Raw genomic sequence first — 45,550 nt, 5'->3', positions numbered from 1 at the left:
AAGAGGTGATCGCAACGGCTTGGAATCCTCATTCCAGCCGCCTGTCCCTCTCCGCCCATCAGAATCATATTTCGGGCAGACGCTCCGTCAGAGGGCAGTCATGCTCGAAGTCGTATTGCGTCATGCTGCGCAAACCGTAGTAAAGCGTCCAATAGGTTTTCATCGCTTCGATGCAGTTGCGCCGTGCCGTATCCTTTTCGCTGATAGCCGCATTCAGATCAAGAACGGTCGACTTTCCCATCAGATACAGGCGGAGAGCCACTTCATAACGGCGGCGGGCTGTTTCGTCCGTACGCGCCGCCACCTCTACCTGACGGGCCTGCAAGTTGAACTGACGCACCATCTTGCGCACGTTCAGCTCAAAGTCGTTCATGCCCTGCTCTGTCTGCGTTTCCACCAGCGACACGTTCGACTTGGCCACACGCACCTTTCCCCGTCCGCGCCCCCAGTCGAGAATGGGAACGACAAGCGAGAGGCTCACGTATTGCTGGTCAAGCGGATCGCGCCACGAATCAGCCAGCCGTCCGGCAGTCTGCGACAGGCCGAACCGCAGATACAGATCGGCTTTCAGTCCCCTGTCCGCCCGCGCCTGAGCCAGCGAGCTTTTGCTTTCGAGCTTCATTCTCCGGTAGGTGTCAGGCTCCGGACTGTGGCGGTACGCCTGTTCCATCGCTTCGGTCAAAGGCACCTCGAACCGGGGTATGCTGTCCTCAGGCACAGCCTCAATAACGGTTTCTTCCCTGATTCCCAAAAACGAACGGAAGGTGAGCATGGCATCCTCTACCTCAATCTGCGCCTTCATCATGTTCGTTTCCTCGTTCAGCCTGTTCACTTCCAGCTGAAGCATTTCATTTTCCGTGATGCTCCCGATGTCGTACCGTCCTTTGGCATACCGGTAGAGCGTATCTGCCGAGGCATAGTTCGATCGGGCAATGTCGAGGTTCGCCTGTGCCGCAGCCAGGCTGAAAAACAGTTCGCACGTTCTGGCGGCAATCAGCTCCAGCGTTTCGGCATACGTCTTTTTCGCTTCCCGAAAGCGCACCGGCTCGATGCGGCGGTTCCATTTCAACGAATTGTATCCGAAAAGCGACTGCCGGTAGCCAATGGTTACAGGCAACGAATTGTATGCGATTGTGTGGCTTCCGAACTCGTCCATCCGCTGGGTGGAGGTCTGCACAAACAGGTTGCCGCCCGTAAACCATACGTTCTGGCTGATTTGCAGTCCCAAATCCGTAATCAACTGGTTCTGCCGCACAAACAGCTCCGTTCCGTCGGGTTGCGTCACCCGGTTGATCTGGCGGTTCAGGTAAGGCTCCGACACCAGATTCACTTCCGGAAGATAGTTGGCACGGAACGAACGGTAGCTCCAGTAGGCGGCCCGGTAAGTATGTTCGGCCGCCTGCGCTTCCGGCGAATGGGCTTGGGCCATACGTATGGCATCGCCCAGCGTCAGCCGTTCGGCTCCGGCATTCCCCGAAAGGGAGGCGGCAAAGAATATCGACAAAAACAAATGCTTCATATCCTGCTGATAATAAACCTCTTTCAGACAATCAAAACCTGTGCCATAAGTGCAATATACTGTAATTCAGCGAAATGTTCTGGAAAGGAATTGACTTCCGATGTGCGCAACCACACATTTTACGTGCGGAAACGCACATACAGCACAAACAGAAAATCACTATCTTTGCATACCAACATCATGCAAAATGGAAGAGAAAGGAAAAATATTGATCATAGACGACAACGAGGACGTGCTTTTCGCCCTCAATCTGCTGCTTGAGCCTTATATGGAAAAGATAAAGGTGACCACGCAGCCTTCGCGTATCGAACACTTCATGACTACTTTCCGTCCCGACGTCATCCTGCTCGACATGAATTTCCGGCGGGACGCCATCAGCGGGCAGGAAGGCTTCGACTGTCTGGCACAGATCCTGCAAACCGACCCTCAGGCGGTGGTGGTGTTCATGACTGCCTACGCTGATACCGACAAGGCGGTGCGGGCCATCAAGGAAGGAGCCACTGATTTTGTGTCGAAGCCGTGGGAAAAAGAAAAGCTGCTTGCCACACTCTCCTCGGCCTTGAAACTGAGCCGCTCGCGCAGGGAAGTGGGAAAGTTGCAGGCGCAGATGCTCGCCCTTAAAGGCGATGACGGATTGCCCGAACTCATCGGAAACTCACCTGCCATGCAGAAAGTGAAAGAAACTGTCGGCAAGCTTTCAAATACCGACGCAAATATTCTTATATTGGGGGAAAACGGAACGGGAAAGGATCTCATCGCGCGGATGTTGAAGTATTTCTCTCCCCGGCAGGATGCGGCTTTCGTGGCCATCGACCTGGGAAGCATACCGGAACAGCTGTTCGAAAGTGAACTGTTCGGCTATGAAAAGGGGGCTTTTACGGATGCCCGGAAAGCCAAACCGGGAAGGATGGAAATCGCTTCGGGAGGCACGCTCTTTCTGGACGAAATCGGCAATCTTTCGCTCCCGATGCAGGCCAAACTGCTGACAGCCCTCGAGAAGCGGCAGATTGTACGTCTGGGGGCGATAGAGCCGACTCCCATCGACGTGCGGCTGATCTGTGCCACCAATGCCGACTTGCATCAGCGGGTGGCCGAGGGCGGTTTCCGACAGGACCTGCTCTACCGTATCAATACCATCGAACTCCGCATACCGCCGCTGAGGGAACGGGGAGAAGATATCTTGCTGCTGGCTGAACATTTCCTGACAGGATATAACCGGAAATACCACAAAGAAATAAAGGGACTGACCCGCGAAGCGAAAAACAAGCTGCTGAAATACAGCTGGCCGGGCAATGTGCGCGAGCTGCAACATACGCTGGAACGGGCGGTGATACTGAGCGAGAATCTTCTGCTCCGCCCAAGCGACTTCTTTTTCCCGGCGGCCGCGAACGAGGTTCATGAGGAGGCTGGCGAAGAACTGAATCTGGAGAAACTGGAACGGAAGGCAGTGGAAAAGGCGTTGCGCGCCAGCAACGGCAACATGAGCCGTGCCGCAGAATTGTTGGGCATCACCCGCTTTGCCTTATATCGGAAAATAGAAAAACTGGGATTATGAAAAGTTACGCCTCTTCACTTGTCCTGCACATCCTCAGTCTGGTGCTGCTTGCCGCGTCAGGCGTATATGCGGCAATGCACGGCCTGTGGTTCTGCACCGCGGCTTCTGCCGGAGTCATTGCCGGAATCGGAATCAGTCTTTACCGGATGCAGACCCGGCAGGTGCAGACCATGAAGCGCATTGTGGATTGCATGAAAAACAACGATCTCTCGCAACTGGCCTGCCCTGCCTTCAGCGACAGGAACATGCAGATGCTGGCAGAGGATCTTTCTGCCGCCCTGAAAACAATCCGCACGCATTTGAATGAGGAAGAAACAAAGCATCAGTATTACGAAAGTCTGCTGAACAGGGTTGATACGGCGGTGCTGGTCTGCTGCGAGAATGGCCGCATGGAGTGGATGAACAAAGCCGCGCAGAAACTGGTGGGCAACTGCAACATCCTGCCCGAGGAAATCAGTGGAGCGCTCAAGAATCAGCAGGCTGTAGCCCGCCTGCAGAGCCGGCCCATACCGGCTGAACTGGCAGTAACGGCCACGCAAATCCAACTGAAGGGAAAAACATTTTGGCTCGTCAGCCTGAAAAATATCCATACCGCACTGGAACAGACCGAAATGGAGGCATGGCAAAAGCTTATCCGGGTGCTGACTCATGAGATCATGAATTCCATCACGCCGATCATCTCCCTGGCCGATACGCTGAGCGAACGCAACATGACAGACTCAGCCGACAACTTTACGGGCCGGCAGATGCAGCAAGGACTGCAAGTCATCCGCCGCCGCAGCAAGAGCCTGCTGGAATTCGTGGAAAACTACAGGAAACTGACCCGCATCGCTCCTCCGGCAAAAACAGACATTGACGTGCATGATTTCTTCAACGGCCTGCAGCAGCTTTTCGCCGGCAAACCCTTTCTCTCCTTCAAATTGCCCGACAACCTCCCCCGCTGGAAAGCCGACAGGGGACAGATGGAGCAGGTGTTCATCAATCTGATAAAGAATGAACTGGAAGCTTGTGAGCATACTGCCGACGCATCAGTCTGCATCAGCGTTTCGGCAACAGGAAAAGAATGGAACTTTCAGGTAACCGACAACGGCGAAGGCATACTCCCTGAAGTCACCGAACGGATTTTCGTCCCGTTCTTCACCACCAAATCCGGCGGTTCCGGAATCGGACTGGCGATTTGCAAGCAGATTGTCCTGCTTCACGGCGGTCAAATCTCCGTGGAGTCACAACCGAACAAGGGAAGCCGCTTTATCCTTTCTTTTCCGGCGTAAACTGTCCCTTGCCTCTTGTCATGCCGCCGTATGCAACAGCGTGTTTCGGACAATGATGGTAACAGGCGAGGCAGAGCGCACAGTCCGCTCCCCAGACAGGACGTCTGTCAACCAGCCGGATATTGTGCATCGGACACACTTGCTCGCACTTGCCGCACGATATGCAAATATCTTCCGCATGGAAAGGTTTCGGAGAAGTCATGTAACGGTTGAAAAGCGGACGTATCACATAAGACTTCAGGCGGGGAAATGCCCCTTCATGGCAATCCCACTTGCGCTCGCGGTTCCTGATGCACGATGCGACAAATTCCACCCTGCCTTTCATGCTGTTCAGCTTCAGGTTTGCCAGACGGCTGGAGTCTACATTAAAGCCTGGCAGACAGACATATGTATTGGGCATCGTCACAGAAAAGCCGGCATGACACTCCCACCCTTTGTGCCTGACAGCCTTTCTGAATATGTCGGCTGTCTTTCCGGTATCATCCCCGCAGGTACAGATAAAATACACATATGCCGGAATGGAAGACAGATGCAGCCTCTCCAACGCGCCGAGCACCACGGCCGGCGGTCCCCATGAGTAGACCGGAAACACAAAGCCCAAAGCCTCATTAGCCTGAAGAACAAGGGCATCTCTTTTATTGCCAACAACTTCTGTCAGCGGAAAAACAGTTTCGCCCAACATCTTGCCCGCACATTCAGCGACCTTGCGCGAATTGCCGACACCGGAAAAATACAGAATCATAACAACCAGAATTAAAAGGGCGAAGAACCTTGACCACATGAAAAACAAGATTCTTCGCCTTACAATTAAGAAAAAAGAGAAGCCGCACCCGAGGCGTGACGAAACTCCGATAAACAAGATTTGAGTGCTCACCCCCTTTGTAATCCACCGGCATAAATGCTACCCGAAGGCGTGGCCCGCCATTGGAGGTTGAAGCTGTTCTCGGTATTTCATATAATTTGATGAGTTTCCCGATTCTGCAAGTACGGCTTCAATTTTGTATTACAAATGTACGACAATTATTTGAATAAACAAAATATCAGCCATAAAAAAAGGTACCGCAACACGGTACCTTTTATAAAATCATTACTTTCGGCCTTATCAAGCGGCTTTAGCTTTTGCAACTACTGCCTTGAATGCTTCAGGGTGGTTCATCGCTAAGTCAGCCAAAACCTTGCGGTTGATTTCGATGCCTGCTTTGTGCAGCGCACCCATCAGCTTAGAATATGACATACCTTCCAGGCGTGCAGCAGCGTTGATACGCTGGATCCACAATGCGCGGAAGTTACGTTTTTTGTTCTTGCGGTCACGATAGGCATAAGTCAAACCTTTTTCCCAAGTATTCTTGGCAACGGTCCAAACATTCTTTCTTGCACCAAAGTAACCTCTGGTCAATTTCAAAATTTTCTTTCTTCTTGCTCTAGAAGCAACATGATTTACTGATCTTGGCATAGTTTTAATTAGTTTTTGAATGATAGCGCCGAATATCGCATCCGGACTTAAAGCTAATGCATTCGGTTAATAAATTAAATGATACTTTTACGCTTCTCAAAGAATCAACGCAGACACAGAAGTTCCTTAACAGCTTTCTTGTTGGCATCGTTTACCAATCCCATGTGAACAAGATTTCTTTTCTGCTTTTTAGTCTTCTTAGTCAGGATGTGACTGTGATAAGCATGTTTTCTCTTAATTTTACCCGTTCCGGTAAGAGCGAATCTTTTTTTGGCACCGGAGTTAGTTTTAACTTTTGGCATTTTGTTTAATATTTAATTATTACTAAATATAATGGCAACGCACTATACCGGCGCGTTACTCATTTGTCTTTTCTGTTTTCTGAACAGGCTCAGCGGCCGGTTTCGAAGGCTTCTTTGCCCCGGGCTTCTTGGGAGAAAGAGCGATGGTCATACGCTTTCCTTCCAGCAGCGGCATTTGCTCAACCTTCGCATAGTCTTCCAGATCATTGGCAAAACGCAGCAGAAGCACTTCACCCTGTTCCTTGAACAAAATCGAACGGCCCTTGAAGAACACGTATGCCTTTACCTTGTCGCCGTTCTGAAGGAAGCCAATCGCATGTTTCAGCTTGAAGTTGTAGTCGTGTTCGTCCGTCTGAGGACCGAAGCGGATTTCCTTCACATTTACTTTAACCTGCTTTGCTTTCTGTTCCTTTGCACGTTTCTTTAACTGATAAAGGAATTTAGAATAATCTATAATTCTGCAAACCGGAGGAACAGCGTTGGGTGAAATTTCAACTAAGTCGGCTTCATGTTCCTCAGCAATCTTTAAAGCTTGAGCTATCGGATACACTGCCGATTCAATGTTATCTCCAACGATACGTACTTCTTTGGCGCGAATCTGTTCATTGATTCGATGTTGCCCTTTCAAAGAGTCATTTTTCATTAAAATCTTTTCTTCCTGTTTGTTTTTAAGAGTTATAAATTATTTTGCTCACCGCCTTGCAGCAAAGATTTTTACCTTTTCCACAAAGCGGTTGCAAATTTACCATTTATTTATCATATTATGAACTTCTTCTGCAATATTTTTTGCAAAATCTTCGATTTTCATCGAACCTTGGTCGCCTTCACCCTGCTTGCGAACCGAAACTTCGCCGTTTTCGGCTTCTTTTTCGCCCACAATCAACATGTAAGGAATGCGTTTCATTTCATTGTCACGGATCTTGCGGCCGATCTTCTCATTGCGTTCGTCTACGATTGCACGAATGTCATATTTCTTGAGTTCCATGCGCACCTTGTCCGCATATTCGTTGAACTTTTCTGAAATCGGCAGAATAGCTACCTGATCGGGAGTCAGCCACAGCGGGAATTTTCCGGCTGTATGTTCGATAAGCACGGCCACGAAGCGCTCCATCGAACCGAACGGCGCGCGGTGAATCATTACCGGACGGTGCTTCTGGTTGTCAGACCCCATATATTCCAGTTCAAAACGCTCCGGCAAGTTATAGTCAACCTGGATTGTACCCAACTGCCAGCGGCGGCCGATGGCATCCTTCACCATGAAGTCCAGTTTCGGGCCATAGAATGCAGCCTCTCCGTATTCAACCTTTGCCTTCAGACCTTTTTCCTGGCAGGCTTCCACAATCGCCTGCTCAGCCTTTTCCCAGTTCTCGTCGCTTCCGATGTATTTCTCGCGGTTCACCTTATCACGCAAAGAAATCTGTGCCTCGAAGTTTTCGAAATTCATTGACTTGAACACGATTGAGATGATGTCCATCACGCGGAGAAATTCATCCTTCACCTGATCCGGGCGGCAGAAGATGTGCGCATCATCCTGTGTAAAGCTGCGCACGCGAGTCAGCCCATGCAGTTCGCCGCTCTGTTCATAACGGCAGACCGTACCGAATTCTGCGATACGCAACGGCAGGTCGCGGTATGAGCGGGGAGAATTCTTATAGATTGTACAGTGGTGAGGACAGTTCATCGGTTTCAGGAAGTACTCTTCTCCTTCTTCCGGCGTATGAATCGGCTGGAACGAATCCTTGCCATATTTGGCATAGTGTCCGGAAGTCACATACAGCATCTTGTTTCCGATGGGCGGACACATCACTTCCTGATAATCGTAGCGGGCCTGGATGCGGCGCAGAAAATCCTGAAGGCGGATGCGCAGCGCAGTGCCTTTCGGCAGCCACATCGGCAGTCCCTTGCCCACCATGTCGGAGAACATGAACAGATCCATTTCCTTGCCGATTTTGCGGTGGTCGCGCTTCTTGGCTTCCTCCAGCAATACCAGATACTCATCAAGCATCTTCTTCTTAGGGAAAGTGATGCCGTAAATGCGGGTCATCTGCTTGCGGTCTTCCTGTCCCCTCCAATAAGCTCCGGCCACCGACAGCAGCTTGACAGCCTTGATGGGAGCGGTAGACAGCAAGTGAGGTCCACGGCAAAGATCGGTAAAGCTGCCCTGCGTATATGTGGTGATGTGGCCGTCTTCCAGTTCGGAAATCAGTTCACACTTGTAAGTTTCGCCTCTGTCGCCGAACATCTTCAAAGCATCTGCCTTGGCTATGCTCTTGCGCACAAGCTCCTCCTTGCGTGCAGCCAGTTCAACCATTTTCTTTTCGATGGCAGGCAGATCGCTCTCTTTGATTGCCACGCCATCCCCCGGATCAACGTCGTAATAGAATCCGTTCTCAATGGCAGGACCGATACCGAACTGAATGCCCGGATAAAGTTCCTGCAAAGCCTCTGCCAGCAGGTGCGCGCTTGTATGCCAGAAAGCGTGCTTGCCCTGCTCGTCTTCCCATTTATAAAGAACGAAGTCGGCATCTTCGTTTATCGGACGATTCAAATCAACCGTTTCGCCGTTCACGCCGCAGGCCAGTACATCCTGTGCCAGACGCGAACTGATGCTTTCTGCAATCTGCAGACCGGTAACTCCGTCATTGTATTCACGAACGGAGCCATCAGGAAAAGTTATCTTTACCATAATGTTCAATATTTATCTGTTATTGTGTACAAAATTATATAAAACTTTTTATTTAACCTCGGCTTCAACCTTATTTTTCCGGAACAGACGTAAACCGCTTGATGATATTATATGCCGAGAATATTCCAAGCTCGCCCGCCTTGCTCAGGTCACGTATGCCCTGCGCATTGTTCCCGAGGAAGATGTTTGTCAGCCCCCTGTTGAAGTAAGCGTCGCCGAAACGCGGATCGATCTCAATCGCCTTCGAGTAATCGGCAAGCGCCGCACGGTAATCCTTCATGGCAGTCAGGATATTTCCGCGGTTATAGTAGGCGTGAACAAAATCAGGAGCCAGGCGTATCACTTCATCCAGATCCTCCTTTATCCGGTTGTAGTCGTAAGCATGAACCTGCATGTCGCCGTCGGGCATCTTGACTTCCACCTCATAGTTCTTGTCGCGCTTCATATACTCCAGCTGCTTATAATGGATAAGCGCACGGCTGAAATAAGCAGGCATGAAGGTCGAATCCCGGCGAATCGCTTCATCCAGGTCGCTCAACGCATTGTCGAAATCCTGAACCAGATAGAAGTCGATGGCACGCGCGTAATAATGGAGCACGTTCTCCGGTTCCTTCACGATGACCGCACTCTGCGCGTCGATCGAAGCGAAGTGCTGCTTCACCTGTCCTTCGTCCAGCGAAGCCTCGCTGTTGGTGATCAGCAAGCGCTGCGGAAGTTCGTGACGGGCATTCATGTCGTCAATCCCCTTGTAGTAGTTCACCTGGCGTTTCACTTCATCCTGCCGCTCGTAATAAGTAAGGGCAAACATCGGCTGCGGAAGAATGTTCACGTTGCGGTCCTGCACACGTCCGCGGTAGTCTGTCTTATACTTGCTGCTGTCGTCTTCATCGTCGGCCACCATAATCTTGCGGTAATTCTCAACGTTCTTGTCCGACTGCTTGCGGGTCTTTTCGTCGTTCGAGGCAGTCTGCGGCTTCTTTCCGTTCTGCGCGTCAAGCTGTGCCTTCAGCACCTTGAACTCGTCGGCATCGGCTCCCTTCAGGTCACCGATTTTCCGGCGCGCGGCAGCACGGTACTGGTATCCGGCCAGGAAATTCGGATATTCATCCAGCACAGCCGTATAATCGTCGATTGCCCCGGAATAGTCGCCGGTACGGTCGCGCAGCAGGCCGCGGTTGAACGTAGCCATCATGTTGTCCGGCTCCACCTTGAGCACAAAGTCGAAGTCCTCGATAGCCCGGTTGTCATCGCCCACCTGCGCACGCAGCAATCCGCGGTTGTAGTGTCCGATAAAGTTGTTGGGGTCTACATCCAGAGCCAGGTCATAATCCGACATCGCCCCCCGCAGGTCGTTCTGGTGGTAACGCGCCAGCGCGCGGTTGATATAAGCGCTTGAGTTGCGCACCGAAAGGCGGATGGCCTCGGTCAGGTCCGATTCGGCGTCACTGTATTTTTCCCGCTGAAGAAAAAGCATCCCCCTCGAAGTCCAGGTATCGGGATTGTAGCGGTCAATTTCGATCGCCTTGTCGGCATCCGTCATGGCCTGCAGCGTATCCTTCTGCTTCAGGGAAACCTCCGTGCGCATCAGGTAAGCGTCGGTATAGCGCGGCGCTATCCGGATAAGCGTATCCAGTTCGGCACGCGCCACAGGATATTCTTCTTCATGCATCCGGCACAAGGCAAGATTATGCCAAAGGCTGATGTTCTCAGGATCCAGTTTCAAGGCCCTCTGATAATCCCCGATGGCATCCTTGTATTTCCCCTGGCGTATGCGCGAGATGCCTCTTACCTGATAGGCGTTCACCACAAACGGGTTTCTCTTCAACGCTTCGCTGCAGTCCGACTCCGCGCCCTGATAGTCGTCAAGATTCATCTTGGCAAGACCGCGGTAGAAGAAAGGCTCCGCCATGTAAGGCTTTGCGTTAATTACTTGATTGAAATATTGAATGGACAGCACATAGTCCTCAAAATAGAGCGCGTTCTTTCCGATGGTCATCACCCGTTCGGCATTGATCTGTGCCGCTGATGCCACCGGAAAGCACATACCTATATATAATATGTATAGGAACTTCTTTATCATTTTACAGTTTTCACCTTATACGAACAGCGGGCTTTTCCTTTCACCATACTGTTCAGTTTTCCGCGGATCATCTGCTTGCGGAGAGCAGACAGATGGTCGATGAACATCACTCCGTCCAGATGGTCGAACTCATGCTGCATCACGCGGGCCAAATAACCTTCCACCCATTCGTCGTGGGGTTTCATCTCTTCGTCAAGATACTGCACATGGATGCGGTCCGGACGCTTTACGCTTTCGTGAATGCCGGGCAGACTCAGACACCCCTCCTCCATCGCAACCAGATTGTCGCCGGCTTCAAGTATGTGCGGATTGATATAGGCGCGACGGAAGCCCTTGAACTCAGGCATGTCGTCGGCAAGCACATCAAGATCCACCACCACCACGCGGATGGGCAGACCGATCTGCGGAGCCGCAAGCCCCACCCCGTCGGCACGGTCCATCGTTTCAAACATGTTGGCGATAAGTTCTTTCAGGTTCGGATAATCCGGAGTAATGTCTTGTGCCTCTTCACGCAGGACAGGCTGACCAAATACATAAATAGGTAAAATCATTTCGTTTCTGTAGTTTTATAATTCAGTTTTACATTCGTTTCGATTCCAGATAAGACTGCAAAATGATAGTCGCGCTGATTTCATCGACCAGTGCCTTGTTCTGGCGGTCTTTTTTCTTGAGTCCTCCCGCCAGCATAGCCTGATGCGCCAGCACGGAAGTGAAGCGTTCGTCCACCATTTCAAGCGGAACGTCGGGCAGCACCTTCTTGAGGCGGTTCACGAAAGGCACGATATACTTCATGCTTTCAGAATCCTGATTGTTCATCTGCTTGGGATGTCCGATAATGATACGCTCCACCTTCTCCCGCTTCATATAGTCCAGCAGGAAATCCATCAATTCGCCTGTCGGGACAGTAGTCAGTCCGTTCGCGATAATCTGCATCGGGTCGGTAACGGCAATCCCCGTGCGCTTCCTTCCGTAATCAATAGCTAAAATTCTGCTCATACGGCACAAAAGTACAAATTTATTCCTTTCCAGTTTCTATATAATGCTTAAAATATTTAAGGGCCCGGGCATTTCACCCGCAGCTTCCCCTGCCATTTCCCGGGCAACGGAGAAAAAGACTTCATCTCCAGTCTGAGGATATGTATCTCTAAGCTAAAGACATGTATCTTCAGGCTAAAGATTTGTATCTCTAACCTGGAGATAAAGAAATTTCCACGGCGAGCGGAAGAAGAAACACTGCCATTTCCTTCTAAACAGCCTGACTGCCAGACAGAAGCATACAGCGAAGCATATCAGGAGATCTGCATCAACGTGATGAACAACCTGTCGGTGGATTGCGACTGTGACTCCAGTCCTGCCGCGCCCGAAATGCAGGACATTGGCATCCTTGCCTCCGCCGACCCCGTGGCACTGGAGCAAGTCTGCCTTGATCTGGTCTACGCCGTAACGCCTGCGGACGGCAACAACAACCGCCCGCTCATCCAGCGCATTGAAAGCCGCGGAGAAGCGCACGTGGTGGAATATGCAGAGCGAATCGGACTGGGAAGCAGAAACTATGAAATCGTCCGGGTGTAAGCAAAGGGCCGGCAAGATGAAGAAAAATCCGTTTCAGATGCGACTGGCGGCGCAGGCTGTTCGCCACCTCGTATGCAGTCGTTTCAGAAATGGTGGTGACAGACATCAAGCCCTCTGCCGACGCTATTCCTGTCCGCGAAGCCTTCGGCACGGAGCAGGCACTCTCGGATGACGCAACCCTGTTTTTCGACAAAGACTTTTGGGGAAACTACAACATCATCAAGCCGGAAGAGTCGCTGGAGAAAGCTGTTGGGAAATTGAAGAAGATGCAAGGCGCGGAATCCGAAGGCAAATAAGCGCTGCATTTCTCTGAGCGGAAAGGGAAAAAGAACCGTTCGGGGAACGAAGGAAAAGAAGCTGCGCCGTCCTCCCGTCTGACGGAGCGGCCGCATGATGAAGTTGCGCCGCTCCCGGAACAATGATTGTCACAGCCCGACAACAGCCTTTTCGAGCCAGTAGGCCAGAATGCCGGCTACATAGCCGATAAAGGCAACCCATGTGATGCGCTTCATATACCAGCCGAAGGTGATCTTCTCCAGTCCCATCACAACGACACCTGCCGCCGAACCGATAATCAGCATCGAACCGCCCACTCCGGCACAATAAGCCAGAAGCTGCCAGAATATTCCGTCGCGGGCCATGTCGCCCACTTCGGCCAGCGGATACATGCCCATGCATCCGGCAACAAGCGGAACATTGTCAACAATGCTCGAAAGCACGCCGATGATGCCTGTAATGAGGTAATAGTTTCCGTTGAACGCATCGTCAAGCCCCTGGCCCACCGTTGCCAGGACACCCACTTCCTGCAGGCAGGCCACCGCCATCAGGATGCCGAGGAAAAACAGGATGGTGCTCATGTCAATGCGCGAGATGATGCCCGAAAGACGCTTCTGCGTGCTTTCGTCATGTTCGGCCTGCCCGCGGTAGAACAGTTCGGTCACCAGCCACAGCAGTCCCAAAACCAGCAGGATGCCGACAAACGGAGGCAGATGTGTGACCGACTTGAATACCGGCACAAACACCAGTCCGCCGACACCCACCCAGAACACGGTCTTGCGCTGCGCATCGGTAAGTCCGTTGCCGATGGCAGACGTTTCCGGTTCTGCCGCGCCGGACACATTTCCCTTCAGCGACAGGGACAGGATATAGGCAGGCACAACAATCGATACAAGCGAAGGCACAAACAACTCCTTGATGACGCCCCCCGCGGTAATCAGACTCTTGTTCCAGAGCATGATGGTAGTCACGTCGCCGATGGGAGAAAACGCACCGCCCGAATTGGCTGCAATGATGACGAGCGAGGCATAGATCAGACGGTCTTTGCGGTCGTCAACCAGCTTGCGCAGGATCATCACCATCACAATGGCCGTAGTCATGTTGTCGAGGATGGCCGAAAGGATGAACGTCATCGCCGTGATGCGCCACAGCAGTCCGCGCTTGCTCTTTGTCTTGAGCATGTTGCGCACGAAGTTGAAGCCGCCGTACTGGTCCACGGTTTCTACAATGGTCATCGCCCCCATCAGAAAGAACAGCGTTGTGGCCGTGCTTCCCAGATGTCCCTCAATGACCGAACCGGCAGCCGCGGCGATTCCGTCTGAAGAGATGCCGGGAAAGTTTCCGGGGTCGAACATGTAGAGCGTCCAGCACACTACCAGCATCAGCAAGGCTACAGCGGCCTTGTTGACCCGGGTTAAGGTTTCTAAAGCGATACATAAGTATCCGGCAATGAATGCGATGATGATTGTTACGGTTAAGGTTGACATAAAATTTATCTTTAAAAGGTCTTCAAATGGTTTTCCGAATCACAAATGTAATGGATTTTTCGACATCCGCCCCTTCCCCGGCCGAAATATTTGACAGCAGGGCACTCCTTTCGCCTTTTCCGTCAGCTTTGTCAGAAACTTGCCTCCCGCCACGAACGCATGAAGCCATCTTTTTAGTATATTTGCATTCCGTTTTTAAAAAGAAAAGAAAAACAGAAGACCGATGAAAATAGAATTCATGAGCCTGGCAAGCGGAAGCAGCGGAAACTGCTATTACCTTGCTACAGACAACAACGCGATACTGATAGATGCAGGAATAGGCATACGCACCATAAAGAAAGTGTTCAAGGAACACGGGCTCAGCCTGGGAAAAGTGCGGGGCGTGCTGGTGACACACGACCATGCCGACCACATCAAAGCCGTAGGGCATCTGGGAGAAAAATACAACATTCCCGTCTATTCGACGGAAGAGATTCACGGCGGAATGCGCAAAAGCTACTGCATGACCGAGAAGCTCAGCGGAGAACACATACGCTTCATCCGGAAAAACGAAACGTTCCAACTGGCAGACTTCAACGTGACCTGCTTCGAAGTGCCGCATGACGGAACGGACAACGTGGGATACTGCATCACTGCGGAAGACAAGGTGTTTTCATTCCTCACGGACATCGGACACATCACTCCCGAGGCGGCGCGCTTCATCAGAGAGGCAAACTACCTTATCATCGAGGCAAACTATGACGAAACGATGCTTCAGATGGGACCGTATCCTCCGCACCTGAAAGCGCGCATAGCAGGCCCGAACGGGCACCTGAGCAACAGGGAGCTTGCCGACTATCTGGCGGAGAACTTTACGGACAGGCTGAAATATGTGTGGCTGTGCCATCTGAGCAAAGACAACAACCACCCCGAACTGGCACTGAAAACAGTAGAGCTGGCACTGAAAGAGAAGGGCATCACCGTCGGCAAAGACCTCCAGGTGGTTCCGCTGCGCCGTGTGCTTCCCTCAGACATGTATCATTTTGAATGAAAAGCAAAGACATGCCGGGGATGCACATGCGTGCCCCGGCAAAAAAGGAAGAGGAGAAAGAAAAAAGGCTCTCCAGGTCTGCACGACTTGAAGAGCCTTGTCTTTTTGGAGTTCCCTCACACCTCACGGCCGGGTCCTCTGGTACACCCTCAGGGATTCGAACCCTGGACCCACTGATTAAGAGTCAGTTGCTCTACCAACTGAGCTAAGAGTGCATCCATTAAATTGTCAAACTTTCCGAAAAATCGTACACCCTCAGGGATTCGAACCCTGGACCCACTGATTAAGAGTCAGTTGCTCTACCAACTGAGCTAAGAGTGCTTTTTCAATTGCGAGTGCAAAGGTAAGCTTTTCGGTTGAATCAGCCAAATAATTTCAAGAATAATTTGCAGATATAAATATTCATTTTTTGATAGTGGCTATTTCTCAGCGGTTTATGCCACACATAAAAATACACGCATCTCCGCTGCCGCATAGCCTCCGAAGCCATCAGCCGGCTTTTCTGAAAACGTGACGGGACATTTTGATGCGGATGATGGGACAAATAAAAAAAATGAGCCGTCATCCGCATCAAGATAACAGCTCATTTTTCGGCCTCCGCCGGGATGACTGAAGACACGCAGGCATTCCGGCGCATGAATGAAAGCGCAAATCTGTAAATAAGGTACGATTATCCGTAATTTGGTTATGGCTGCATACAGCCCGAAACGCTACTTTTGTATCAGAATTATAAAAGCAGAATCATTTATGAATACGACCAGCAATCATGAAAATCACTCCCACGGATGGCGCATCTTTGGGACAGACACAAAAAAACTTGTATTTTTAGTTCTGACTATTCCAGTATTTAACATTTATGCAACTATGGCACAAGAAAAAATTACACAGACCGCAGGACATGTGCAGTTGGGCGACTTCGCCCCAAAGTTCGCGGAACTGAACGATGATGTCCTCTTCGGAGAAGTGTGGAACCGCAAAGGGCTGAGCCCGCACGACCGCAGCATGATAACGGTGGCCACACTGATAGGAAAAGGTATCGTAGACTCTTCGCTGACCCACCACTTGCAGTTTGCGAAAAGCAACGGAGTGACGCGGACCGAAATTTCTGAACTGCTCACCCATATCGCCTTTTATGCCGGATGGCCCAACGCATGGGCTGCATTCCGCATGGCAAAAGACGTGTGGGCGGAAGATGTGTCTGCCGACGACAACGGGAAGGCGGCTTTTCAGAAAGAGATGATTTTCCCCATCGGCGAGCCTAATACGGCCTTCGCCAAATACTTCATCGGAAACAGCTACCTGGCACGGGTTTCTACCGAACAGGTTTCGTTCTCCAACGTCACCTTCGAGCCTCGCTGCCGCAACAACTGGCACATTCATCACGCAACGAAGGGCGGCGGACAGATGCTGGTATGCGTAGCCGGACGGGGCTGGTATCAGGAAGAAGGAAAGCCGGCCGTTGAGATGCGCCCGGGCGATGTCATCCACATTCCGGCCAACGTAAAGCACTGGCATGGCGCGGCAGCCGACAGCTGGTTTGCGCATCTGGCATTTGAGATTCCGGGAGAAAACACTTCCAACGAATGGCTGGAGCCGGTCAACGACGAGGCTTACGACAAGCTCGGAAAGTAACTGTCCCAAATCCACAAGAAAAAGCCGCACAGGCAAACGCGGAAGCGCAGCGCACAAACGCTCTGTGCTTCCGCGCTTTCGCATCTGCCTCACCGCCCTGTTGCCTGCAAGTATTCCTTCCTGAAGCGCATGCAGCTTGCCCTTCATACAAAAAACGCCGCCGGCGAAAAGAAAACGGACATACCTTTCCGCATCTTGGATTTTATTCGTACCTTTATCGGCAGTTAAACGTTAGAAAACATGAAAAATATTTGCCTCTTCTTCCTTCTTTCATTGCTTGCATGCAGCCACAGCTTTGCACAGTACAAGAAATCCGTTTCCATCCTCGGCGACTCTTACTCTACATACGAGGGATATATTCCTGCGGGCAACGTTCCATGGTATTTCGACGCGACCCAACAGGGAAATGACGTGAATGACGTCACGCTTACATGGTGGCACAAATTCATCTCCGGAAACGGCCTCCGCCTCTGCATGAACAACTCTTATTCGGGGGCTACCGTCTGCAACACCGGATATGACAAGAAAGACTACTCCGACCGCTCGTTCATCACGCGGATGAGCAATCTGGGCGATCCGGATGTCATCTTCATCTTCGGAGGAACAAACGACAGCTGGGCCGGATCGCCTCTGGGAGAATACCAGTATGGAAAATGGAAGAAGGAGGACCTCTACAAATTCCGCCCGGCAATGGCTTACATGCTTGACTACATGACCAAACGGTACATCAATGTGGACATCTATTTTCTGATCAACACAGAGCTGAAGGAAGAGATAGACGAATCCGTCAAGACAATATGCAAGCATTACGGAGTGGAATACATCGAACTGCAAGATATCGACAAAATAGCAGGACATCCTTCTGTAAAAGGGATGCAGGAAATCAGCCGGCAAATAGAGGCTTATATGGCAGCCGCCCGGAAATGAGGCGGAAACCGGGCTCACCCCTTCACAGCCACCGCTTCCTGCAGAAGGCTGCGCAACTCGTTCTCGAGCCTCGCTTCAACTTCTTCCAAAGGCACTTCGCGGCCTGTTTCCTGAGCCAAGGAAGTCACCCCTTTATCGATGAACCCGCAAGGATTGATATAACCGAAATACCGCAAGTCGGTATTCACGTTCAAGGCCAGTCCGTGCATCGTGACGAAATGGCTGCTCCTCACTCCCATCGCGCAGATTTTCCGCTCGCGGGGAGAGCCGACATCCAGCCACACGCCCGTCGCTCCTTCCGCACGTCCGGCAGAAACGCCATACGAAGCGCACACACGGATCACCGCCTCCTCAAGCAAATGAAGATAGCTCTTCAGTCCCAGATGAAAGTCTTCCAGATTCAGCACCGGATAGCAGACCAGCTGCCCCGGTCCATGGAAAGTGATATCTCCTCCCCGGTCAATATGAAACAGTTCCGCATGCACGGCAAGAAGTTGTTCGCGGTTGAGCAGCATGTTCTGCTCTTTCCCGTGCTTTCCCAAAGTATATACGGGAGGATGCTGGCAAAAAACAATCCGGTTGACATACGCTGCGCCCTCCTGCTTTGCACGGACCAGCCCGTCAAACAGCGATTTCTGTCTGTCCCACGCAACGGCATAAGGGACCACTCCCCATCGTTCAAATTTGATCGTTTCCATCGTTTTATAAGATTGATGCAGACAAAGTAACAATTTTTCACCCAAAAGACAAAGGAAAACAAAAAAGAAGTGGCATTTTATAGCTACAATACCCGATTTATACTATATTTGTAAGACAAAACGTTGATATGTCGGGGCAGACCCGCACATGTCAGACAAAATTATCAAACGACATGAAAATAGACAAAATTGTTCTCTCATCTCTTATCGCCTGCACGGGAGCCGGCATGCTGGTTACAGGATGCACCGACGGACAGGGCTATGGAGAGGCTGCGGTGAATGCCTGCATCACCGATACGACCGTATATCTGCTGGGCAATGACAAAGCGTCGCCCAACTGCCACATCAAGCTCAGCTTTGCCTACCTGAACCCTCATTCGGAAAAAGACACTGTTTCAGAAGCGGTCAACCACACGCTGAAGCAGATGTATTTCGGCGACCTCTATGCCAAACTGGCTCCGCAGACGTTCATAGATACCATCACGCACAATCTGATAAGCGACTACAGGCGCGATGTGCTCGAATCATACCGCACCGACCTTGAAAACGGAGTCAGTCCCGAAGACATGCCGTCGTGGTACAACTATGACTTTGAGATCACTTCCGAACTTGAAAAAGGACGCGACAGCATCTGGAACTACAAGGTGGTCACCTCGCAATATATGGGAGGAGCTCACCCCAACACGTGGGCGAAATGGGCGAACATCAACGCGCGGACAGGCAGACAGGTGAGCGAAAACGAAATTTTCGGAAAAGCGGACAAGAAAGGCATCTGCAAACTGCTCCTCGAAAAGATTATCGGCTCTGCCAACGAACGCCTGGAAACGGACACCATCACCTCGGTCGAAGGACTGCATGCCAACGGCATCCTGCTTGACGAAGAGGTGTTCATCCCCGAAAACTTCCTGTTGAAGGCCGACGGCATCGAATTCCTATACAATCCCTACGAAATAGCTCCCTATTATCTGGGAAGCTTCAAGCTGACAATATCAAACGAAGAAATAACACCTTATCTGAACATAAAAAAATAAGGCAATGGAACTGATAAACAAATATTTTCAGGAACTTACCGACGAACAGAAGCAGCAGTTCGCTGCCCTCTACGACTTGTACACAGACTGGAACAGCAAAATCAACGTGATTTCGCGCAAAGACATCACGAACCTTTACGAACATCACGTGCTCCATTCGCTGGGTATAGCCAAAGTGATCAAATTCAGGCCGGGAACGGAAATTATGGACTTGGGTACCGGCGGAGGATTCCCTGGAATACCGCTCGCCATCATGTTTCCGGATTCGCACTTTCATCTCATCGACAGCATCGGGAAAAAAGTGAAAGTGGCAACAGAAGTAGCACAAGCTATCGGCCTGAAGAATGTAACCACCCGCCACTGCCGGGCTGAAGAAGAAAAGCAACAGTTTGACTTTGTTGTCAGCCGCGCAGTAATGCCGTTGGGAGATTTGATCAAGATCGTGAGGAAAAATATCAGGAAAGAGCAGAGCAACTCTTTCCCCAACGGCGTGTTCTGCCTGAAAGGAGGCGACCTCACACACGAAGTGGCGCCATTCAAGCACCGGGCGGAAGTCATTGCCCTGAGCGACATCTTCAGCGAAGAGTATTTCAAGACCAAGGAAGTGGTTTATGTCACTGTAAACTAAAAAACAGACACTGCCATGAAAATCAAACGCTTTGAATTCAATATGTTTCCGGTCAACTGCTACGTGCTGGCCGACGAATCATGTGAAACTGCCATCATAGACGCAGGATGCTATTACAAGGAAGAGCAGCAACGGCTGAAGGAATTTGTTGAGGGAAACAAACTCACGGTGAAGCATTTGCTCAACACACACCTGCATGCCGACCATCAGTTTGGAAACGCTTTTGCAGCACGCGAATTCGGCGTAAAGCCTGAAGCAAGCCAGCGTGACGAGTTCCTGCTCGCAGGACTTGCGACATTCTGCAAGTCATTCGGCTTCCCTATCAACGAAGAGCCGGCCCAGTTGGGGCACTGCATCACCGACGGAGAAATCATCCGCTTCGGCGAAACGGAACTGGAAGCAATTTCCGTTCCGGGGCATTCGCCGGGAAGCATGGTCTTCTACTGCAAGAAAGAGCGCTGCCTTTTCAGCGGGGACACCCTGTTTAAAGGAAGCATCGGACGCGCAGACCTGGAAGGAGGAAACTTTGACGACCTGAGAGAAAGCATCGCGACCAAACTTTTTGTCCTGCCGGACGATACCGTAGTATATCCCGGACATGGAAACGAAACGACTATCGGCTATGAAAAGATGAACAATCCTTTCTTCCGCTGATAGCAGGAACTTGAAAAATCTGAACCTTAACATAAAATCGTTATGAGAACAACAACTTTTGCCAACAGACATATAGGCATAGGCGAAAAGGATCTTGCTGTCATGCTGGAAAAAATCGGCGTGGAGTCATTGGACGAACTGGTAAACAAAACCATCCCTGCAAACATCCGACTGAAAGAAAAACTGAAACTTGAACCTGCAATGACCGAACGGGAGTTCTCCGAACACATCGCCTGGCTCGCATCGAAAAACAAGATATACAAGTCATATATCGGTGCCGGGTGGTATGATACCGTAACTCCCGCAGTAATCCAGCGCAATGTCTTTGAAAACCCGGTGTGGTATACTTCTTATACTCCCTACCAGGCCGAAATCTCTCAAGGCCGCCTGGAAGCGCTGCTGAACTTCCAGACCGTTGTCTGCGATCTGACAGCTATGCCGCTGTCCAACTGTTCATTGCTGGACGAAGCGACAGCAGCAGCCGAAGCAGCCACCATGATGTTCGGTCTGCGCAGCCGCGCACAGCAGAAGGCAAATGCCAATACACTGTTTGTCGACGAAGAAATTTTTCCGCAAGTGCTGGCCGTTATCCGCACACGCGCCGTTCCGCAGGGAATTAACGTGAAAATCGGCAGCTACAAGACAGCCGCTTTCACTCCCGACATTTTCGGCTGCATCATCCAGTATCCAAACAACAGCGGCAGCGTGGAAGACTACCGTGCCTTTACAGAGCAGGCACATGCCGCCGGCTGCAAGGTTGCGGTAGGAGCCGACATCTTGTCCCTTGCCCTCCTGACACCTCCCGGCGAATGGGGCGCCGACATCGTTTACGGAAGCACACAGCGCCTGGGAATACCCATGTTCTATGGCGGACCTTCGGCTGCGTACTTCGCTACCCGCGACGAATACAAACGGAACATGCCGGGACGAATCATCGGGCTCTCGAAAGACAAGTACGGCCACATTTGCTACCGGATGGCCTTGCAGACACGCGAACAGCATATCAAGAGAGAACGCGCAACGTCGAATATCTGCACGGCGCAAGCACTGCTCGCAACGATGGCAGGATTCTATGCCGTATACCACGGAGCGGAGGGCATCAGAGAAATAGCCGGAAAGATTCATGCCAACGCCTCATGGCTCGCAACACAGCTGGCCGGACTGGGATATGCCATAAAGAATGAAACATTCTTCGACACCCTGCGGATTGGACTGCCTGAGCAGGTCACCGTACAGAAGCTACGCACAATCGCATTAAGCAAAAACATCAACCTGCGCTATTTCGGAAACGGCGACATAGGCGTAAGCATAGATGAAACGACCACTCTGGCCGACTCGAACCTCCTCGTAACCGTTTTCGGCATTGCAGCAGAAAAGTCAACCCACGACGCAGCCGAGATACCAGACTCGGCATCTATCCCGGAAGGGCTGCGAAGACAGTCTTCGTTCCTTACGCACGACATATTCAAGAAGTACCACACCGAAACGGAAATGATGCGGTACATCAAACGGCTTGAACGCAAGGACATTTCTCTGGCTCATTCCATGATTTCACTCGGTTCGTGTACGATGAAGCTGAACGCTGCCGCCGAAATGCTGCCGCTGAGCAATGCCGCGTGGATGAACATACACCCGCTGGTTCCGGAAGATCAGGCCGAAGGCTATCAGATTCTGATAAAAAACCTCTCCGCCCAACTGGAAACGATTACAGGATTCGCCGGCGTCACCTTACAGCCCAACTCAGGCGCGGCGGGAGAATACACCGGTTTGCGGATTATCCGCAGCTATCTCGAAAGCATCGGAGAAGGCCACCGGCATCTGGTGCTTATTCCGGCATCGGCTCATGGAACCAATCCGGCATCAGCGGTCCAGGCAGGCTACGAACCGCTGACCTGTGCCTGCGACGAGCACGGCAATGTCGACATCGAAGACCTGAAGGCAAAAGCGGAAGCCAACAAAGAGAATCTGGCCGCACTGATGATCACTTATCCGTCGACCCATGGCATTTTTGAAGAAGACATCGCTGAAATCTGCCGGATCATTCACCGCTGCGGGGCGCAGGTATACATGGACGGAGCAAACATGAATGCACAAGTCGGACTGACCAACCCTGCCACTATCGGCGCTGATTTGTGCCATCTGAACCTCCACAAGACATTTGCCAGTCCGCACGGAGGAGGAGGCCCGGGCGTCGGTCCCGTCTGCGTTTCAGAACATCTGCTGCCATTCCTTCCGGGACACGTGTCTTTCGGGAATGAACAGAACGAAGTTTCGGCTGCTCCTTATGGAAGCGCCGGCATTCTTCCGATTACCTATGCATATATCTGCATGATGGGCGAAGAAGGGCTGCGGCATGCAACAGAAGCAGCAATACTTAACGCAAACTATCTGGCCGCCTGCCTTAAAGACACCTACGGCATCGTTTACCGCGGAAGCAAAGGCTTTGTAGGACACGAAATGATTCTTGAATGCAGAAAAATCCACGAAGAAAGCGGAATATCAGAAAATGACATATCCAAGCGTCTGATGGATTTCGGCTACCATGCCCCTACCCTGTCATTCCCCGTACATGGAACGCTGATGATCGAACCCACAGAAAGCGAAAGCCTGGCCGAACTGGACCGCTTCGTAAACGCTATGCTGACCATTTGGGATGAAATAGAAGAAATCAAGAATGGCGACGCATCAAAAGAAGACAATGTGCTTCTCAATGCCCCGCATCCGGAATATGAAGTGGTGGGAAACAAATGGCAGCACATGTACAGCCGCGAAAAGGCTGCTTATCCGACAGAAGATGTACGCGAAAACAAATTCTGGATCAATGTGGCGCGCATAGACAACACATTGGGAGATCGGAAACTGCTGCCGACACGCTACGGTTCGTTTGACTGACCCTGCGGTCATTTTAAAAGCGAAAATCCGCATCCGGTAAATATTTGAAAGTTTTTGTTGGCTCTATCTTAATTATTTCTATATTTGCAGCTAGAACAACAATATAAATGACAAATGATTCTGGTCGGATGCAGCAATGGAAAAACGGCTGTATCCGACACAGACAATTTTACCGCAGAACCCATGAAAAACGAACAGATGTATTTGCATCCGGAGCTGGAAACCATGTCCCGCCCGGAGATAGAGAAGCTTCAACTGGAGAGATTGCAGCAAACAATCCGCCGCTGCATACATTCTCCCTTCTATAAACAACGCTTTGATGAAGCAGGACTGAAACCGGAAGATATCCGGTCATTGGACGACCTGCAGAAAATCCCCTTCACCACCAAACAAGACTTGCGCGATCATTATCCCTTCGGACTTTCAGCCGTGCCGCTGGAGAATGTCGTGCGCCTGCATTCGTCAAGCGGAACAACCGGAACACCGACGGTCATCCTGCATACGCAGCACGACCTCGACGAATGGGCCAACGCTGTGGCGCGCTGCCTCTATATGGTAGGTCTGCGCAAGGGGGACATCTTCCAGAACTCGTCAGGATACGGCATGTTTACAGGAGGACTCGGATTTCAGTACGGAGCCGAGCGTTTGGGTATGCTGACTGTCCCTGCTGCTGCCGGAAACACCAAACGGCAGATCAAATTCATTACCGATTTCGGCACAACTGCCCTGCACGCTATTCCCAGCTACGCAGGAAGGCTTTACGAAGTGATGGAAGAGATGGGAATAGATCCTCGCAGAGATACCAGGCTGCATACGCTGATAATCGGAGCCGAACCTCACTCCGACAAGCAGCGCAAGCGCATCGAAGAAATGCTGGGAGTGAAAGCCTACAATTCGTTCGGCATGTCTGAGATGTGCGGACCGGGAGTGGCTTTCGAATGTCCGGAGCAGAACGGACTGCATATATGGGAAGATTATTATATCGTGGAAATCGTGGATCCGAACACACTGGAGCCCGTACTGGAAGGAGAAGTGGGCGAACTGGTTCTGACAACGATCAACAGGGAGGCCATGCCGCTGCTCAGATACAGAACGCGCGACCTCACACGCATACTGCCCGGCGACTGCCCGTGCGGAAGACACCACAAGCGCCTCGACCGCATGAAAGGAAGAAGCGACGACATGATGATTCTGAAGGGGGTAAACATTTTCCCGATACAGATTGAGAACATCCTCATGCAGTTTAAGGAACTGGGCAATGAGTATCTGATTACCCTCACCAATCTTGAAGCGAATGACGAGATGACGGTAGAGGTTGAGCTCAACGACTTTACCGACGACTATGCATTCTTGCAGAACCTGACAAAAGAAATCACCCGGCAACTGAAAGACGAGATTCTCATCACTCCGAGAGTCAAGCTCATCCCTAAGGGCAGCCTGCCCAAACAGGAAGGAAAAGCCGTCCGCGTGAAAGACCTGCGAAAAACATTAATCTAAGCATAATCTCAAAAAGAATGATACCTATGACCGTACATCAATTGTCTGTATTTATAGAGAACAAGTCCGGAACACTTCTGCGAGTGCTCGAGCTGCTTAAGGAAGCGAAAATCCAGCTGATCGCCTCCACCATCTCGGACACGGTGGAATATGGAATTTACCGCATCATCTGTTCTGAACCGATGCGGGCTTACGAAACGCTCAGACAGGCAGGAATATCCGCGAATCTGTCTGACGTGTTCGCCATCATGCTCGACAACCGTCCGGGACGGGCCGCCGACGCCATACGCAGCTTCAGTGAAGCCGGCATAGGGATTTCTTATCTCTATTCATTCCTGCTGTCGGGCAAAGGAATACTGGTGTTCCGCACCGACAATCCGGATCTGACACGTCAGGTGATTCTGGAAAAGGAACTGAACTACATCGAAGAACAGCACCTCATTGAAATGGCCTAACGGAACGTAACGTGCTTGTTGGTCATGAAGTTGACTGCACCGTAGATGAAGAGGCCGAGAAACTGCGCCAGGTATTCATTGCAATGCAGCAGCTCGACAAGCATGAGAAGAAACAAGAACTGCGCGCTGTAGGCCAGCAGGAAAGCTCCGGCAAAAAATAGCATCTGATGCCAGATGCTATTTTTTTTGTCGCCGGACTCCAAAGGAAATATCCAGTATTTGCACCAGATAAAATTATGGATCTGCGCTATGACATATGCAATGATGTTGGCGGTAATGTAGCTCTCTCCCTCAATGTGCATCAGCAACCATACGACCAGGGCCGTGATCAAAGCATTGAGGGTGCCCACCATTGCAAAGCGGAAAATACGCACAGATTCTTTCATCCGGTGTTTCGGTTTCTGATTATTCTTCAATATCCACTTTCAGGTGCAGCTCATCCAACTGTTTCTGGTCGAGATAACCCGGAGCATCCAGCATCACGTCGCGGCCCGAGTTGTTCTTCGGGAATGCGATGCAGTCACGGATCGAGTCAAGGCCTGCAAACAGAGAAACCCAACGGTCAAGGCCGTATGCCAGACCTCCGTGAGGAGGAGCACCGAACTTGAAGGCATTCATCAGGAAGCCGAACTGCTCGCGGGCCTTTTCCGGCGTGAATCCCAGAATCTCGAACATCTTTTCCTGAAGCGCGGAGTCGTGGATACGGATAGAGCCGCCTCCCACTTCTACGCCGTTCACAACCATATCGTATGCGTCTGCACGCACGGCAGCCGGATTTGTATCCAGCAAAGGAATGTCTTCATCCTTCGGATGAGTGAACGGATGATGCATGGCCATCAGGCGGCCTTCCTCTTCGCTCCATTCAAACATCGGGAAGTCAACAACCCACAGGCAGGCAAACTTGTTCTTGTCGCGCAGTCCCAGCTGGTTGCCCATTTCCAGACGCAGCTCGCACAACTGCTTGCGCGTCTTCATCGCATCGTCGCCGCTAAGGATGAGAATCAGGTCGCCCGGCTTCGCGCCGAAGGCTTCCTTCATCTGCTGAAGCACATCCTGGCTGTAGAACTTGTCGACGCTTGACTTAACCGTGCCGTCAGCCTCGATACGTGCATAGACCATGCCCTTCGCGCCGATCTGCGGCCGCTTGACGAAATCGGTCAGATGGTCAAGCTGCTTGCGCGTATAGTGTGCCGCGCCTTCCGCACAGATACCTCCGATATAGGCAGCATTGTCAAACACTGAGAAGCCGTAGCCCTTCAGCACATCCATCAGTTCCACGAACTTCATGCCGAAACGCAGGTCGGGCTTGTCGCTTCCGTAATATTTCATCGCGTCCGCCCACGGCATCCGCTGGAAAGGCTCTGAAAGCTCAACGCCGCGCAGTTCCTTGAAAAGATGCTTGGCCATGCCTTCGAACGTCTGGATAATGTCTTCCTGTTCAACAAAGCTCATTTCGCAGTCAATCTGGGTAAACTCCGGCTGGCGGTCGGCGCGGAGATCCTCGTCGCGGAAACATTTCACGATCTGGAAATAGCGGTCGAAGCCCGAAACCATCAGCAGCTGCTTGAGCGTCTGCGGAGATTGCGGCAGCGCATAGAACTGCCCCGGATTCATGCGCGAAGGAACGACAAAGTCGCGGGCGCCTTCGGGAGTCGACCCGATAAGCATCGGGGTTTCCACTTCAAGAAAGCCTTTGCTGTCGAGATAACGGCGAACCTCCATCGTCATGCGGTGGCGGAGTTCCAGGTTCTTGCGCACTGCCGTACGCCGCAAGTCCAGATAACGGTACTTCATGCGCAGGTCATCTCCGCCGTCCGTATTGTCTTCGATAGTGAACGGAGGAGTCTGAGCGGCATTCAGCACATTCAGTTCCGAAACGATGATTTCGATTTCCCCGGTAGGAATATTGGCATTCTTGCTTGAACGTTCGCTTACAGTCCCTTTTGCCTGAATCACAAATTCACGGCCCAGGTGATTGGCGCGTTCACAAAGTTCGGCATTCACTTCCGCATTGAAAACAAGTTGGGTGATGCCGTAACGGTCGCGGAGATCCACAAAGGTCATCCCTCCCATTTTACGCGAACGCTGCACCCATCCGGCCAGCGTCACGTTTTTGCCTGCATCGGCAAGTCGCAACTCGCCGCAAGTATGACTTCTGAACATATTATTTTATAAATGTTGGTTTTTTTAATTTTATTGACCGACAAAGTTAGCATCATTTTTTGATTTATGCAACATGCGGCAGCCACTTTGTGCGATTCCCGCACGAGGCACAGGCCCCGGCAAGCCGCACCGGAGAAACCGGATGCCAAACACGGAAAAGGCCGGAATGTTCCGAAACATTCTTCATCTCCAGCCTGAAGACAGACATCCTCAAGCTAGAGATGTGCATCTTCAGGCAGGAGATATACATTTCCAGGCTAGAGATACAGAATCTGTCACGAAAACCGGCCTTCCCGTCTGCTCCGGAAAACAATCCCGTCTATCAGAAACACAAAGAAAAAGGAAGGAAAAACAACAAATCTCGCCTCCCTCCTGAACAAAATACGCAAATTATTACATCCTAAAGCAAAAAAAGACCTATTTTTGTCATAATTTTCCATACGGAAAAGAACATCAACATTAAACATTCAAACGAATTATGGCAACAGAACATGTAAAATGCTTGATTATCGGTTCGGGACCTGCCGGATATACAGCAGCAATCTATGCGGGACGTGCAAACATCGCTCCCGTCATGTACGAAGGTCTTCAGCCCGGAGGGCAGCTGACCACCACAACCGAAGTGGAGAATTTCCCGGGTTATCCGGAAGGTGTAACCGGTCCTGTGCTGATGGACGACCTGCGCAAACAGGCCGAACGTTTCGGAGCAGACATCCGGCGAGGAATCGTCACAAAGGCCGACCTCAGCAAAGCTCCCTATACCTTTATTATAGATGAGGAAAAAGAAATCACGGCCGACACGGTTATCATCTCGACCGGCGCCACAGCCAAATACCTCGGACTGGAAGACGAGAAGAAATACGCCGGCATGGGAGTCAGCGCCTGCGCCACCTGCGACGGATTCTTCTACCGCAAAAAAACGGTAGCTGTCGTGGGCGGAGGGGATACTGCCTGCGAAGAGGCTGTCTATCTGGCCGGACTTGCCAGCAAGGTGTACGTGGTGGTGCGCAAGCCCTATCTGCGCGCGTCCAAGATCATGCAGGAACGGGTGATGAACCATCCGAACATCACCGTACTCTTCGAACACAATGCCGTAGGGCTTTACGGCGACAACGGCGTGGAGGGAATGCATGTGGTGAAACGCATGGGACAGCCCGACGAAGAACGCTACGACGTAGCCATCGACGGATTCTTCCTCGCCATCGGCCACAAGCCCAATTCGGACATCTTCAAGCCGTGGGTAAAGACTGATGAAACCGGATACATCATTACAGAACCGGGCACTCCGCGCACCGGCGTTCCGGGCGTTTTTGCAGCCGGCGACGTGGCCGACCCGCACTACCGCCAGGCCGTTACAGCAGCAGGAAGCGGATGCAAGGCCGCCATCGAGGCCGAACGTTACCTTTCGGCCGAAGGAATGCTCTGAACCAAAGAACGGAAAACTAACCATCATTTGTCATATGAAAAACTTTTTTAGAAAAACTCTCATCGCCGTCTTCCTTATGGGAAGTGCGGGAGCGGCATTTGCCCAGCAGATGCCTCCGATCCCGACAGACCCGAACGTGCGCATCGGCAAACTCGACAACGGGCTGACCTACTATATCCGTCACAACGAACTGCCGGAAAACCAGGTTGACTTTTACATCGCCCAGAAAGTGGGCTCTATTCTTGAAGATGACAACCAGAGGGGACTGGCTCATTTTCTGGAACACATGTGCTTCAACGGGACAACGAACTTCCCGGGAGATCTGCTCCGTGAATATCTTGAACAGAACGGCGTAAAGTTCGGAGTAAACCTCAACGCCTACACGTCGGTAGACGAAACGGTCTACAACATCACGAACGTGCCCGTCCGCGAAAGCCTCGTTGACTCCTGTCTGCTCATCCTGCACGACTGGGCCAACGACCTCACCCTCGACCCGAAAGAAATCGACAAGGAGCGCGGCGTGATCCATGAAGAATGGCGCACCCGCTCAAGCGCCATGATGCGCATGTACGAAAAGGTGTTCCCCGTGATCTACAAAGGCAGCAAATATGCCTACCGCCTGCCTATCGGAACGATGGAAGTGATAGACAACTTCCCCTACCGGGCTCTCCGCGACTACTATGAGAAATGGTACCGCCCCGACCAGCAGGGAATCATCGTTGTCGGCGATATCGATGTGGACAAGATCGAACAGAAAATCAAGTCCGTCTTCTCCTCCATCGAAATGCCAGCCAATGCAGCCACGCGCGAATACTTCCCCGTATCGGACAACGACGAACCGATTGTGGCCATCGCAAAAGACAAGGAGCAGGTGGTTCCCATCATCTATCTGTTCCACAAGCACGATGCGTTCCCGAACGACCAGAAGAGCAACATGAGCTATCTGGTTGTGAACTACATGAAGTATATGATCGCCAGCATGCTGAACGCCCGCCTGAGCGAACTGACACAGCAGGCAAACCCGCCCTTCCTGCAAGCGCAGGCATACGACGGAGAATTCCTGGTGGCCAAGACGAAAGGCGCGTTCATCGGACTCGCCGTAGCCAAAGAAGACGGGGTGCTGACCTCAACAGAGGCTCTCATGAAGGAAATCGAACGTGTCCGCCAGTTCGGGTTCACTGCAAGCGAATACGCACGCGCCAAGGCCGACTATCTGAGAATGCTGGAAGTAGCCTACAACGAGCGTGACAAACAGAAGACAGGCACATACGTACAGGAATACGTCAGACACTTCATCGACAACGAGCCGATTCCGGGCATCGAGAATGAGTATGCCATCATGAACCAGATTGTCCCCAACATTCCGGTTGAGGCAGTCAACGAATTCATGAAGCAGCTTATCAAGGAAAACAACATCGTGCTCTGCGCCTTCTGCCCCGAAAAAGAGGGCATGAAATATCCGACTGAGGCCGAACTGAAAGGCGTTATCGACAAAGTGCGCGCCGAAAAGCTGGAACCGTATGCCGACAAAGTATCCGACGAACCGCTCATGAAAGAGAAACCGCAGGCTGGCAAGGTGATGAAGACAGAAGCGGGACAGTTCGGATCGACTGTCCTGACCTTGAGCAACGGCGTGCGCGTCATTGTGAAGCCGACAGACTTCAAGGCCGACGAAATCCGCATGAGCGCATACAGCCCGGGCGGAAACTCCCTGTTCAACGACAGCGACGTGCTTCAGTACAGCCTGCTGAACGATATCGTATCAGTGGGCGGCCTCGGCAACTTCAGCAGCGTTGACCTCGACAAGGTGCTGGCTGGCAAGGTAGCTTCTGCCAATGCCTGGGTAAACACGCTTACCGAAACCCTTTCCGGAAGCTGCTCGCCGAAAGATCTGGAAACGATGCTCCAGCTTACCTATCTGCGCTTCACGGCGCCGCGCATGGACCAGGCTGCCTACACTTCGTTCATCCAGCGCATGAAAGCTTCTCTGAGCAACCAGGAGGCCAACCCGATGGCTGCATTCAGCGATACATTGAGAGTGGCTCTCTACAACAACCACCCGCGTGCGCTCGACTTGCAGGCTGATATGCTCGACAAGATTGACTATAACAAAGTCATGTCGCTCTATAAAGACCGTTTTGCCGAAGCGGGCGACTTCACCTTCGTTCTGGTCGGCAACATCGACCTCGCCGCGGCAACCCCGCTCATCGAGCAGTATCTTGGCGGACTGCCTACCATCAAGCGTCAGGAGAGTTTCCGCGACAACAAGATGGATATCCGCCAGGGCATCTACAACAACGACTTCGTGCGCAACCTGGAAACCCCGAAATCAACCGTCATCATCCTCAACAGCGGCAAGTGCGCATATACGCAGAAGAACAGCATCATGATGAGCATTATGGCCCAATTGCTGGACATCCTCTACACGCAGACTGTACGCGAAGAGGCCGGAGGAACATACGGAGTAAGCTGTAACGGAGGCATCGAAAAATATCCGAAGGAAGAAGGAAGATTCCAGATTTATTTCGACACGGATCCTGCAAGACGCGAAGCAATGGTCGGACTGATCAAAAAAGGCATCAACGACTTCATCGCCGACGGTCCGAAGGAAGACGACCTGAACAAGGTGAAGGAATACATGCTGAAGACCTACCAGCAGAACCAGAAGGAAAACGGTTACTGGGTGAACAGAATCATAGAATACTACTGGGAAAATCTGGACATGAACACCGGCTACGAAGATACGGTGAAGAGCATCACGGCAAACGACCTGAAGGCTTTCGCCAAAGCATTCTTCGGACAGAACAACCAGATTGAAGTAAGCATGAGTTCTCCCGTAAACAAATAAAGGAAAATGTTACTGAAAACAATCCGGCACAACCAACGCCTGGCCGAACGGAGAAGTCCGATCTACGACAAAAACCGGTATGCCAAGGCGCTGGTTTATGTGTTTGTCGCATTCTGGGCAGCATACCTCGCATTTATCGGGGTATCGCTGTCCTTTGCGTTTAAAGAAGTACGGCATCTCGAAGCATACGATATGATGAACGGCGGACTGACCATTTTCCTGTTCATCGACTTCCTCGTCCGGTTCATGCTTCCCCTGCCCTCGCAGGAAATAAAGCCGTATCTGCTCCTCCCTGTTCCGAAGCAGAAAATCATGAACACGCTGCTATTGCAGACAGGGCTGAAACTCTTCAATCTGTTCTGGCTCTTCCTGTTCGTTCCTTTCGGCTTCCTCACCGTCGCCCGATACTTCGGCATCTCCGGAATGGCCGGCTATGCGCTGGGCATCTGGCTGCTGACAGTGATGAACGCCTACTGGTCGGTGCTGGCACGCACGCTGATACGTTCGCACGTCATCTGGATTCTGCTGCCTGTCCTGCTCTACGCAGGACTGCTGGTTGCCGAACTGGCGACCGGAGGAGGCGTCAGCAGCGCGAGCATGTGGCTTGGCGACGCGATGATCCGATGGAATCCGCTGGCGTTCCTGTCCGTGCTGGCTGCCATCGTCCTGCTATGGTATCTGAACAGTTCCGTCCAGCATAAGGCAATCTACAACGAACTGGCCCGCAAAGAAGATACGCGCGTAAAGCACGTCAGACAGTTCGGCTGGCTGGACAAGTTCGGCGAAACGGGCGAATTCATGCGGCTGGAGATGAAGCTCATCACCCGCAACAAGGCAACAAGCGCCAACTTCAAGACGCTGACAGCGTGCATTGTGCTTTTCGCCGCCATGCTGTTCGGGATGACATCCGATGACGAACAGGCCCAGTCCCCGTTCATGGTCTATTTCTACTGTGTGTATTGCTTCTGCTCGTATGGCGTGGCCATTCTTTCCCGCATCATGGCTTATGAGGGAAACTATCTTGACGGAATCATGGCAAGGAAAGGCTCGCTCTATAACCTGCTGAAGGGAAAATACTACATGCACTGCCTGCTGCTGGCAGTTCCGCTGGTTTGCCTGCTTCCTTCCTGCATATGGAGCAGCCTGCCGTTCGCTTATGTCATGGGGCAGCTCTTCTTCACGGCGGGAATTACACTGCCGATGCTGATGTGCCTGGCCATATTCAACGACAAGACAGCCCCTCTGACCGCCTCCCTGTGGGGAAAAGGACAATGGAACACAGCCTATCAGTCGGTGACCGTTGCCGTCGCGCTGTTCCTTCCTATTCTGCTGTCCAAGGTACTGCCAATCGTTGTGGGCGATGCAGCCGGAAACCGGATCTGTCTTGCTGCCGGCCTTGGCGGAATGATCATGCAGCCTGTATGGCTCAAGGCCATCTACCGGCAGATCATGAAAAGGCGATACCATACAATGGAAAGCCTGAGAAATACACGATAACTTCTGATAAACGTAAAAAGCATGAAAATACAGATAGAACAACTGAAAAAAAGCTACGGCGAAAAAACTGCCGTCGACATCGCCGAATACCGGATTCCCGAAGGGGAAATGCTGGGACTTGTAGGCAACAACGGAGCCGGAAAGACCACGCTTTTCCGGCTGATGCTGGACCTGCTGAAAGCCGATGACGGACGCATTCTGATCGACGGAGAGGATGTAAGCCGAAACGAGCGGTGGAAAGAAACGACCGGAGCCTATATGGACGAAAGCTTTCTGATAGACTATCTCACGCCTGACGAATATTTCCAGTTCATAGGAAAAGCATACAGACTTGACAAGGCAACGGTTCAGGAACGCACCGACCGGTTCGAGCGCTTCATGAACGGAGAGATAAAAGGACAGAAGACTTACATCCGAAACTTGTCGGCGGGCAACAAGCAGAAGGTGGGCATTATCGGGGCACTGATTCACAATCCGTCCCTGCTCATCCTCGACGAACCGTTCAACTTTCTCGACCCGACTTCGCAATCCGCACTCAAGTACCTGCTCAAAGAGTATAACCAGACAACCGGAGCAACCATACTGGTTTCAAGCCACAACTTGCTGCATACGGTTGAAATCAGTTCGCGCATCGCTTTGCTTGAACACGGCACCATTATCCGCGACCTGACCAACAACAGCGGAGAGGCGGAAAAGGAACTCGAAAGCTACTTCGAATGGAAAGAAGACGGCGAAGCGGAGAAAGAAAACTGATTTTCCTTTAAAATAGTCTAAACGAAAGCGTGACACAGGCAGAATTTCGCTACTTTTGTCTGAATGAAAATGCTCCGAAGTATGTACAGACTTTCTACACTGACAAAATATCTGTTGTTTGCAATCGTGGTGCTGGCTTTGTCTTCCTGCAAGACAACGGCACCACGATTGAACTATTACCAGCTTGCACATGCGGCTATCTGCCTCGACATGGACATCGAAATGGACGATTATCATCCGCTCTACATCGAATCGGCCAAATGGATAGGCACGCCCTACCGATACGGCGGAAACTCGATCCGGGGAGTGGACTGCTCGGGTCTTACTTATGCCATCTACAAGAAAGTATATCACAAGAAGCTTAACCGAAGCTCGGAAGACCAGCGCACAAAAGACTGCCGGCGGGTGTCCAGAAACAGACTGCAGGAAGGCGACCTCGTGTTCTTTCATGACGGGCAGAGAAAAAGAAAGGCCAACCATGTGGGCATATACCTGAAGGAAGGACGATTCATACATGCCAGTTCCAGCCAGGGAGTCATCGTGAGCAGCCTGAGCGAACCCTACTACAAGAAGTGCTGGATGCAAGGCGGAAGAGTAGACAAAAAACGCCGATGAAACATTCCATCTCCTATAGACACCGCTTCCGGACACAGATTTCCATCTTGTTTTGTCTGGCAGAACTGCTTCCCCTTTCCGCACAGGAACAGAAAGAGGACAAGGAGATACGTCTGAACATGGATGCGGTGAAGATGATCCAGTTTGACTTCAACGGAAATTCTCCCGAGCGGAAGGAAACGCCCAAAGAAGCGCCGGTGGAAAAAAGCTGGATGAAGTTTAAAGAGTTCACGAGCATCCCGAGAAGCCTGACGGACAGTTCCATCTTGTGGAAACCGACCGGCTGGTTCCGCTTCGAGCCTTACACCATCTGGACAAAGTTCGGCGAAGACCCCATCTATGACAAACTCGTGGCGGGACGTCCCAAAAAGCTGGAGATTTCATGGACACTCAACCCCTACGCACCGTACTACGACGAATACGGACTAAGCATCGCTCCCTCAACAGGAGCGATGTACCGGCGTGCCACAGGCGGAGCCGGAGGTCCGCTCGGAGCATCAGCCGTCATTGGAGGGCTGGATTTCATCGGCTTCCTCTACAGCACCCTGAGTCCTCGCGGACGCATACTGGCACACAACAAGAAGCATGCAAACGCCTGGAAAACATACAAGGACTACAAGCCTACAAAAGAAGACAGCCTGAAAATGCCCAACTTTTACCGCTTGTTGCCCGTCTATTCCACGAAAGATACGGACAGCATTGCACAGGCTGTGCCAGCCGACACGCTGAAAATGCCCGCCCGCCCCGACGGAAACAAGAAGCAAAAAGAAAAAAAGCCCTCACCGCAAAGCAGTGAAGGCAATCTGTATGAATACATCCGGCGCAAACAGACGGAAGATTCCATCAGCCATCAGAAGAAAAAACGCGGAAAGGAAATGCACACCAACCCGTACGACGTGCAGCGGCAAATCCGGCGGCTGCGCGAAATGAGCGACTGAACAGCTTATTTCTTGAACACAAAATATACGGCAAGCACCAGACAGACAAACGCGGCCAGGTGATTCCATTTCAGCTCCACCTTGAAGGCAATCATCGAGAACACCGTAAACACGGCAAGCGTTATCACTTCCTGAATCACCTTCAGCTGCATGATGTCGAACGGTCCTCCGCTGTCTTTGAATCCCAAGCGGTTGGCAGGAACCTGCAGACAATATTCAAAAAACGCAATCGCCCAACTGAAAGCGATGACTCCGATAAGCGGCAGGGCCGCAAACCAACTGAATTCTTCGCGCATCTTCAGATGCCCGTACCAGGCGAATGTCATGAAGACATTCGAGAACACCAATAAAATTACAGCATAAATACCATGCGTCCACATAAGTTATAGCAAATAGTTAATAATTATACATTCCGAATCAAGGCAACAGATCTTCCTGGACATTTCCCATGCTCCCCCAAAGGCTGTAGCGCGCTTCGGGGTTCATCTCCTCCAGCCTGCGAAGCACCTCCTTCATATCCGAACGGTGGGAATCCCTTTCATACGGACAGTTCTTCATCTGCTTCCTGTAGCCTCTCAGCGCCGACAGCTCCTTCAGGTCTGACTCGTGCACCAGACACAGCGGACGGATCACCGTCATATCGAACTTGCGCATTTCAAGACGCGGAGGCATCGTGCTGAAAGCCCCCTGGAAAGTCATGTTCATGAGCAGCGTTTCCAGTATGTCATCCATGTGATGTCCCAGCGCAATCTTGTTGCACCCGTGTTCCTTGGCGAGCGTGAACAAAGCCTTGCGGCGGTTCCACGAGCAGAGAAAACAGGGCGATTTCCGGCTGTCGGTCGACGGATCGAACGACGTTTCCTCGCAGACGAAAGGCACTCCCCTCTCCTCTGCAAACGCCTTCAGGTAACCGAGGTCCGACTCGTAGGCAATGTTCTTCATGACCACATGCGCCGCCACCACCGAAAACTTCGGCTTGTAGATGCGCGAACGCTCTGCCAGCAGCTCCAGCAAAGCCAGCGAGTCCTTGCCTCCCGACAATCCGATCAGTATCCTGTCGCCATCCTCAATCAGTCCGTACTGGCAGATGCCCTTCATCAGGCGTGTGCGGACGCGCTTCAAAAGCCTCATCTCTTCCGTATTCTTCTTCATTTGCTCCAATCAAAAAAAAGTCCGTCGCGTGGCGTTCCGTCCCCCTCCAAAAAATGACCCGTTATCTTAACTAAAATAAGCCGTCATCTCAATCCGAATGAGCCGTTATCTTCATCAAGACAAGCCGTCATTTTTCCGGTGGCATCATTCTGAACCAGACCGTCCAAATCCACACTCCGGCAAAACCGGCGCAAAAATACATCAAAAGAATCATTTCATGAAAAATTTCGGAAAATAGAATACAGAAAAAGCCGTCATTCCAAAGAAAGATTGTATATTTGAATCATAAAAACTGAAAAACGACAGAATATGATGATAAAAAGATATAACATGCTGATTCTGGCCCTCTGCTGCGGAGGAGGAGTCTTTGCACAGACACTCGCACAAGCCAAGAAATGGTTTGCCGAGGGGGAATTCGGAAAAGCGAAACCGGTGTTCGAGCGGCTGGTCAGACAAGCGCCGTCGAACGCAAGCTACAACTTCTGGTATGGCGCCTGCTGCTACGAAACCGGCGAACTGCAAAAATCCGTCCCCTATCTGGAGAAAAGCGCCGAACGCAAATACATCGACGGATACCTCTATCTGAGCAAGGCCTGCTACGATCTCTACCGGTTTGACGAAGCCATCGAGAACCTGGAAGAACACATCTACTGGCTGGAACGCAAGAAGCGCGACACTTCCTTCACCGATAAGCTGATGGAAAAATACCGCATGGGAGCCAGAATGATACGCGGGGTGGAAAACGTGACCGTAATAGACAGTTTTGTCGTAGACAAGAACGAACTGCTCAAAGCCTACAAGCTCAGCGAAGCGGCCGGAACGGTCGGCGCGCTGGATGATATGCAGGGAACATATTACGCCGACGAATGGGGCGACAAGATGATTCTGCCGCAAACCGACGCAGCGGGAAAGACCCATCTCTACACGCGCACCAAACTGGGAGAATCCTGGAGCTCGCCCCAGCCGCTGGACGGCGTGAACGAAGCGGAATGCAGCCAGAACTATCCGTTCTTGAATTCGGACGGAATCACGCTCTACTTCGCCTCGGAGGGAAAAGAAAGCATGGGGGGATACGACATATTCATAACCAGATACGATACGGAAGACGGAACGTATCTGAAGCCTGACAACGTGGGCTTCCCGTTCAACTCGCCGTTCAACGACTATCTCTACGTCATCGACGACTTCAACCAGCTGGGATGGTTCGCTTCCGACCGCTATCAGCCGGAAGGAAAAGCGTGCGTTTATGTGTTCGTCCCGAACACGTCGAAGATTGTCTACGACTACGAAGCCACCGACCCCGACAAGCTGAGAGACCTTGCCCGGATGAGCAGCATCAGAAGCACGTGGGGAAACGCCGAACAGCTCCGCAACGGAAAGCAGCGTCTGGCGCAGGCCACCTACGGCAACGAACAGAAGCAGCATGAAGGCGACTTTGAGTTTGTTGTCAACGACAATTCCGTCTACCGCAAGCTGGGCGACTTCCGGTCTGCACAGGCGCTGAAGCTCTTCACCCAACTGCAACAGAAGCAGAAAGATCTGGCCGCTCTGAAAAAATCGCTCGAAGATGCACGCTACAGTTATACCCAGGCCGTCAATCCCGCCGACAGGCAGCGGATGGCTCCGGGCATCCTCGACAAAGAAAAGAGAGTGAACGAGCTGCAGAAAGAAATCAGCAGCCTGACCGTTGAAGTCCGGAACACGGAAATCAAAGCAATAAAACATCTTTAAAAACCTATCTGCCATGTCTACATTAATCATCATCGCACTGATTGCAGGCGGACTCATCCTGTTTGCCATCGAAGTGTTTCTCATTCCAGGCATCAGCGTAGCCGGACTGAGTGCAGCATGCTGCATTCTCTTTGCAATCTATTATGCCTTTGCCAATGTGGGCTTCATGGCAGGATGGATCACGGTCGGAGCTTCCGCCGCAGGTGTCGCCATGGTAACCGCCTGGTTCATGCGCTCCAAGACGGTCGACAGGCTGGCATTGAAGAAGACGCTCAACTTCAAGCCCGAACCGCTGAAGGGACTCGACCTGAAACCGGGCGACACGGGGATTTCCGTGACAAGGCTCACGCTCATCGGAAACGCCGACTTCAACGGAAAGATTATCGAAGTGCAGTCGGCCGACGGGTTCATTGACGAGAAATCCCAAATCGAAATTGTACGCATTGACAACGGCACCGTTTATGTGAAACGCCTCCAGGCGTAAAAGCACGCTTTTTCAAGACCTTATTCAATAACCTTTAAAACAACCAATCTTATGTTCAGTTCCGGTATTCTGCCACTTGCCGTCATGGCCGTAGGAGCCATTATCCTGCTGGCAATCTTTTTCCATTATGTTCCCTTCTTCCTCTGGCTCTCCGCCAAAGTGTCGGGCGTAAGCATCTCGCTCATACAGCTTTTCCTGATGCGCATCCGCAACGTGCCGCCGCACACCATCGTGCCGGCCATGATCGAAGCGCACAAGGCAGGGCTGAGCAACATCACCCGCGACGAACTTGAAGCCCACTACATGGCAGGCGGACACGTGGAGAAAGTCGTCCACGCCCTGGTTTCCGCATCGAAAGCCAATATCGAGCTTTCCTTCCAGATGGCTACAGGAATCGACCTTGCGGGACGCGACGTATTCGAAGCCGTCCAAATGTCGGTCAACCCGAAAGTGATTGACACCCCTCCGGTGACAGCCGTGGCAAAAGACGGAATCCAGCTGATAGCCAAAGCCCGCGTGACGGTTCGCGCCAACATCCGCCAGCTTGTGGGAGGAGCCGGCGAAGACACCGTTCTGGCGCGTGTAGGCGAAGGCATCGTTTCGTCAATCGGCTCATCCGAAAACCACAAGTCGGTGCTCGAAAACCCGGACTCCATCTCAAAGCTTGTGCTCCGCAAAGGCCTTGACGCCGGCACAGCTTTCGAGATTCTCTCCATCGACATCGCCGACATCGACATAGGCCGCAACATCGGAGCATCCCTCCAGATAGACCAGGCCAACGCAGACAAGAACATAGCCCAGGCAAAAGCCGAAGAACGCCGCGCCATGGCCGTGGCTCTGGAACAGGAAATGAAAGCCAAGGCAGAAGAAGCGCGGGCCAACGTCATACAGGCGGAAGCCGAAGTGCCCAAAGCAATGGCCGACGCATTCCGCAGCGGAAACCTCGGCATCATGGACTACTACCGGATGAAGAACATACAGGCGGACACCGAAATGCGCAACAGCATAGCCCGCCCCGACTCGCATCCGGCAAACAACGACCCGATAGGAAAATAATTATAACCACAGCAGACAGCACAGAAGCTCATGCGGGCACGCTGTGCGGTCTGAAATAAAAACTACAACTTATGAACACAAAAACATACTTTCCTCCTTCTGAACTGATAATCAATGAAGACGGATCCATATTCCACTTGCATGTACGCCCCGACCAGCTTGCTTCCAAGGTGATTCTCGTAGGCGATCCCGGACGTGTGGACCTGGTTGCGTCGCATTTTGAATCGAAAGAGTGTGACATCCAGAGCCGCGAATTCCATACGGTCACCGGCACATACCAGGGCAAACGGATTACGGCAATGTCAACCGGAATCGGCTGTGACAACATCGACATCGTAATGAACGAACTGGATGCATTGGCAAACATCGACTTCCTGACGCGCAAGGAGAAAGATACGTTCCGGCAACTGGAGCTGGTGCGCATCGGCACCTGCGGAGGGCTGCAGCACTATACGCCCGCAGGCACTTTCATCTGCTCGGAAACTTCCATCGGATTGGACGGGCTGCTCAACTTTTACGAAGGACGCAACGCCGTATGCGACCTGCCTCTTGAGCGTGCCCTGCTCAACCATCTGGGATGGAGCGGCAACCTCTGCTCTCCTGCCCTTTACGCCGTGCATGCCGACAAAGAACTGACGGAACGCATCGCGGAAAAAGACCTGGTGCGGGGCATCACCGTGGCCTGCGGAGGCTTTTTCGGCCCCCAAGGAAGACGGCTGCGCATCCCCCTTGCCGATCCGCACCAGAACGAAAAGATTGAAAGCTTCGAATACCAGGGCAAGCACATCACCAACTACGAGATGGAAAGCTCTGCACTGGCGGGACTGGCGCGCCTGCTCGGGCACAAAGCTACCACGGTATGCATGGTCATCGCCAACCGCGTAAAGAAAGAAGCTGATACGGGCTACAAGACGCATATCGACGATCTGATCCAGCTTGTACTCAACCGAATTTAATCTAACATAAGACAACTGCAAAATGGAAGCAAGTTTCAAGCAGAATAACATCACAGACAAAACGGAACGATATAAGGTTTTTCTTGAGCAATTCGCCTCTCTTATCAAAGACGAGCCGCACGAGGTAAGCGTGCTTGCCAACGCTTCTGCCGCTCTCAAGGAAGCTTTCGGATTTTTCTGGGTCGGCTTTTACCTGGTGCAAAACAATGCGCTTATACTCGGACCCTTCCAGGGAAGCGTGGCCTGCTACAGCATCCGCAAAGGGCGAGGCGTATGCGGAACGGCATGGGCGGAAGGCCGCACTGTCGTAGTGCCCGACGTAGACCAGTTTCCCGGCCACATCGCCTGCAGCTCCCTCTCCCGCTCGGAGATTGTGGTGCCGCTCATCGCAAACGGAGAAGTAAAGGGTGTGCTCGACATCGATTCAGACCGCTTGGATGACTTCGACGAAACGGACAAGAAATACCTCGAAGAAACCGTCCGCCTGCTGGTCAGCGAACTGTATTAATTATCAAATAAGGGACGGAAGGTCCGGCTATGACTTTCCCCGTCCCATAAAGCCAATTATCTGCAACTGAAGAATGAATATACAAGATACCATCTGCGCCATAGCAACTGCACAGGGAGGTGCCATAGGAACGATCCGTGTGTCAGGACCGGAAGCCATCCTTATAACCGACCGCATTTTCACTCCTGCCGGTTCGTCTGTACCGCTGGCAGAACGCAAGCCTTATACACTGACTTTCGGCCACATCAAAGACAGCCGGGGAGAAATTATCGACGAAGTGCTGGTAAGCCTTTTCCGCGCCCCTCATTCATACACGGGAGAAGATTCTACTGAAATATCCTGTCATGGTTCTTCTTATATTCTCCAAAAAGTGATGCAACTGCTCATCGACCATGGCTGCCGCGCTGCCGGTCCGGGCGAATATACCCAACGTGCTTTTCTGAACGGCAAGATGGACCTGAGCCAGGCAGAGGCCGTAGCCGACCTTATCGCCTCAACCTCTGAAGCTACCCACCGTCTTGCCATGAACCAAATGCGTGGGGGATTCAGCCGTGAGCTGGCGAATCTCCGCAACCAGCTGCTCCACCTGACTTCGCTCATGGAGCTTGAACTGGACTTCAGCGACCACGAGGAACTGGAATTTGCCGACCGCTCGGAACTGCAGTCGCTTGCCGCCCGGATAGAACATCTCATAAGCAGGCTGGCCGATTCGTTCAGCACGGGCAACGCCATCAAGAATGGCGTTCCTGTTGCCATTATCGGAGAAACCAATGCCGGCAAGTCAACCCTCCTCAATGCGCTGGTGGGCGAAGACCGTGCCATCGTAAGTGACATTCACGGCACCACCCGTGATGTGATAGAAGACACGATGAACATCCGCGGCATCACTTTCCGTTTCATCGACACTGCGGGCATCCGTCAAACGAGCGACACGATTGAAGCCATGGGCATCGAACGGAGCTTCAAAGCGCTGGATCAGGCACAGATCGTCATTCTGATGTACGATCTTACACGTTCTCTCAACGACTTCCGCACTTTTTACGAAAAAGTGCGCCCGCATCTTGCACACAAGCAGGTTGTTCTCGCCATGAACAAATGCGATGCAGCAGGGTGTTTGCCCGACCGTCTGCCTGACTTCATCGATACAGCTTCCGGCAGCAACTGGCACATAATTGCGATTTCTGCCAGACAGAGGCTCCACATCGACCGCCTGCAATCGCTGCTTGTCGACCTCGTCCACCTGCCAGACATCCGACAGGGCGACATTATCGTAACGAATATCCGCCACTACGAAGCTCTCGCCCACGCCCTTAAAGCAATACGCCGCGTACAAGACGGTCTGTCGGCAAACCTTTCCGGAGACTTCATATCTCAAGATCTCCGTGAATGTATCTTCCACCTGAATGATATCATAGGAGAAGTTACAACAGACGATGTGCTGGGGAATATTTTTAAGCATTTTTGCATCGGGAAATAAATACCTGATTATCAAATAGTTAAATCGATTACAATCGATTAGTATGGCGCTCTTTACGGGCGCCTTTTTTGTTGCTCAAGTATCGTTGATAATCGTTGCTAAGCCTTTTTACGCCATTTTTTGTACCTCCTGTGTACCTCACCACGAAATCTGAGGATTTTCGTTGGCAAGGTCGTGGAGAACTTTTACGCCATTTTACGGGATTTTACGGAGTTATACAAAAATATTGGAGAAATAAGGAGAAATAACATGAGTAGCAACATTGAAATCAGACGAATCTGTGCGTGGTGCAAGCAAGAATTCATTGCGCATAAAACAACTACAACCTGTTGTTCGCACAGATGTGCAAACCTTCTGTATAAACAGAAGAAACGTGAGGCTTCTATTAAGGCTAACAACCAAATTGTCGAAAAAGTCATCAAGGAGAAACCGATTGCAAAAATCAGAGACAAGCCTATTCTTACTATCACAGAAGCTGCCACATACATTGGAGTAACCCGACCTACTCTTTATGGCTATCTGAAAAGGGGTGAACTTAAAGCCACCAGACTTGGATATAAATTTCTATTGAAAAAGGAAGATATTGATAACTTATTCAATAAGCCGATAGAATTTAAAATTCCGGTCAGAAACAAAACTTCCATTAATGATTTCTACACCACAGCTGAAGTTAAGGAAAAGTATGGCGTAAAGGATTCCTGGATATTTCACATCGCTAAGGAACATAATATTCCACGAACCTTTCACCGTGGGAAAACCTATTGGAGCAAAAAGCATATTGATGACTACTTTGCAAAGAAAGCTCCCGATCCTGAAATCAAGGAATGGTACAGCACGCAAGACATGCAAGAGAAGTTCGGCATGACGCTGACGGCCATCTATTCTTTTGTATCAAAGAATGCCATTCCCAAGAAGAAGGTCGGCATCATGGTGTACTACTCCAAGAAGCATGTGGATATTGCTAAAGGTCTCATAGCTCCCGAAGAGCCCAAATACTACACCATTGCCGAAGCGATGGAGCGATTCAATCTGACACGGGACCAACTCTACCATTATGTGAAATACCATAATATTCCCCGTGTCAAGGTCGGTAAATATACCAAGATCCTGCGAGCAGAGTTGGACAAGTTCTTTGAGCCTCCAAAGATAGAATGAGGCAAAAGTTATTTTCCGGTGATAAATACCACCATTAGAACACCTATTTTATTTGCAACAAAAACAAGTATTAATCAAAAAACAATATAGCTATGACACTTACATGCACCAACGTAACACTGAGACAAAAACCATTGCGTAACGACCGCATATCTCTTTATCTGGATTATTACCCGGCCATCCGCAATCCTTACACGATGAAGATGAGCCGCCGGGAATTCCTCGGCATCTACATTTATGCCAAGCCCAAGAACGAGCAGCAAAGAATGTTCAATCAGGATATGCTGAACAAGGCAGAGGCAATCCGCTGTATCCGTGTCCAGTCGCTTATCAATGAAGAATTCGGGTTCCTGGATAAGAACAAACAAAAGGTAGATTTCCTCGCCTATTTCCGGACTAAAGCACGAGAAAAGTACGAGAAATGGGATTGCGTTTACAACCACTTCGAGAAATTTGTCGGTGGCAAATGCACCTTTGGTGATGTCACCGTGGAACTGTGTGAGAAGTTCAGGGATTACCTGCTCAAATGCAAACAGATCAATCATCCCAATGCTTACATCTCACGAAATTCGGCAGCCGGCTATTATTCAACTTTCCGAGCCTTGTTGAAAATAGCCTATAAAGAGAAGATGCTGCGTGAGAACTTGAACGACTTTCTGGAAAAGATTGAATGGAAAGAGGTCAAGAAAGAGTATCTGACACTTGATGAAGTCAAAAAACTGGCGGCTACGCCATGCAAGATTCCAGTCTTAAAACAAGCCTCCCTGTTTGCCTGCATGACAGGCCTACGTATCAGTGATATTCTAAAGCTGGACTGGCGTGATTTTGAAGTCGGGCCGGATCAGGGCTACTACATCCGTATCTGCACCGAAAAGACAGAAACCGAGGCCACCCTTCCCATCAGTCAGGAAGCACTGGAGTTGTGTGGCGAATGGGGCACCGGAAAAGTCTTCAAAGGCTTAACCCGATCCATGACTCATCATCCCCTGAAACAATGGATTGCCGAAGCCGGAATCAAAAAGCACATAACCTTCCACTGCTTCCGTCATTCATACGCCGTCATTCAAATCTCTTTAGGCACAGATATTTACACAGTATCGAAGATGCTGATGCATAAGAATGTCACCACCACTCAAATCTATGCTG

General features: G+C 51.3%; 41 protein-coding genes, 2 tRNA genes and 1 pseudogene. 27 read left to right on the top strand and 17 right to left on the bottom strand.

Features of this window, described 5'->3' with window-relative positions:
* Positions 1-64 precede the first annotated feature (64 nt).
* Positions 65-1,519 carry a TolC family protein gene (locus QUW60_RS11645; protein ID WP_289560666.1) on the bottom strand — a complete coding sequence of 485 codons (1,455 nt, stop codon included), beginning with the start codon at positions 1,517-1,519 and terminating at the stop codon, positions 65-67.
* 187 nt (positions 1,520-1,706) lie between these two features.
* Here QUW60_RS11645 and QUW60_RS11640 point away from each other — a divergent pair, with 187 nt between their 5' ends.
* Positions 1,707-3,074 (top strand): sigma-54-dependent transcriptional regulator, encoded by a 1,368-nt coding sequence (locus QUW60_RS11640; RefSeq protein WP_289560665.1) that lies wholly within the window; start codon positions 1,707-1,709, stop codon positions 3,072-3,074.
* On the top strand, positions 3,071-4,345 hold the full coding sequence (locus QUW60_RS11635; RefSeq protein ID WP_258338706.1) for a sensor histidine kinase: 1,275 nt from the start codon (positions 3,071-3,073) through the stop codon (positions 4,343-4,345). Before QUW60_RS11640 ends, QUW60_RS11635 begins: the two co-directional genes overlap by 4 nt.
* Here QUW60_RS11635 and QUW60_RS11630 read toward each other — a convergent pair.
* The 8 genes from QUW60_RS11630 to ruvX all read right to left on the bottom strand — a co-directional run bounded on the left by QUW60_RS11630 (position 4,323) and on the right by ruvX (position 11,862).
* Positions 4,323-5,087: an EFR1 family ferrodoxin gene (locus QUW60_RS11630; RefSeq protein ID WP_289560664.1), complete on the bottom strand. Its 765-nt coding sequence runs from the start codon at positions 5,085-5,087 to the stop codon at positions 4,323-4,325. The genes QUW60_RS11635 and QUW60_RS11630 overlap by 23 nt on opposite strands.
* 360 nt (positions 5,088-5,447) lie before the next feature.
* A complete protein-coding gene (gene rplT / locus QUW60_RS11625; protein ID WP_258338704.1) occupies positions 5,448-5,798 on the bottom strand; it encodes a 50S ribosomal protein L20 in 351 nt (116 codons plus the stop codon).
* A 104-nt stretch (positions 5,799-5,902) separates the two neighbouring features.
* Positions 5,903-6,100 carry a 50S ribosomal protein L35 gene (gene rpmI / locus QUW60_RS11620; RefSeq protein ID WP_258338703.1) on the bottom strand — a complete coding sequence of 66 codons (198 nt, stop codon included), beginning with the start codon at positions 6,098-6,100 and terminating at the stop codon, positions 5,903-5,905.
* A gap of 55 nt (positions 6,101-6,155) precedes the next feature.
* The gene (gene infC / locus QUW60_RS11615) at positions 6,156-6,743 is read right to left on the bottom strand and encodes a translation initiation factor IF-3 (RefSeq protein ID WP_258338702.1); all 588 of its coding nucleotides are present in this window, start codon (positions 6,741-6,743) and stop codon (positions 6,156-6,158) included.
* 99 nt (positions 6,744-6,842) lie between these two features.
* Complete coding sequence (thrS, locus tag QUW60_RS11610; protein WP_289560663.1) at positions 6,843-8,786, bottom strand: threonine--tRNA ligase; 1,944 nt, start codon at positions 8,784-8,786, stop codon at positions 6,843-6,845.
* Between the two features lie 70 nt (positions 8,787-8,856).
* Positions 8,857-10,866, bottom strand: coding sequence for a tetratricopeptide repeat protein (locus tag QUW60_RS11605; RefSeq protein WP_289560662.1), 2,010 nt, complete (start codon positions 10,864-10,866; stop codon positions 8,857-8,859).
* Positions 10,863-11,417 (bottom strand): peptide deformylase, encoded by a 555-nt coding sequence (gene def, locus QUW60_RS11600; protein ID WP_289560661.1) that lies wholly within the window; start codon positions 11,415-11,417, stop codon positions 10,863-10,865. Before def ends, QUW60_RS11605 begins: the two co-directional genes overlap by 4 nt.
* A gap of 28 nt (positions 11,418-11,445) precedes the next feature.
* On the bottom strand, positions 11,446-11,862 hold the full coding sequence (ruvX, locus tag QUW60_RS11595; RefSeq protein WP_258338698.1) for a Holliday junction resolvase RuvX: 417 nt from the start codon (positions 11,860-11,862) through the stop codon (positions 11,446-11,448).
* 306 nt (positions 11,863-12,168) lie between these two features.
* Here ruvX and QUW60_RS15155 point away from each other — a divergent pair.
* Both QUW60_RS15155 and QUW60_RS11585 read left to right on the top strand, forming a co-directional pair.
* Positions 12,169-12,438: pseudogene (locus QUW60_RS15155) on the top strand (DUF362 domain-containing protein); the annotation flags it as partial.
* An 89-nt stretch (positions 12,439-12,527) separates the two neighbouring features.
* Positions 12,528-12,734: a hypothetical protein gene (locus tag QUW60_RS11585; protein WP_289560660.1), complete on the top strand. Its 207-nt coding sequence runs from the start codon at positions 12,528-12,530 to the stop codon at positions 12,732-12,734.
* A 129-nt stretch (positions 12,735-12,863) separates the two neighbouring features.
* Here the strand turns inward: QUW60_RS11585 and nhaD are convergent, their stop codons facing one another.
* Entirely contained in the window at positions 12,864-14,201 is a 1,338-nt protein-coding gene (gene nhaD / locus QUW60_RS11580) for a sodium:proton antiporter NhaD (protein ID WP_289560659.1), read from the bottom strand.
* Between the two features lie 223 nt (positions 14,202-14,424).
* Here nhaD and QUW60_RS11575 point away from each other — a divergent pair, with 223 nt between their 5' ends.
* The gene (locus tag QUW60_RS11575) at positions 14,425-15,231 is read left to right on the top strand and encodes an MBL fold metallo-hydrolase (protein WP_258338695.1); all 807 of its coding nucleotides are present in this window, start codon (positions 14,425-14,427) and stop codon (positions 15,229-15,231) included.
* 139 nt (positions 15,232-15,370) lie between these two features.
* Here QUW60_RS11575 and QUW60_RS11570 read toward each other — a convergent pair.
* Positions 15,371-15,446 (bottom strand) — tRNA-Lys (locus QUW60_RS11570).
* A 33-nt stretch (positions 15,447-15,479) separates the two neighbouring features.
* Positions 15,480-15,552 (bottom strand) — tRNA-Lys (locus tag QUW60_RS11565).
* Positions 15,553-16,095: 543 nt separating this feature from the next.
* Between QUW60_RS11565 and QUW60_RS11560 the strand changes: the two genes are divergently transcribed.
* Both QUW60_RS11560 and QUW60_RS11555 read left to right on the top strand, forming a co-directional pair.
* Positions 16,096-16,863, top strand: coding sequence for a carboxymuconolactone decarboxylase family protein (locus QUW60_RS11560; protein ID WP_289560657.1), 768 nt, complete (start codon positions 16,096-16,098; stop codon positions 16,861-16,863).
* Between the two features lie 240 nt (positions 16,864-17,103).
* On the top strand, positions 17,104-17,790 hold the full coding sequence (locus QUW60_RS11555; protein WP_258338693.1) for an SGNH/GDSL hydrolase family protein: 687 nt from the start codon (positions 17,104-17,106) through the stop codon (positions 17,788-17,790).
* 14 nt (positions 17,791-17,804) lie between these two features.
* Here QUW60_RS11555 and lipB read toward each other — a convergent pair whose 3' ends face one another.
* Positions 17,805-18,488 (bottom strand): lipoyl(octanoyl) transferase LipB, encoded by a 684-nt coding sequence (gene lipB, locus QUW60_RS11550; protein ID WP_289560654.1) that lies wholly within the window; start codon positions 18,486-18,488, stop codon positions 17,805-17,807.
* A gap of 173 nt (positions 18,489-18,661) precedes the next feature.
* On the opposite strand from lipB, the gene QUW60_RS11545 reads away from it, so the two are divergent.
* The 6 genes from QUW60_RS11545 to QUW60_RS11520 all read left to right on the top strand — a co-directional run bounded on the left by QUW60_RS11545 (position 18,662) and on the right by QUW60_RS11520 (position 25,645).
* Positions 18,662-19,519, top strand: coding sequence for an RsiV family protein (locus QUW60_RS11545; RefSeq protein ID WP_289560651.1), 858 nt, complete (start codon positions 18,662-18,664; stop codon positions 19,517-19,519).
* Positions 19,520-19,523: 4 nt separating this feature from the next.
* Entirely contained in the window at positions 19,524-20,147 is a 624-nt protein-coding gene (rsmG, locus tag QUW60_RS11540; RefSeq protein WP_258338690.1) for a 16S rRNA (guanine(527)-N(7))-methyltransferase RsmG, read from the top strand.
* A gap of 15 nt (positions 20,148-20,162) precedes the next feature.
* Positions 20,163-20,801: an MBL fold metallo-hydrolase gene (locus tag QUW60_RS11535; protein ID WP_289560649.1), complete on the top strand. Its 639-nt coding sequence runs from the start codon at positions 20,163-20,165 to the stop codon at positions 20,799-20,801.
* A gap of 42 nt (positions 20,802-20,843) precedes the next feature.
* A complete protein-coding gene (gene gcvP, locus QUW60_RS11530; protein ID WP_289560647.1) occupies positions 20,844-23,693 on the top strand; it encodes an aminomethyl-transferring glycine dehydrogenase in 2,850 nt (949 codons plus the stop codon).
* Positions 23,694-23,891: 198 nt separating this feature from the next.
* Positions 23,892-25,190, top strand: a complete 1,299-nt coding sequence (locus QUW60_RS11525; protein ID WP_289560669.1) for a phenylacetate--CoA ligase family protein — start codon at positions 23,892-23,894, stop codon at positions 25,188-25,190.
* A 26-nt stretch (positions 25,191-25,216) separates the two neighbouring features.
* A complete protein-coding gene (locus QUW60_RS11520; RefSeq protein WP_289560645.1) occupies positions 25,217-25,645 on the top strand; it encodes an amino acid-binding protein in 429 nt (142 codons plus the stop codon).
* Here the strand turns inward: QUW60_RS11520 and QUW60_RS11515 are convergent.
* Both QUW60_RS11515 and aspS read right to left on the bottom strand, forming a co-directional pair.
* Positions 25,642-26,031, bottom strand: a complete 390-nt coding sequence (locus QUW60_RS11515; protein ID WP_258338686.1) for a GtrA family protein — start codon at positions 26,029-26,031, stop codon at positions 25,642-25,644. The genes QUW60_RS11520 and QUW60_RS11515 overlap by 4 nt on opposite strands.
* A gap of 19 nt (positions 26,032-26,050) precedes the next feature.
* A complete protein-coding gene (gene aspS, locus QUW60_RS11510) occupies positions 26,051-27,808 on the bottom strand; it encodes an aspartate--tRNA ligase (RefSeq protein ID WP_258338685.1) in 1,758 nt (585 codons plus the stop codon).
* A gap of 478 nt (positions 27,809-28,286) precedes the next feature.
* Here aspS and trxB point away from each other — a divergent pair, with 478 nt between their 5' ends.
* The 6 genes from trxB (at position 28,287) to QUW60_RS11480 (ending at position 35,885) form a co-directional block, all read left to right on the top strand.
* Positions 28,287-29,234 carry a thioredoxin-disulfide reductase gene (gene trxB / locus QUW60_RS11505; RefSeq protein ID WP_258338684.1) on the top strand — a complete coding sequence of 316 codons (948 nt, stop codon included), beginning with the start codon at positions 28,287-28,289 and terminating at the stop codon, positions 29,232-29,234.
* A 34-nt stretch (positions 29,235-29,268) separates the two neighbouring features.
* Positions 29,269-32,082, top strand: a complete 2,814-nt coding sequence (locus QUW60_RS11500; protein ID WP_289560642.1) for a M16 family metallopeptidase — start codon at positions 29,269-29,271, stop codon at positions 32,080-32,082.
* A gap of 6 nt (positions 32,083-32,088) precedes the next feature.
* Positions 32,089-33,579, top strand: a complete 1,491-nt coding sequence (locus tag QUW60_RS11495) for a DUF5687 family protein (protein ID WP_289560640.1) — start codon at positions 32,089-32,091, stop codon at positions 33,577-33,579.
* Between the two features lie 21 nt (positions 33,580-33,600).
* Complete coding sequence (locus tag QUW60_RS11490; RefSeq protein WP_258338681.1) at positions 33,601-34,332, top strand: ABC transporter ATP-binding protein; 732 nt, start codon at positions 33,601-33,603, stop codon at positions 34,330-34,332.
* A gap of 81 nt (positions 34,333-34,413) precedes the next feature.
* On the top strand, positions 34,414-34,947 hold the full coding sequence (locus tag QUW60_RS11485; RefSeq protein WP_258338680.1) for a C40 family peptidase: 534 nt from the start codon (positions 34,414-34,416) through the stop codon (positions 34,945-34,947).
* A complete protein-coding gene (locus tag QUW60_RS11480) occupies positions 34,944-35,885 on the top strand; it encodes a DUF4858 domain-containing protein (RefSeq protein ID WP_289560637.1) in 942 nt (313 codons plus the stop codon). The genes QUW60_RS11485 and QUW60_RS11480 overlap by 4 nt, the downstream gene beginning before the upstream one ends.
* A gap of 5 nt (positions 35,886-35,890) precedes the next feature.
* Here the strand turns inward: QUW60_RS11480 and QUW60_RS11475 are convergent, their stop codons facing one another.
* Both QUW60_RS11475 and QUW60_RS11470 read right to left on the bottom strand, forming a co-directional pair.
* Positions 35,891-36,265 (bottom strand): DMT family protein, encoded by a 375-nt coding sequence (locus QUW60_RS11475; protein ID WP_289560630.1) that lies wholly within the window; start codon positions 36,263-36,265, stop codon positions 35,891-35,893.
* A gap of 37 nt (positions 36,266-36,302) precedes the next feature.
* Positions 36,303-37,037 (bottom strand): tRNA 2-thiocytidine biosynthesis TtcA family protein, encoded by a 735-nt coding sequence (locus QUW60_RS11470; RefSeq protein WP_289560629.1) that lies wholly within the window; start codon positions 37,035-37,037, stop codon positions 36,303-36,305.
* Positions 37,038-37,349: 312 nt separating this feature from the next.
* Between QUW60_RS11470 and QUW60_RS11465 the strand changes: the two genes are divergently transcribed.
* The 8 genes from QUW60_RS11465 to QUW60_RS11430 form a co-directional block, all read left to right on the top strand.
* The gene (locus QUW60_RS11465; RefSeq protein ID WP_289560668.1) at positions 37,350-38,768 is read left to right on the top strand and encodes a tetratricopeptide repeat protein; all 1,419 of its coding nucleotides are present in this window, start codon (positions 37,350-37,352) and stop codon (positions 38,766-38,768) included.
* Positions 38,769-38,781: 13 nt separating this feature from the next.
* Entirely contained in the window at positions 38,782-39,252 is a 471-nt protein-coding gene (locus tag QUW60_RS11460) for an NfeD family protein (protein WP_289560626.1), read from the top strand.
* Positions 39,253-39,303: 51 nt separating this feature from the next.
* Positions 39,304-40,308 carry a flotillin-like protein FloA gene (gene floA, locus QUW60_RS11455; RefSeq protein ID WP_258338675.1) on the top strand — a complete coding sequence of 335 codons (1,005 nt, stop codon included), beginning with the start codon at positions 39,304-39,306 and terminating at the stop codon, positions 40,306-40,308.
* A gap of 71 nt (positions 40,309-40,379) precedes the next feature.
* Positions 40,380-41,264 (top strand): nucleoside phosphorylase, encoded by an 885-nt coding sequence (locus QUW60_RS11450; RefSeq protein ID WP_289560625.1) that lies wholly within the window; start codon positions 40,380-40,382, stop codon positions 41,262-41,264.
* Positions 41,265-41,286: 22 nt separating this feature from the next.
* On the top strand, positions 41,287-41,772 hold the full coding sequence (locus tag QUW60_RS11445) for a GAF domain-containing protein (RefSeq protein WP_258338673.1): 486 nt from the start codon (positions 41,287-41,289) through the stop codon (positions 41,770-41,772).
* A 73-nt stretch (positions 41,773-41,845) separates the two neighbouring features.
* Positions 41,846-43,249 (top strand): tRNA uridine-5-carboxymethylaminomethyl(34) synthesis GTPase MnmE, encoded by a 1,404-nt coding sequence (gene mnmE / locus QUW60_RS11440; RefSeq protein WP_289560622.1) that lies wholly within the window; start codon positions 41,846-41,848, stop codon positions 43,247-43,249.
* 249 nt (positions 43,250-43,498) lie between these two features.
* Positions 43,499-44,404 (top strand): helix-turn-helix domain-containing protein, encoded by a 906-nt coding sequence (locus QUW60_RS11435; RefSeq protein WP_289560620.1) that lies wholly within the window; start codon positions 43,499-43,501, stop codon positions 44,402-44,404.
* A 92-nt stretch (positions 44,405-44,496) separates the two neighbouring features.
* A partial coding sequence (locus QUW60_RS11430) for a site-specific integrase (protein ID WP_289560618.1) occupies positions 44,497-45,550 on the top strand: 1,054 nt, incomplete at its 3' end.

Origin of the sequence: Bacteroides gallinaceum (assembly GCF_030373775.1) — a bacterium.
GTDB lineage: Bacteria > Bacteroidota > Bacteroidia > Bacteroidales > Bacteroidaceae > Phocaeicola > Phocaeicola excrementipullorum.
Note: the sequence above shows the minus strand (reverse complement) of the source record. Positions and strands in the feature narration are given on the sequence as shown.

Coding starts and splice junctions, on each gene's coding strand:
- QUW60_RS11525 (WP_289560669.1), top strand. CDS start 23,892: ATGTATTTGCATCCGGAGCTGGAAACCATGTCCCGCCCGGAGATAGAG.
- rsmG (WP_258338690.1), top strand. CDS start 19,524: ATGGAACTGATAAACAAATATTTTCAGGAACTTACCGACGAACAGAAG.
- QUW60_RS11640 (WP_289560665.1), top strand. CDS start 1,707: ATGGAAGAGAAAGGAAAAATATTGATCATAGACGACAACGAGGACGTG.
- QUW60_RS11545 (WP_289560651.1), top strand. CDS start 18,662: ATGAAAATAGACAAAATTGTTCTCTCATCTCTTATCGCCTGCACGGGA.
- QUW60_RS11485 (WP_258338680.1), top strand. CDS start 34,414: ATGTACAGACTTTCTACACTGACAAAATATCTGTTGTTTGCAATCGTG.
- lipB (WP_289560654.1), bottom strand. CDS start 18,488: ATGGAAACGATCAAATTTGAACGATGGGGAGTGGTCCCTTATGCCGTT.
- QUW60_RS11480 (WP_289560637.1), top strand. CDS start 34,944: ATGAAACATTCCATCTCCTATAGACACCGCTTCCGGACACAGATTTCC.
- QUW60_RS11470 (WP_289560629.1), bottom strand. CDS start 37,037: ATGAAGAAGAATACGGAAGAGATGAGGCTTTTGAAGCGCGTCCGCACA.
- QUW60_RS11515 (WP_258338686.1), bottom strand. CDS start 26,031: ATGAAAGAATCTGTGCGTATTTTCCGCTTTGCAATGGTGGGCACCCTC.
- QUW60_RS11575 (WP_258338695.1), top strand. CDS start 14,425: ATGAAAATAGAATTCATGAGCCTGGCAAGCGGAAGCAGCGGAAACTGC.
- def (WP_289560661.1), bottom strand. CDS start 11,417: ATGATTTTACCTATTTATGTATTTGGTCAGCCTGTCCTGCGTGAAGAG.
- rpmI (WP_258338703.1), bottom strand. CDS start 6,100: ATGCCAAAAGTTAAAACTAACTCCGGTGCCAAAAAAAGATTCGCTCTT.
- rplT (WP_258338704.1), bottom strand. CDS start 5,798: ATGCCAAGATCAGTAAATCATGTTGCTTCTAGAGCAAGAAGAAAGAAA.
- mnmE (WP_289560622.1), top strand. CDS start 41,846: ATGAATATACAAGATACCATCTGCGCCATAGCAACTGCACAGGGAGGT.
- aspS (WP_258338685.1), bottom strand. CDS start 27,808: ATGTTCAGAAGTCATACTTGCGGCGAGTTGCGACTTGCCGATGCAGGC.
- trxB (WP_258338684.1), top strand. CDS start 28,287: ATGGCAACAGAACATGTAAAATGCTTGATTATCGGTTCGGGACCTGCC.
- QUW60_RS11560 (WP_289560657.1), top strand. CDS start 16,096: ATGGCACAAGAAAAAATTACACAGACCGCAGGACATGTGCAGTTGGGC.
- QUW60_RS11585 (WP_289560660.1), top strand. CDS start 12,528: ATGGTGGTGACAGACATCAAGCCCTCTGCCGACGCTATTCCTGTCCGC.
- QUW60_RS11645 (WP_289560666.1), bottom strand. CDS start 1,519: ATGAAGCATTTGTTTTTGTCGATATTCTTTGCCGCCTCCCTTTCGGGG.
- floA (WP_258338675.1), top strand. CDS start 39,304: ATGTTCAGTTCCGGTATTCTGCCACTTGCCGTCATGGCCGTAGGAGCC.
- QUW60_RS11555 (WP_258338693.1), top strand. CDS start 17,104: ATGAAAAATATTTGCCTCTTCTTCCTTCTTTCATTGCTTGCATGCAGC.
- QUW60_RS11495 (WP_289560640.1), top strand. CDS start 32,089: ATGTTACTGAAAACAATCCGGCACAACCAACGCCTGGCCGAACGGAGA.
- gcvP (WP_289560647.1), top strand. CDS start 20,844: ATGAGAACAACAACTTTTGCCAACAGACATATAGGCATAGGCGAAAAG.
- QUW60_RS11605 (WP_289560662.1), bottom strand. CDS start 10,866: ATGATAAAGAAGTTCCTATACATATTATATATAGGTATGTGCTTTCCG.
- QUW60_RS11465 (WP_289560668.1), top strand. CDS start 37,350: ATGATAAAAAGATATAACATGCTGATTCTGGCCCTCTGCTGCGGAGGA.
- QUW60_RS11635 (WP_258338706.1), top strand. CDS start 3,071: ATGAAAAGTTACGCCTCTTCACTTGTCCTGCACATCCTCAGTCTGGTG.
- infC (WP_258338702.1), bottom strand. CDS start 6,743: ATGAAAAATGACTCTTTGAAAGGGCAACATCGAATCAATGAACAGATT.
- QUW60_RS11435 (WP_289560620.1), top strand. CDS start 43,499: ATGAGTAGCAACATTGAAATCAGACGAATCTGTGCGTGGTGCAAGCAA.
- QUW60_RS11630 (WP_289560664.1), bottom strand. CDS start 5,087: ATGATTCTGTATTTTTCCGGTGTCGGCAATTCGCGCAAGGTCGCTGAA.
- QUW60_RS11475 (WP_289560630.1), bottom strand. CDS start 36,265: ATGTGGACGCATGGTATTTATGCTGTAATTTTATTGGTGTTCTCGAAT.
- QUW60_RS11490 (WP_258338681.1), top strand. CDS start 33,601: ATGAAAATACAGATAGAACAACTGAAAAAAAGCTACGGCGAAAAAACT.
- QUW60_RS11445 (WP_258338673.1), top strand. CDS start 41,287: ATGGAAGCAAGTTTCAAGCAGAATAACATCACAGACAAAACGGAACGA.
- QUW60_RS11460 (WP_289560626.1), top strand. CDS start 38,782: ATGTCTACATTAATCATCATCGCACTGATTGCAGGCGGACTCATCCTG.
- QUW60_RS11535 (WP_289560649.1), top strand. CDS start 20,163: ATGAAAATCAAACGCTTTGAATTCAATATGTTTCCGGTCAACTGCTAC.
- QUW60_RS11500 (WP_289560642.1), top strand. CDS start 29,269: ATGAAAAACTTTTTTAGAAAAACTCTCATCGCCGTCTTCCTTATGGGA.
- nhaD (WP_289560659.1), bottom strand. CDS start 14,201: ATGTCAACCTTAACCGTAACAATCATCATCGCATTCATTGCCGGATAC.
- ruvX (WP_258338698.1), bottom strand. CDS start 11,862: ATGAGCAGAATTTTAGCTATTGATTACGGAAGGAAGCGCACGGGGATT.
- QUW60_RS11520 (WP_289560645.1), top strand. CDS start 25,217: ATGACCGTACATCAATTGTCTGTATTTATAGAGAACAAGTCCGGAACA.
- thrS (WP_289560663.1), bottom strand. CDS start 8,786: ATGGTAAAGATAACTTTTCCTGATGGCTCCGTTCGTGAATACAATGAC.
- QUW60_RS11450 (WP_289560625.1), top strand. CDS start 40,380: ATGAACACAAAAACATACTTTCCTCCTTCTGAACTGATAATCAATGAA.